We start from the raw sequence: 55,959 nt of genomic DNA, 5'->3' as shown, positions 1-55,959 counted from the left end.
ATATCGGCGCAGCCCGCCAACTTGCCCGGCCAGTAGTAATCCAGACCGGTTTCGCCGATCGCGACCACGCGCGGGTCGGCGGCCAAACGCTCCAGTTCGGCCTTGGCCGTATCGTCGAGCGCATTCGCCCGCGTCGGATGCAGCGCCACGGCGGCGAACACCCTTCGATCCCAGTTCGCGGCCTGTACGGCCCACTGTGCCGCGGCCAGATCATCGGCGACGGTGACCACCCGGCCGACCCCGACCGAGGCCGCGCGGTCCACGATCACCGCCGTCGACTCCGCATCGGTCGCCCCGCAGGCATCCAGATGCGTATGCGCGTCCACCAGCGGCGCGAGCGGTTCCGGCAGCTCGGGCGCGGCCCGTTTGGCGGCTCTGTCTTTTGTTCGCTCGCTCATCGGCAAACTCCGGCACACCAGAACGCGGGCGCCGGAGGGCGGCCATCGCGTCGGGGGATATTCACGTGAGCGTCGGAATCCACGCGCATTACAGTAGATGCACCATGACCGCAGCTGACCGCCCCGCCTTCTACATCACAACGGCCATCGCATACCCGAACGGTGCGCCGCACATCGGGCATGCGTACGAGTACATCTCGGCCGACGCCCTCGCCCGCTTCAAGCGGCTCGACGGTTATGACGTCTTCTTCATGACCGGCACCGATGAGCACGGGCAGAAGATGCAGCAGACCGCGGTCACCGAGGGGGTGCCGGTGGAGGAGCTCGCCGCGCGCAACTCGGATGTGTTCGAGGCGATGGACAAGACGCTCGACATCTCCTACGACCGCTTCATCCGCACCACCGATGACGACCACCAGGTGGCCAGCGCCGCGATCTGGGAGCGGATGCTCGCCAACGGCGATATCTACCTGGACAACTACTCGGGTTGGTACTCGGTGCGCGACGAGGCGTTCTACACCGAGGAAGAAACGACGCTGCTCGAGGACGGCACCCGGATCTCGACCGAATCGAAGACGCCGGTCACCTGGACCGAGGAGTCGAACTACTTCTTCCGGCTGTCGAACTACCAGGACAAGCTGCTCGCGCTCTACGACGAACATCCCGAATTCATCGCGCCGGCAACGGCTCGCAACGAGATGGTGAGTTATGTGAAGGCGGGTCTGAAGGACCTGTCCATTTCACGCACCACCTTCGACTGGGGCGTGCCGGTGCCCGGACACCCCGATCACGTGATGTACGTATGGGTGGACGCGCTCACCAACTACATCACCGGCGTCGGCTTCCCGGATACGGAATCCGTTGCGTTCCAGCGGTTCTGGCCCGCCGACGTGCACATCATCGGTAAGGACATCACCCGGTTCCACACCGTGTACTGGCCCGCGTTCCTGATGTCGGCCGGGATCGAATTGCCGAAACGCGTTTTCGTGCACGGCTTCCTGTACAACAAGGGCGAGAAGATGTCCAAGTCGGTCGGCAATGTGGTCGACCCACTGGCGCTGGTCGACGAGTACGGCGTGGATGCGGTGCGGTTCTTCCTGCTGCGCGAGATCTCCTACGGTCAGGACGGCAGCTACAGCCATGAGGCGATCGTCGGGCGGATCAATACCGATCTGGCCAATGAATTCGGAAATCTGGTGCAGCGCAGCCTGAAGCTGGTCGCGCGCGACTGCGGCGGCGTGGTGCCGACACCGGGCGAATTCACCGAGGCCGATCGCGCCCTGCTCGACCGCGCCAACGGTCTGCTGGAACGCTGCCGTACCGAATTCGATGCCCAGCAAATGCATTTGGCGTTGGAGGCGATCTGGCTGACGCTCGGTGAGGCCAACCGCTACTTCTCCGCGGAGGCGCCGTGGGCGCTGGCCAAGACCGGCACCGAGGAGTCGCTGGCCCGCGAGGCGACGGTGCTGTACGTGACCGTCGAACTGCTGCGCATCGTGGCGATTCTGGTGCAGCCGGTGGTGCCGGAATCGGCGGGCAAGATCCTGGATCTGCTTGCCAGCCAGAACCGCACATTCGCTGATATCGCAACCCCGCTGGTTCCGGGCACCCCGTTGCCGGAGCCCGAAGCGGTCTACCCGCGCTACGTGGAGCCGAAGCACTAGTACCGATCGAGCCCCCGAACTTCGGCTTGGTTTCACGGGGTCGCCGCAACCTCCCGAATCGAGAGTGTTGCGACGACCGTGTGAACTCGAGCGGCAGAAGCCCGGGGGCTCGTTCGTCTCACTTCCAGCGGTCGAGCAGCCGATTGATCTCGGCGGTCAGCGCCCACTGCAGCATGGGGCCGAAGGTGATGCGGCCGACGCCCTGCTCGGCGAAGACGGCCTTATCCGACTTATCGGGCAGCCCGACAGCACTGATGGGCAGCGGCAATTCGCTGGTCAGCCGACGCATATCGGTATCGGAGTGCCGACCCGCCGGGAACAGCGAATCCGCACCCGCCGCAGCGGCCAGCCGCAGGCGCGCGATGGCGCGATCGACGCGGTCGCTCGCGTCACCGTCCTCGCGCATGAACAGGTCGGTGCGCGCATTGATGACCACATGCACGCCCGCCGCATCGGCGTATTGCCGCAAACCGTGCACGAAATCGGCATGCTCCTCGGGCGTGCGCAACCGGCCGCCCTCGCTGTGCACCGTGTCCTCGATATTGAGGCCGATCGCGCCCGCCTCCAGCAGTCCCTCGATCAACTGCGCGGGCTCGAGGCCGTAACCGGATTCGATATCGACGGAGACCGGAACATCGACCGCTCCGGTGATCTGCCGGACGCGGGTCAACAGTTCCGCGAATGTCATCCCTTCCTTATCGCTGCGTCCGACCGAATCGGCGACCGGATGACTGCCGAGGGTGAGCGCCGAAAATCCCGCCGCGACAGCGACATTCGCCGACCACGCATCCCACACCGTCGGAAAGACACCGGGATCGCCCGGGACATGCAATTCGAGAAACGCCTTCGCCTTGCTTTCCAAAGAGGTCATGACACCGATCATCGTCGCGCCCGTGATCGATAGCACTATGACACTCCCCATCCGGCCGCCCGGGAGTGTCGGCGATGGCGAGTCGCGCCTAGGAACTGTCACCGCCGTTGCGGCGTGCGCTCAGCACAGCGTCGTAGAGTTCGCGGCGGGAAACGCCGGTCGCGCCTGCCACTTGGGCGCAGGCGTCCTTGAGGCGAATACCTTCGGCGGTCAGCGATTCGACCTCGTCGACCAGATCGGCGGGATCGGCCGCGACGGGTTGTGCGCCTTCGAGGACGACGGTGATTTCACCGCGCGCCCCATCGACCGCCCAGGCGGCTAGTTCGCCGAGGTTGCCGCGGACGACCTCCTCGTAGGTCTTGGTCAGTTCCCGGCAGACCGCGGCCCGCCGGTCGGGACCGAGCACCTCGACCGCGTCGGCCAGGCAGTCGGCGAGCCGGTGCGGCGCTTCGAAGAACACGCAGGCGCGCGGCTCGGTAAGTAAGGTGCGCAACCACTCTCGACGCTGGCCGGATTTGCGCGGCGCGAATCCGTCGAAGCAGAAGCGTTCCACCGGGAGCGCGGACAGTGCCAGTGCGGTGGTCACCGCCGACGGTCCCGGCAGGCAGGTGACCGGCAGCTGACGCTCGACACAGGCCACCACCATGCGATAGCCCGGATCGCTCACCGACGGCATGCCCGCATCGGTCACCAGCAGCACCGTGCTGCCGGCCTCGATCTCATCGAGCAGCGCCGGAATCTTGGCGGACTCCACGTGGTCGTCGAACCGCAGGACCCGCCCGGTGATTTCCACCTCCAGGGCCTTGGCGAGGGAGCGGGTGCGCCGGGTGTCCTCGGCCGCGATGATCTCGGCGGTTCCGAGCGCCTCGCGTAGCCGCCGTGAGGCGTCGCCGATCTCACCCATCGGCGTCGCCGCGAGCACCAATCGCCCCACCTGGTCCGCCACCACTCTCCTGTCCCTCGACCGCGTAGTCCCAAGGCAGCGTATCGGCACGATGCCGCCGACCACGCCCCGGACTGCCACCGCCGTACAATCCCCAGCTGCGCCGCACCTCGTCGATCTCGGCATCGAATGGCGGCACTCATGGAAAAATCCGTGAATGCAGCTCAGGGTGTGATTCGCGCGGCGGCGCGCTCACCGGTGCGGGTCACGGTGGCGCGCACAGCATACGATCGGGGCGTGACCCAGGTGACCGACCAGCGCGCGACCGTAGCCGGGGCCGTGCCCTCTTGGTCGAGCCCCGCGCCCCTGCGTCCATCGCCAGACTTCGGGCCGCTCGACAAGCTCCAGGGGTGGGTGGTCACCGCGGTACTCACCGCGATCGCGGCGTTGACGCGGTTCATCCTGCTGGACTATCCGACCGACGCCTACACCCCGGTCTTCGACGAGAAGCATTACGCGCCACAGGCCTGGCAGATCCTCACCGGCGGCGGCGTCGAGGACAATCCCGCATACGGGTTGGTGGTGCATCCCCCGATCGGCAAACAGCTGATCGCGGTGGGCGAGTGGATGTTCGGCTACAACGGCTGGGGTTGGCGATTCAGTGCGGCGCTGGCGGGCACGATCCTGGTGCTGCTGGTCATCCGGATCGTGCGCCGGATGGCGCGGTCCACCATGGTCGGCGCGGTCGCGGGCATTCTGCTGATCGCCGACGGACTCACCTTCGTCTCCTCGCGCATCGGCATGCTCGACATCTTCATGGGAGTGCTGGTCACCGCCGCATTCGGCTGTCTGATCGTGGACCGCGACGAGGTGCGCGCCCGAATCGCCAAGGCGGACTACGAGGGTCGGATCGATGCGAGCGAATGGGGTCCGCGACTAGGAGTGCGCTGGTGGCGCTTCGGCGCCGGTGTACTGCTCGGACTCTCCTGCGGCACAAAGTGGTCCGGGATGTACTTCATCCTCGCGTACGGGCTCATGAGCGTCTATTTCGACGTCTCCGCGCGGCGCGCCTACGGCGTGCGTCGGCCCTGGGTCGGCACGGCGGTGCGTGATGTCGGGCCCGCGCTGTACTCGTTGGTGCTGATTCCGCTCGGGGTGTATCTGGCCAGTTACTGGGCCTGGTTCGCCAGTGAGGACGGTGTCTTCCGCTATGCGGTCGGCAATCAGGTCGGTCGCGACGGACCGTGGTCATGGCTGCCGAATGCGCTGCGCTCGCTGTGGTACTACAGCGGCGAAACGCTGCGCTTCCACGAGGGTCTGACCAATTCGGCCGGTAACCATCACCCCTGGGAATCCAAGCCGTGGACCTGGCCGATGGGGCTGCGGCCGATGCTCTACTACTACGCCGACAGCGGTGTCACCGGCTGCGGTCAAACCCAGTGCGTGAAGGCCGTGATGCTGATCGGCACCCCGGCGATCTGGTGGATCGCATTCCCGGTGCTGGGCTGGATGCTGTGGCGCACTGTGGTCCGTCGGGACTGGCGCTATGCGGCGGTACTCACCGGATACGGCGCTGGACTCATTCCCTGGTTCTTCACCCTCGATCGGCAGATGTACTACTTCTACGCCGTGCCGCTGGCCCCGTTCCTGGTGATGGGGATCGCACTGGTGTGCGGCGATATTCTCGGCCCGGCCCGATCGGTGCACATACCGCGAAGTCCGGCGGGCACCTATCTGCCCGCGGTGCCCAGTGAACGGCGCAGTCTCGGATTGCTCGCGGTCTGCATCTACCTCGGCCTGGTGATCGCCAATTTCATCTGGCTCTGGCCGATTCTGACCGCGCTGCCGATTACGCCCGGTAACTGGCACGACCATCTCTGGCTGCCCAGTTGGCGCTGAGGGCTAACTCTCCAGAGCCGCCCTGACGTACTTCAGGGCGGCCTCGTCATCGAGACCGAGCCGTCTGATGGTGGCGACGTAGTCGGTCGCGGCGCGCCCGGCCAGATCTTTGGTCGGGTCACCCGAGGACGCGATGAAAGATCCTTGCCTGCCCCGGGTTTCGACGACCCCATCGGCCTCGAGTTCCCGATAGGCACGAGCGACCGTATTCGGCGCGAGCCCGAGTTGCGCGGCCAGAGCTCGCACCGTCGGGATCTTCGTTCCCGCCGTCAACTCCCCGGAGCGCACCTGCGCGATGACACCCAGCCGCAACTGCTCGTAGGGCGGAATCGACGAATCGTGGGTCACGGTAATGGTGAACATCGCACGCTCACACGTCATCTCGGGACAGCGGGCAGGACATGCACCGCGGTCCGCCACGGCCGGAACCCAATTCGGAGCCCGGGATGCGCAGCACTTCGATGCCCGCGTCCTCGAGCCGCGCATTGGTCATATCGTTGCGCTCGTAGGCAATGACCACGCCGGGCGCGAGCGCCAGCGTGTTGTTGCCGTCGTCCCACTGCTCACGTTCGGCGGTGACCACATCGAGCCCGGTATCGATGACCCGCAGCTTACCGATGCCCATCGCATCCGCGGCGGCCGGCAGGAACGGATCGGGGCCGCGCACGCTGACCCGGGCCTGGTCGTTGCGTCCGCCGCCGAAATAGCCGTTGGGTTCAGCGTCCTCGCGATGAATCGTGAACGCGCACAGCGAATCCCGGACCGCCGGATACATCACGACGGCATCGGTGTCGACCATGGTGCAGACCGTGTCCAGGTGCATGGTCGCGCGATTCTGGGCGATCGGGACGACCAGCACCGTGTGGGCGAGATCGTCGTCGAACAGACTGCGCGCCAACGCTTCCGCACCCGCGGGCGAGGTGCGCTCGCCGACCCCGACCGCGACCACGCCGGGCGCGAGCAACAGCACATCACCGCCCTCGATCGGCGCGGTATGCGATTCGTAGGCCCGCCGCACGCCGAGGAAACGCGGATGGAATGCGTAGATGAGATCGGTCAGCGAGGTCTCGCGCATCCGGGCGGGCAGGGCGAGGGAGGTGATCGCAACCCTCGGGCCGACCCAGAATGACGAATCCCTGGTGAACAGCAGATTCGGCAGCGGATCGATGACGAAATCCGCACCGTGGTGCATGCGCCGCACCAGCGAGGTGTTGTCGCCCTCGAAGGGCAGTTCGTCGAAGGTCATCCCGGCCATCAGGATGTTGGCGAGATCCCTGGCCCGGACGCCGCGCAGGAACGCCGCGAGCTCGTCGGCCAGCATATGTCCGAGTTTGCGGGCGTCGACCGCGCCGGAGATGCCCTGGATGCGCGCCGCGCCGCTGACCGAGAGGGTTTCGGCGAGCAGATCGGCGAGCAGCAGCACCTCGACGCCGCGTTCGCGCAGCACCCCGGAGAAGATGTCGTGCTCCTGCTGAGCCCGCTCGACCCAGGGAATGCCGTCGAAGAGCAATTGATCGTTATTGCGCGGGGTCAGCCGCCGCAGTTCGTCGCCGGGCCGGTGCAGCAGCACCGTGCGCAGGGTCCCGACCTCCGAGCTGACCGCCAGCAGACCGCCCGGATCGCCGACACCGTTCAACTCATCGCCCGCACCGCCATCGTGCCCCGCCCGCACCGCGTCTGCTCCCATGATCCGACCGTAGTTCGCCGAAGGCGTAAGAGCACGCAATTGGGTGTCTCCGATTCCGACCCCAGCACACCCTAACCTGAAGTATTGTTGAGGTGAATGGAGGAGCGTGATGTCGACAACCGATTGGCGAGCGAAGGAGCTGACCCCCGGGCAGCTGTCCGAGCGTAGCGGAGTAGCGGTCTCCGCGTTGCACTTCTACGAACGCGAGGGTCTCATTTCGAGTCGTCGCACAAGTGGAAATCAACGCAGATACGCGCGCGAAACGCTGCGTCGCGTCGCCTTCATCCGCATCTCCCAGCGGGTCGGCATTCCATTGAGCGAAATCCGCGCCGCACTGGACAAGCTCCCCGAGGGCCGGACCCCCACCCGGCGCGACTGGGAGACCCTTTCCACCGCGTGGCAGGCCGACCTCGACGACCGCATCACCCAGCTGACTCGCCTGCGCGACAACCTCACCGGCTGCATCGGCTGCGGCTGCCTGTCGCTCGGCAGCTGCCGACTGGTCAACGAACACGACCGCCTCGGCGAACAGGGGCCGGGCGCCCGTGTGCTCGATGTGACGCTCAACTGCCCATCGAAGCCAGCAGCCTGTTGAACCGATCGCTGGTGCGGCGAATCACGAATTCGTAGGGGTAGGCGAATTTGCGGGCCCACCAATAGCCGAAGCGGATATCGAAGGAGGTATAGACGAGGAACCGATTGCGCTCGATACCGCGAAGGATCGCCGCCGCAACTTGTTCCGGCGATGCGGCATGCTTGGTGAACGCGGTGGTGAGTCGCTTTATCCTCGGGTCTTCCTTGTCCACGCCGACCAACTCGACGCTGTGCACCAGCGGTGTGTCCACCGCGCCGGGCACCACCAGATGCACCGAAATGTCGTGGCGCCGCAAGTCGAATCGCAGCACCTCGGAAACGCCGCGGATGCCGAATTTGCCCGCGCTGTAGGCGGCATGCCAGGGCAGCGCGAGGATTCCGGCCGCCGAGGAGACATTCACCAGTGCCCCACCGCGTTTCGCCCGAACCATCGGCGGCACGAAGTTCTCGATCACATGGATGGGGCCCATCAGATTGACGTCCACCATCTTGCGCCAGTGGCGATGCTCGAGATTCTCGACGGTGCCCCAGGTGGACGTGCCCGCGATATTCATGACGATATCGAGGCTGCCGAATTCGGCGTGCACGTCGGTGGCGAAGGCGGTGACCGCGTCGTAGTCGGTGATATCCAGGGCACGCGCGGTGAGCACGGTGCCGCCCGCCTCCTTTATGGTGCGAACCGTATCCTCGAGGCCCTCGGCATTGATATCGGTCAGCACCAGTTCGGCCCCGCCGGCCGCGGACGCCAGGGCGGTCGCCCGGCCTATCCCGCTCGCCGCCCCGGTGACGAGCACCTTCGCATCCCGCACTGTCTTCCTGCGCCCAAAGCCAAGCACACCGGATCCCATCTCGAATCGCCCCAATCGGTTGCACGCAGGGTACGCGGCAACCGTCACGTTCCGACGTTCATACGGCCGAAGCGGGTCGAGGAGTTCGATTCGGGACGGCAGGTTACCGCCCGAGCACTGCCAACATCCCCGCAACCGCCCTGGGCCAGGTGAACTGCTCCGCCCGGCTGCGCGCCGCCTTCCGGCGCCCGGCGGTGGGCATTGCGAGCACATCGGTGACGGCCTGGGCGAAGGCGGATGGGCGATCGGCGGCGACCGCGCCGCATTCGGCGGTGACGATATCGGCGAGCGCCGAGGAGCGGCTGGCGACGACCGGCGTACCTGCGGCCAATGCCTCCAGTGCGGCGAGTCCGAAGGTTTCGTGCGGTCCCGGCGCCAGCGAAACATCGGCGGTGGCCAGTAGTTTCGCCACCATGGCCCGATCGGTGATGAATCCGGTGAAGTGCACCGCGGGCAGACCGCCGGTCAGCGGCGGCAAAGAACGGGCCCGGCGCTCCAGGGCTTCGCGCCGCGGCCCCTCCCCTGCCACGACCAGCCGGGCCTCGATCCCCGCCTTGCGCAGTGCGCCGATGGCTTCGATGCTGCGATCCACCCGCTTCTCCACCGACAATCTGCCGCAGTGCACAAGCAGCGGATGTCCCGGCACGCCGAGATCGGCGCGCAGGCGGTAGTCGCGGCGACGCGGGCTGAACAACTCCAGATCTACCCCGAGCGGCACGAGTTCGACATTGGGCGCGTCGATGCGCAGGAACTCCGCGCGCGCGAATTCCGTTGTGCAGACCACGATGTCGTAGTCGTCCGCGGTGCGCCGATTGGCGATATCGGCGCACCGGCGAGCCACCGGGCCGGGCATGACCTGGCCGAGTAGTCGGTCCAGGCGCTCGTGCGAGATCATTACGCTCGCCACGTCGCGGGTGCGCGCCCAGCGTCCGAATCCCCGCAGCGTCAGCCGGTCCGAAACCTCGAGCACGTCCGGCCGCAACCCGGCCAGCACATCGGCCACCCGGCGCGGATCCGCCGCCCGATAACCTCCGGTCCACGGAATCGCCAAGGCCGGCAGGGTGATCCGCACCGCACCGGTCGGCAGGATCTCCTCGGCTCGGCGCGGTCCGGGCACGATCAGCACCACCTCGTGCCCGGCGTTCACATAACCCTCGCCCAGGTGGTGCAAAGCGGTGCGCAGCCCACCCGACCGCGGACCGTAGAAGTTCGCCAGCTGCACGATGCGCACATCGCCGATCGTGCAGCGAATCGGGTTCCCCCCGGAACCGGTGCGCCCAACACCGCATGAACACCCGTGAAAGACCCTGCTAACGGGCGCGACGGCGCAGCGGTCTCACACCCGGAACCGGCCGTAACGCATCCCGCTCACAGCCAGGAGCTGACGAATCAGCTGCTACCCAGCGGACCCACCCGCACACCGTGCACCGCGTCGAAGGCGCAGCGCGCGGGCACCCGATCACGGTCAGGCCGTCAGTGTTGATTCCGGACCGCCCGTCTCGACGACGCGCCCCACCACCTCGGCGACGCGCGCGGAAACCGTCGAGCCCAGCTCGCGCCGGACCCGCAGCAGGCGCACCCGGTCCCCGGTGCGATCACCATCCGCGACCAGCGTCGGCTCTCGGTCCGCGCCGAGCGTTTCGATCAGCAGCCAGGAACCGGTCACGCCCGCGTCGTACCCCGGCCCGCCCGAGGCAGGTCGAGATCCAGCGGGATGCGCCCGACCGCCAGATGCGCCTCGACCTCGTCGGCGGGCATCGGCCGCGCGATCAGAAAACCTTGCGCCCGATAGCAGCCCAGCCCGACCAGGGTCCGCGCGGCCACCGGCGTCTCGACGCCTTCCCCGACCACACCGAGCCCGAACGACCCGGCCAACCCGATAATGGATTTCACGATCGCCAGATCGTCGGTGCTCGCGCCGAGGCGCTGCACGAAGCCGCGGTCGATCTTCACCGCGTCGACCGGAAGCGCCTTCAGATGCGAGAGCGAGCTGTATCCGGTGCCGAAATCGTCGATGGCGATCTGCACGCCCATCCGCTTGAGTCCGCGCAGCGTGACCTGCGTGCGCGCCAGATCCTGCACGACCACATGTTCGGTGATCTCCAGGCAGACCGAACTGCCGTCGATCCCGAACAGCCGCAGAATGTCTTCGATCCGCTCCACGAAATCCAGGCTCACCAGCTGGACCGGCGAAACATTGATCCGCATCACCACATTCGCCGCCAGCCCGCGCCTGCGCCATTCGGCGAATTGCGCACAGGCCGAGCGGATCACCCAGCGCCCCAGCTCACCCGCGAGATTGGTGGCCTCGGCAACGGTGACGAACGCACCGGGCGGCAGCAGCCCCCTGGTCGGATGCAACCAGCGCACCAGCGCCTCCAGCGCCACCACCCGGCCGGTGCGCAGATCGACCTCGGGCTGATAGTGCAGCAACAGCGAGCCGTCCGAGACCGCGCCGCGCAGATTCAGCTCCACATCGTCCTGCAGTTCGAACTGTGCGCGCATGGCGTCGGTGAAGACCGCGACACCGTTGCCGCCGCCCGATTTCGCCGACAGCAGCGCGTGATCGGCCCGGCGCAGCACATCCGCGACCGTGGTCTCCCCCGGAATACCGACCGCGACACCGACGCTGGCGCCGCGGCTGACCGATTCCCCGCCGACGGTCACCCGCCGTCCGATGAGCTGCTGTATCCGCGTGGCCTCCAATTCGGCCGCCACCGCATCCATCGGTTTGGCCGGCACGATGACGAATTCGTCGCCACCGAGTCGGGCGATCATGTCATTGGGATCGAGATTCTCCCGCAGTCGCGAGGAGAGCGTGCGAATGAAGTTGTCCCCCGCGGTATGTCCGAGAAAATCGTTGAGCGCTTTGAGCCGGTCGAGATCGAGGAAGAAGGCGGCCACCGGGCCGGGACTGCCCTGTCTGAGCCGCTCCTCCATATGCTCGAGCAGCGCCCGCCGGTTCGCCAACCCGGTCAGATCGTCGTGCAGGGCGATATACCGCAATCGTTCCTCGGCCACGACGCGCGCCTGCAACTGCGCGAAGAGTGCGGCGATCGCCTTGAGTACGTTCAGTTCCCGAGTACTCCAGTCGCGATCGCCCTGTTTGATGAATCCCAGCACGCCGGTCGACTCGCCGCGCGACAACAGCGGCACCGCGGCCATCGCGACCTGCGGAATACCCGACGAACGCCGGATCGTCTCCTGATAATCGGCGGATTGCTGGGACGGCCGCACGATGATCGGCTCGGTGGCGTGCTCCAATTCCCGAAATACCGAGTCGGCGTGCTCGAAATGCACGATCTTCAGCGGGTCCGGATCCGGTATGTCACCACGGTGCGGCCACTCCGCGATGAGCACGGTCGCCCGCTGCTCTCTATCGGTATGGCGTAGGTAGCTGAAATCGACATCGAAATGCTCGACCAACCTGGCCAGCACCCGTTCACTCGCCGCCACCATCGTTGTGGCGTCGACGCCCATCAACTCGGAGGCGACCTGGGTCACCAATGAGTCGAGCGTTCGCCGAGGCACCCTATCTCCGATCGCGCTAGCTGCGGTTGCCCGCGCCCGGCACTGGAAGCCGCCTGCTGCGGACCGTGGCTGCTGCCGCATAGCTCAGGCGAAGCACCAATGCCATGATCTCATGCTCAGGCACTCCAAGCAGGTCCAGGAAACGGCCCTGAAGTGTCGTAAGTGTATCCGCGAAATCCGGTGAAATCCCTTTCAGCTCGTCGGGGTGCCGCGCATAAAGGAACAAAGGCGAGACCGGTTGCACCGCAAGACCGAGCCGTTGCGCCGCGATCCAGACCCGCTGCACGGCCGCGCCGCCGCGGGCGTAGTCGGCAAGTGATACCGACTCTGCTCCGGATCGACGCGGAAAAGTTATCGCCAGCACCGCCGAACTCGACAGCACGCGATCACGGCTGTACTCGCCGAGCGCGGTCCCGCCGGACCATTCGCGCAGCCGATCCATGACATCCGAGCGCTCCCCGATCCGGATTTTGGCCTGCTCGTCGGCGGCCAATTCCATACTCCGGATATCGATCCCGGTGCGCGGATCCTCGCCGGGCCAGCGCAGTTCGCCGAACATCTCCTGATGCAGGCGCGGAGTCAGATAGCGAATGCGATCGGATTCGCCGACCAGCGCGGCCGCAGCGGCGAGCTCATCGGGTGCGGTGATGGCATGGACCACCGCATCGGTGGCGGCCGCGTCCAGGGCAGGCAGGACATGATCGGCTAGCGGCGCGCCCGCGCCGAGGTGTCGGTTCGTCTCGCGGGTCAGCGTGGCCGGATAGTCCGCGGCCAGTGCGGGATCGGTGCCGTTGCCGAGATGCAGCACCGCGGAAAATGGGGTGGAGTTGTTCTCGATGAACTCGTGCGCACCGAGCAGACCGTGCGCGGCGGCCGCGGCGCGGGCGTTGTAGAGCGCCGCGCCGATCGATACCGCGCTGGCGCGATAGCCGATATCCAATGCCGACGAGCGGGTTCGGACGAGATCGATGCGTAGCTCGTCGCCATCGACGCGCAGGTACCACGGTTGGGTATTGCCGCCCGACGGCGCCCGCTGCGCGGATTCGAGGACCTTCTCGACGGCGGACCCGTCCGGATCCGGTCCACCGACTTCGGGCACCGGAAATTCGTCGGACACCTTCTCACACACCGGCTCCGGTTCGGCCAGCTCGTCGAGACCACGCTCCAGATCGAACCGGGTCCGGCCCGAGGACAGTTTCTGTCCGAGCCCGACCCGGCGCACCGCCGCCGCCACGATGGCCGCGCCCAGCTGTACGTCACCGCCGAGTTGCGGCCAGGTCGTCACGGTTTCGTCGATCTCGACCAGACTCGCCGCCATCCGCGCCGATAGCTCCTTCGGGTCGAGAATCCGCATGACGTGCGGCGCCTTGTCCTTGGTGGACAACCCGCGCAGATCCGCGCCGACCGTCGCGCCGAGCAGACCGTGGAACGTCGGACGGTCCGGTTCCAGGTCATAGCGCTCGACATCGAGCAGGCCGCGATCGCTGGTATCCATCAACAGCGGAAGGCGGTGTCGGCGTGCACCTTCCCGGACGGCGAACTTGATATCGAGCGAATCGCATTCCTCGACGACCAGCGACAACCCGTGCAGAAATGCGTCGACGGTGCCCTCGTTCACGCCCGCGGTGGCGACCTCGACCGGCAGATACGGATCGAGTTCGGCGATCCGACGCGCGGTCACGATGGATTTGTTCACACCGATATCGAAGATCCCACCGGGCACCCGATTCAGATTCGACAGCTCGATGTCGTCGAAATCGGCCAGGCGCAATAAGCCACAGGTGCCTTCCAGCGCCAATGTGTAAGCAACCGCGTGTCCGACGCTCTGTCCGACAACGCCGATCGCGAGACCGGCGCAACGTTCCTGTTCGGCGCGGGTGAGCTTGTTCTGGTTGCGGTCCAAGCGAATTGCCCGAAATGTCTTTTCACCCGGCAATCCGACGAGTGTGCGCCGCCACGGGTAATAGACCCAGCGGTCCGTTTCCGGCCCGCCGAGATCCGCCGGCGGCCGACGCACCTTGGCGAGTTCGGCGCGCAGCACATCACGCAGGTCGAGAATGCGGACCTGCGGCGATTTCCGCAATTGCACGAGGATCCGTGCGTCGTCTGTGGCATTTTCATCGAGAATCAGCGGGCGGTGGTCCGCGGTGAGCTCACCGTTCATGCCTGCGCCAATCCTCCGATCCCTGATCCACATCCACCCGAGGGCGCTCGACCATGCGGCGACAGCCAGGCATCGAGTGCCGCACGCTCCAGCGCGGTCAACGAACTCTGCAATTTGGTGGCTAATGACCGGTATGTCCGGGTATCCCACCACATCGGAATGGTCCGATAGCGGTCGTCAGGATAGGGCACCTCCGGTATCCGATCGGCGACATACCCACCGCTCGAGCGGTACAGACCGATATTTCGCGTGGCAGTGGTGACGAAACTGAACCTGGCATCGAGCAGCCGGGCGGCGTGCACGACACAGCGGGAGACCGCTGCGGCGAGCGCGGCACGATGCTCGGCCGCTCGGGAGACCCAGACCGCCTTCACCTCGACCACACCTTCTGGTATCCGATCGGCAACCATCGCGCGCAACTCGGCGACACCGGGTCGACCGGCCCAGGCGCGCAGTGCGTGCACGTCGTCGGCCGCACCGTAGGGCCCCTGCGCCCGCAATCCCGCGACGACCGCGCCGGACGGATCCACGGCGGCGAAGAACAACGACGTCGAACGGCCGTCGACAACGCTGTCGTATTCCAAAGCGTGATCAACGCCGTAATGCCGGTAAACCTGCAGCGCACCACGCAGATATCGACGCCACAGATCGGGATGAGCCTGCGGAGTGGCGACATGAAAGACATATCCGGAATGCATGTCGCGAAACCGCAACACCTCGGCATCGCGTGTGCCCCCCGGGCCGACTGCGATTGTTTCGACAGTCATGGTGTTCCTACTCCGTTTGCTACCGCACATCTGCGCGGTCATCGAGCCGGCCTGACCGACTCGCTAGACGACTCGCCGATCGGTTGAGTTTGCCTAGGGCAGTATCCGTCATACGACAAGAATTGACCAGATATCTGGTTAATCTTCCGAAAACTGATTGCCCCTCCCGAAATTACCGCAGGTCAGACCACTCGAACATGCCATCGAATAGATCGTGGAGACCAGTCGGTACTGACGCAGCTAATGCGCAGCAATCTCAGACCAGGATGGAGATGTACAGTTCGACCGACTCCAGCCCACGCCAGATCTCGATTTCCTCCCGGTACGCACGGGTGATCTCGGCGGATGCCGTCGCGTCGTCGACCTGGGCCCACACATCCTCGACGGGATCGTGGTAGTCCCCGTTCGGCTCGAACCGAGCGTAGACACCCTTGGGCACCTTGACCAGTACGTCACCCACCGGAACCGCACTCGGATCGGGGTACTCGAAACACACGACGGCGTTGTAGTTTCCGGCCGGATCCGGCACGTAGACCGTGTACATCGGCTGGTCCGCGCCCGCGCGGTCACGCAGCCGATCCTTGAGGAATTCGATCAGGTCGCTATTGCTGACCTTGAAGCTCGGACGTACCCGCGGCACCACCAGACCGCCGTAGATGGCCTCGCGGCGCACCACGATCGCATATGTCATCGCGCCTCGACCGCCAGGTAGAGATCGATTTTGTAGGCGTGCGGATAACACTCGAAATCGCCGGTGTAGGTGCGTTTTATCTGGTTGTGTTCCTCGGCATAGGCAATCTGCGTCCACAGGTCCGTCATCACCTGCGGAAAGTTACCGACCGAGGAGAACCTGGCATAGGTGCCGCGCGGTAGCCGGGCCACCAGGTGGCCGCGGGTGACCTCACCGAAGGATGCGCACTCATAGCCGACGATCTGGGTGTTGTAGGTGCCGAGTTCACCGGAGTAGTCGGTGTAGGCGCTGGCCAGTTGACCGCCGAGTTCCTGATGCAGCACCGCGGCCCACGCGGCCTCGAGGTCGTGGTCACGCAGTTCCCCGAGCGCACGTTTCGGGCTGCGCACCGGGAGCCCGGCAACCCACGTCTCGTCTCGCTCGACGATTTCAAACTGCATGGAAAGACTCTTTCGAGGTGAACCCGGGGGCGTTGCCCGCATCCGGTCGGCCAGAAAGGCCATGCTATCAACTCGACCGCGTGGTCCGGCTCACATGTCCGGGTCGTTATGCACACCTCACTGCCACCTCGAACTGGTCGTGCGACCTGTACTCAAACAGATGGCTATCGATGCATAGTGGACATGATCGTCTCGTCTATCGCTGATCGTATGGCATCCCGGCACGACGAACGGAGTTCAGATGACTGCAGGCGCGATCTATGACGAATTGGACAGGCGCGCGGCACAAGTGGCCGATCAGGTGATCAAATGGCGACACCATCTGCACCAGCATCCCGAACTGTCCAACCGCGAATCGAATACCGCCGCATTCATCGCCGATCATCTGCGCTCGCTGAATCTGGACGAGGTGCGCACCGGCATCGCCGGACACGGCATCGTCGGCGTGCTGCGCGGCGGTATGGGCGGCGACCGGACGATCGCACTGCGCGCCGATATCGACGCACTGCCGGTACCCGACCTGTGCGGTGCCGATTTCGCATCGAAGGTCGTGGACAACGACTATCCCGGCGGACCGTTCCCGGTCTCGCACGCCTGCGGCCACGACTGCCACACCGCGATGCTGATGGGTGCCGCCTCGGTGCTGACCGGCGTGCGCGACCGCCTGCCGGGCACGGTGCTCTTCGTCTTCCAGCCCGCGGAGGAAGGGCCGCCGGTCGACGAAAAGGGCGGCGCCAAGCAGATGCTCGCCGAGGGCGCACTGGACGATCCGGCGCCGACCATGGCGTTCGGCTTCCACGTCACGCCATATCCCAAGGGCTACCTCGGATATCGGATCGGCAATCAGTTCGGCGCCTCCTGTCTGGCGAAGATCACCATCACCGGACAGCAGGTACACGGGTCCACACCGTGGATGGGCGTGGACCCGATGCCCGCCGCGGGCGCCGTACTCACCGGCATCGGCCAGTTGTACCGGCAGGTCAGCGCATTCGATCCGTTCACCGTCAGCATCGGCCACGTGGAGGATGTGGGCCGGTTCAATATCATCGGGCAGACCGTGACGCTGTGGGGCACCATCCGCTGCGCGGTCGAGACCGATATGGGCGATATCCAGAAGCGCCTGGACACCCTCGCCGCGCATTCGGCCCAGGCCTACGGCTGTTCGGCGACAGTCGAATACCTGCAGGACGTGCCCGCCGTGCACAACACCGAGGAGTGGATCAACGCGGGGCTGCCGACATTCCAGCGCGTCGCCGGGGCCGATAAGGTCACCCCGACGATCCCGACGCTGGGCTATGACGATGTCTCCGAATTCGTCAACAAGTACGGTGGCCTATATGTGACCCTCGGCGTGCAGGATTCGGAAATCGACCCGAAAACCGGTATGCCCGTGCCGCTTCCGGGTGGCCGGGGTATGGCGATGAATCACAATCCGCACTTCTACGCCGACGACGGCCCGCTCGTTACCGGTGTGCGGCTGCACGCGCACGTCGCCCATGACCACCTGACCGGCCTGCTCGCGCCGAAATGACCCGCGGCACCATGTGATCGTGTGCGAGACCATCGCCGAACTCGACGCCGCGGTCGCGGATTGCTTCGCCTGCCCGCGACTGGTCGCCTGGCGCGAACAGGCGGCCAGGGAGAAGCGCGCCGCATACCGCGACGAAACCTATTGGGGCAGGGCCGTTCCCGGCTACGGCCCGGATGACGCACGACTGCTGATCGTCGGGCTCGCCCCAGCCGCCCACGGCGGCAACAGGACCGGGCGAATGTTCACCGGCGACCGCAGTGGCGACTTCCTCTACGCAGCCATGTACAACGTCGGGCTGACCAATCAACCTACGGCGGTGCACCGCGAGGACGGACTGCGGCTGATCGGCGCTCGGGTCACCGCGCCGGTGCACTGCGCGCCGCCCGACAATAAGCCGACACCCGACGAGCGGGACCGCTGCAGTCACTGGCTGAAGACCGAATTGGGCCTGCTCACACCGACATTGCGGGCGGTGGTCGTACTCGGCGCGTTCGGCTGGCAGGCACTGCTTCCGGTGCTTGCCGCCTCGGGCTGGACCGTCCCGCGTCCGCGTCCCAAATTCGGGCACGGCACTCATGTTGTGCTGCCGCCGACCGTCGACGATCGTGTGCCGCTTCACCTGTTCGGCTGCTACCACGTCAGCCAGCAGAACACCTTCACCGGTCGGCTCACTCCCGACATGCTCGAAACAGTGCTGGCCGCTGCGGCGACCGCTGCGGGTCTTCCAGGCCGCCGGAGCTGAACGCAAGACTCAGGATGGCGCGGTGATCTTGGTAATAACGGTGACGCCCTCGTGCGGCGCGACGGTGACGAACTGTCGATAGGTACGCACTGTCGCATCTAGTCGGAACTCGGTGATGACGACGTCGAAGCGACCGTCGGGCATCGGGGTGATCATTACGCAGTGCTGAGTGCCCGGCGGGATCGATTTGATGCCCGCATCGATCAAAGCGACCGAGGACACCGCCGCCTCCGATGTGGTCAGGGCGCGGGCGTCCGAGCCCGAGCGGGTCACGTAGTAGGCATATTGGAAGGCCAGGATCACATCCGGCCCGGATTCGGTCGATCCGGTTCCGTTGCCGCGCACCAACTGTTCGGTGCGCGTCGGCTCGCAGTTCGGTCCGCCGCCGAGCACCCGATCGGTGATCGTGGCCGTCGACTGCCGGGTATTGCTCGCCTCGGCCGTATACACGAGCACCAATGCCACCGCCGCCAGCGTCCCGAAGACCGCGGCACTGCCGACCAGCCAGGGCCGACGCGGCGGACGCCGCTTCCGGCGAGGTGGGCGCGTCGGCGGGACGACACGTGGTGCGGGGCCGGGCGGTAGCATGCCTGGCCACAGCGGGTCGGCCGAGCGACTCACGCGCCTGCTGACGTGCAACGCGGCGGTATCGCCGCCGGACTCGGCTGTGTTCGACGACACCATGATCTCGCCACACCCCTTCACCGGTGCCGCTGGGGCGACCCTTTCAATGCCGTTGTGCAATAACAAGATTGCATAGATGCGTCGGTAAGGCGACAGAATGGGCCGGAGAGAACCGGTCAACGGACCAGCACGCTACGCCCGAACCGCCCGGGGAGGAGGGCGGTTCCTGCGACTTTGGAGGTTTCCCACAAGCGCCGGGCCGAAGGTTCGTAACGACGGGCATACCGTGATCAATCCGCGCCGGTATGCTCTTCCGGGAACGATGTCCAGCGAAAATACCAGCTCAGCAGCGCATTTCGGTGCATGCGGCGGCATAGTAGAACGCCTGCGACGATGCCGCACGACAACGATGTCCGGCCGCCGTAGTCCGTCGAACGCCTGTCCAATTCAGATAAGGCACTCGCCAGGACACCGAAAACTGCGTTATCGGAAGAGAAACCAGGAGCGACTCTCGTGCGAAACCTCTTTACTGCCGACGGGCGATTCCCGAATGTCGTCGTGACGAGTCTCGCGGCGACCACCTCCATCGCGGGTGATGTCGACGCGACCTGGAAGGGACTCCTCAACGGCGAGAGCGGGATCGACGTGCTGGAGGATCCCTTCGTCGAGGAGTACGACCTCCCCGTCCGCATCGGCGGTCACCTGAAGGTTCGCCCCGAAACCCTGCTGACCCGGGTCGAACAGCGCCGGATGGCCTATGTCGAACAGCTCGCGACTGTTCTCGGACGCGAGGTATGGCGCAATGCGGGCAGTCCGGAGGTGGATCCCGAGCGGCTCGGTGTGGCGATCGGCACCGGACTCGGCGGCGCCGATGCGATCACCGATGCGAACAACAAGCTGAAAAACGGTGGCTACCGCAAGATTTCGCCACTGGCCGTGCAGATGATCATGCCGAATGGCCCGTCGGCCGTCGTCGGTCTCGAACTGAAGGCAAAAGCAGGCGTGATCACGCCGGTCTCGGCGTGCTCTTCCGGGTCCGAAGCAATTGTCAACGCGTGGCGCATGATCGCGATGGGTGACGCCGATATGGTCGTCACCGGCGGCGTCGAGGGATACATCGATGTACTCCCGATCGCGGCCTTCACCATGATGCGCGCGATGAGCACCCGCAACGACGACCCGAAGGGCGCCTCGCGTCCGTTCGACAAGGATCGCGACGGTTTCGTCTTCGGTGAGGCCGGCGCGCTGATGGTCATCGAGACCGAGGAGCATGCCAAGGCTCGTGGTGCGACCATCCACGCGCGCCTGCTCGGTGCCGGAATCACTTCCGACGGTTACCATTTGGTCGCTCCGGCACCGGATGGCGATGGCGCGGCCCGCGCGATGACCCGGGCCATGCAGATCGCAGGTCTCACGCCGAAGGACATCACCCACATCAACGCGCACGCGACCGCGACGCCCATCGGTGACACCGCCGAAGCGAACGCGATCAACAAGGCCGTGGGCAATCACGCTTCGGTGTACGCGCCGAAGTCGGCACTGGGGCATTCGATCGGCGCGGTGGGCGCACTGGAATCGATTCTGACCGTGCTCAGCATCCGCGACGGCGTCGTGCCGCCGACCCTGAACCTGGACAACCTCGATCCCGAAATCGATCTGGATGTGGTGCACGGCGAGGCGCGCAACCAGGAGATCGAGTACGCGATCAACAACTCGTTCGGTTTCGGCGGGCACAATGTCGCGCTCGCCTTCGGCCGGTATTAGCGGACGAGAATGGCACGCGGGTAGAGCAGCTGGAAACCGAGCTTCTGCACGTTCTGCTGTGACTTCGAACCCGGCAGTGTCGTAACCACCGCGAGGTCACAACCCGCGGCCGCCGCGGCGGCGAGGCGCATCGACAGCAGTGCGCCCTGCACGCCGCGGCGGCGGAATTCGGGCAGGGTTGCCGCACCGCACAATTGGGCTACGCCGTCGCTGAGGCGCAGGCTCGCGCCGCCGACGGGCTTACCGTCGATCATGGCGAGCGAGCCGACGAAACCGCTTGTCGCGGTGAGGTCCCGCTCGGCCCGTTCGATGGCCTCGCGCGGGAATTCCTCATGCGAGGCGACGCCCTGGATGTCCGGGGTGGCGAAGCCGTCGACGACGACGTTCACCCAGGTCTCGAATTCGTCGTGCCCGACATCGCGGATCTCGATGTCCTCGGCCAGCTGCGGCTGCCGCCCCGGCTGGAGCCGCAACCCCAGCACGTTTTCGAATCCGAACAGCACATAGCCGCGGCGCGTCAAGCGTTCGACAACGGCCGGATCGGCCAGCGTGGAGACCTCGACCTGGACCGGCGCCTCCCGCTCGGCGAAGGCCTGTTCGACCGCGTCCAACTCGGCGTCATCGAAGGCAGCGCCGTTCATACCGACGCCGACCACCTTATCGAGCGGTGAACCCGGGCCCGCCCACACCGCGAGGCCGCCGCCGATGGGGCGCACCAGCACTCGCTGCTGTGGGTCGCGGCGGGCGGCCGCGCGGGCGCCCTCCTCGATCAGCGTGCGTTCGGCGTGCTCGACCCGCGAGGCGAGGTCCTGTCCGGCGAACAAACCCGGGGCGAATTCAGTCGGCATAAGGCATTCCTACCTTGTCGGTAGCACCGGATTCACCTGGTTTTACCGCCGAGCGGGTTCGGCGTGTCGCTCGTTGTAGTTCGGTCAGAGAATCGCGACCGGTGCGACGGGAGTTCCGGTCGCACCGACAAACGGTTCGGGCATCGCGCTGAGCAGGAATTCGTAGCGTCCCTCCGTCGCGCACACCCGCGACAGCTCCTCCAGATTCCAGTTCTGCCCCTGCAACATGCCCATTTCGACCAGGTGTAGGGCGTGCACCGCCAGCCACCCGCCCTCGATCTCGGGTGGGAAGATCTCGAAGGTCAGGGTGTCATTGGCGACGGCCGCGACATCGCGGGCATGGAACCATTCCGGGCAGCGGATCGAAAGGCCCGGCGCGGGAACGGCATAGCCGTGTTTATCGCCGGCCAGATACAGCTGCATCTGACCGGTCCGCACCAGCACCACGTCCCCGCCACGAACCTCCGTGCGCGCCAACTCCTCGGCGGCCCGAAGATCCTCGGGCGTGACGGCGTGGTCAGTGGGTAGTCGATCGACTCCGCGGGCGGCGGCTACGTCGAGCAGTACACCGCGCGAGACGACATGCCCGGCCTTATCGATGCCGCTGAAGGCAGCTCCACCGTGCGCTGTGATGGTGTCGGCCGAACGCCCGTTGTAGATCCGGCCCGAGTGCGAGACGTGGGTCAGCGCATCCCAATGTGTACCGGCTTGCAGGCCCATGGTTACCGCGTCGTCACTGGTGGCGACCGATCCGGACCCGAACATTTCCCAGTTCAACGCGATCATCGAATGCAACGGATCGACTCGGCCTGGTATCAGGCCGGTCTGTATTCCGTTCTGCTGCAATGGAACTGCCAGGGCAACTCGGTGACCAGTATGCACGGTCGCCGCCGCATCCCGGACAACATCGTCGGTGATCAGATTGAGCGTGCCGATCTCGTCATCGTCACCCCAACGCCCCCAGTTATTGACGCGCTCGGCGATTTCGAGCAGTTCCGGAGGCAGTGCCATGGCGGCAATGTACCCTGCGCGCCGAACACATTCGATTCACTTGTGGCCGTCCCGAGCGATGAGGACCGAGCAGTCGGCGTGGCGGGCGGCCTTCTCGGCGGAGGCGCCGATGAATCGACCCCAGATCGCGAATGTCCACTGCGGCCGAGGACCATCGGTCCGGCGACGCGCTATCCGACCACGGGCGGTGGCCGAATCCGACTCCAGAAGGTGGTTCGGCAGACAGTCGGCGAACTATCGTGAACGTATGCCTGTTACCGACGGTACCGAACCGCCAGTCATCCCCGGTGTGCGCCGGTCCTTCGTGACAGCTCGCGATGTCCGGTTCCACGTCACCGAATCCGGACCCGAGGACGGCCGCCCGGTCGTGCTGCTGCACGGCTGGCCACAGCACCACTACGCCTACCGGGATCTCCTGGCCGACCCGCCCGAAGGACTCCGGATCATCGCCCCCGACCTGCCCGGATACGGTTGGTCGGGCCCCGCGCCGCATCGGTGGTCGAAGGAGGAAGTCGCCTCCGATGTATTTGCGCTCCTCGATGCGCTCGGCCTAGAGCGCGTGCTGCTCGTCGGCCACGACTGGGGCGGCTACATCGGCTATCGCATGGTGCTGCGCGAACCCGACCGCTTCGACGGCTACCTGGTGCTGAATATGGCCCATCCGTGGGTACCGCCGACGACGGTCATGCGACAGATCTGGCGCTTCCTCACCTACCAGCCGCTGGTCGCCACGGTGGGTGTACCGCTGCAGCAGCGCACCCGCTTCCTCGAATTGCTCATCAGACGGGCGATCACCGACCGCAGCACGGTCAGCCCCGAGGTGATCCGCATCTTCGCCGACCGCTTCCGCGATCCGGTCTGCGCCCGCGCCGCCACCGATACCTACCGCACCTTCTGGCTGCGCGAAATCCCGGAAGCCGCACGTCATCCCGAACGCCGCCGTGTCACCATCCCGATCCGCGTCCTCTTCGGCGTCGACGACCCCGCCGTCCACCGCTCCCTCGCCGCCGCCGAAACCGCCCGCGGCGCCGACGACTACACCTTCGAACCGGTAACCGGCTGTGGGCATTTCGTCGCCGACGAACGCCCCGAACTCGTACGCGCCCGCCTGATCGAACTCGCGGCTGACACGAAGTAGCCTATGCCACTCCGGCTTTCGCGCCAGTACCTGGATAATGCGACCGTTGGCCGAACCGAGGAGAACCCATGAGCGAGCGAATCAACAGCACAGCGCCCTCGGGCGTGGCCGTGTCGAGCGCTGGCGAGGCGCGGTCGTGAGCCGACTGGCAGTCGTGACCGGTGCGTCGTCCGGGATCGGAAAAGCAACGGCCGCGGCCCTGGTGGCGCGCGGCTTCCAAGTGATCGGGACGAGCCGGAATCCGGAGTCGATCCCGGCAGCCGACCGAGTCGCGGATATCGACTATCGCGCGCTCGATCTGACCGATGCCGAGTCGATCCGCGCATTCGTCGACGGGCTGGATGGTGTCGATGTGTTGATCAACAATGCAGGCGAAAGCCAGGCCGGACCGCTGGCCGAACTACCGACCGCGGCGGTCGAACGGCTGTTCCAGCTCAATGTGCTCGGGCCGGTCGCGCTCACCCAAGCGGTGCTACCCGGAATGCGGAGCCGTGGCTACGGGCGGGTGGTCATGGTCGGCTCCATGCTGGCCAGCTTTCCGATGCCGTATCGGTCTTCTTACGTCGCAACCAAGGCAGCCGTGCGGGGATTCGCCACCGCGGCGCGATTCGAGGAGTCGCCGTTCGGCGTGTGGATCACCGCCGTCGAACCGGGCCAGATCGATACCGGGCTGCGTGAGCGGCGCGCCAAGTACATCGACGAAAACTCCCCGCACACCGCGGATTTCACCCGCTTCATGACCGCACTCGATCAGCAGCAGGCCAAAGGTATTACACCACAACGGGTTGCCGCCACCATCGTCTCCGCCGTCGAGGACCGGCGGCCGCGGCCGCTGTATGCGGTCGGCAGCAACGCACCCGCCATGTTCGCGCTGCGTCGCCTGCTGCCGCGCACGGTCATCGAGAAGGTCATCGCCAGAGCCTACGGGTTGTCCCGGTGATCGCCTGCGGCTCGAACGGGTGATCATCGGCGGCGTCGATACCGGCGGCAGCCGATAGGTCCACGGCAGATACGGCCGTTCGGCTCGAACAACTGCCGGGCGATCTCCGCCGATACCGACCAGGCCAGCGACACGGAGCAGCGGCCGCTCGGCAATTGAGTCATCGACCTGCTGCGACCGTGGAGCCGGATCGGCTATACGCCGTCGTATACCTGCCGAGTGCCGGCCTTGTTCATCTGTACCGCGATGCACCCGTCCTCGGCAGCGTCGAAGTCACCGCGATAACGGCCCGACCGGCATCGCGGATGATGCGGTCGAGGTCGTCGATGATGTCGCTGATCGTCTCTCGGGTCCGATCCGCCTGCGCGGATGCGGCCGGCTCCCTGTCGAATTCGATACCGATCTTGTTGAGCTGCAGTCCGGTATCGAGCAGACTTCGAACCAGGTTATCCGCGATCTCAGCGAAAGCGACTGTGTTGCTGTCCCATTCGCCACCAAGGGGCTGGCGATGGGTGGTGATGTGGTCGAACCGCTTGTCCCACATAATAATTCCTCTTGCCGGACAGGTTCACTGCCTGCCAACGGCCGCCGATTTGCCTGGAATTCTTTCAGCGCCGGAAGTACCCCGCATCGAGATACCGCAAACTCCTGAGGCCGCAGCGGCAATCTCCGACCCTCGACAAACGTTGCGCGAAGTGTGCTGAGCCTATTGCCATGAGCGCCGCAGCGGAGCAGTGTGAACATGTCGGTGGCGCCACCGGGGCGCTGCCCTGAACACCGAGGGAGTCGCTCGTGTACGCACGTTCTACCACTATTCAGGCGCAACCCTCCGCTATCGACGCCGGGATTGCGCACGTACGTGACGAGGTAATGCCGGCTGTGGAAGACATACCCGGGTGTGTCGGACTATCGTTGCTGGTCGATCGCCAGTCCGGCCGGTGCATCGTCACTACCTCATGGGAAACCGAGGATGCGATGAACCGCAGCGCCGACCGGGTTCGCCCCATTCGAGATCGTGCGGCCGCGGCATTCGGCGGCGGCGGCACCCAAATCGAGCAATGGGAAATCGCCGTCCTACATCGTGACCACCGCGTCCAGCAGGGTGCCTGCGCCCGCGCAGTCTGGATGAGGACCGACCCGGATCGACAGGACGCGGGAATCGAGACCTACAAATCCCAAGCCCTACCCGGTATGGAATCCCTCGACGGTTTCTGCAGCGCGAGCCTCCTGGTCGAACGGGGATCCGGCCGTGGCGTCTCCTGCGTCACCTTCGACACCGCCGATGCCATGGAACGCAACCGCGAAGAGGCAACCGCCCTGCGCGAGCGAATCACCCGTCAAGCCGGTATGGAGGTGGTCGACATGTGCGAATTCGAGTTGGCCATCGCCCACCTCCGCGTGCCCGAATTGGTGTAAATCGCACGGCTGCGGCTCCCGACCGGTTGACCGGTCGGGAGCCGTCGGCATCAGTCGGCGAGAGGCTGCTGAGCAGCCCGCCGATTCCGGCGCCGCTCACACCTTGCGCGTTGCAGCCGGCAGACCGTTCCCCTGGGAATCAAGCTCCGTAAAGCGCCCGGAGTTCGCGTTTGTACACTTTGCCCGATTCGTCCCGCGGCAAAGCCGGGACCACGCGCACGTGTGTCGGAATTTTGTAGCGAGCAATCCGGTCGGCGAGACCCGCACGAATTCCACTCTCGGTAAGTGCTGTCCCGGATCGCGCAACGACATGTGCCGCGACCGCTTCCCCCAAATCGCCCGCATGTGGAACGCCGAATACGGCAACGTCCTCCACCCCATCGAGAGCAGCAATAGCGGCCTCGATTTCGGCAGGGTAGATATTGACGCCTCCCGAGATAATGATCTCGCTGGAGCGTCCGGTGAGGTAGAGATAGCCGTCGTCGTCGAGGTACCCGGTGTCACCGACGTTGAGGAAGCCGGGAACCGGGCTGGCCGCGCCGGCATCGCGGTCGAGGTACCGAAATTCGGGCCAGTAGTCGGCACCGCGAACGAACACATTCCCGATCTCGTTCGGCGGCAACGGTTTTCCGTCATCGGTAGCGACAACGACATCGGAACCGTCGGCACCACGGCCGACGCTCCCCGGATGTTCGAGCCATTCCGTGGCACTGATCCAGGTAACGGTGCCCGCCTCGGTACAGCCATAGAACTCGATCACAGCATCGCCGAACCACTCGATCGCAGCACGTTTGACGGCGGGCGGGCACGGCGCCGCGGAATGGATCAGGTGCGTCAGACTGGAAACGTCATAGCGACAAGCAATTTCGGCAGACAACGACAACAGCCGCGACAGCATCGTCGGCACCACCTTGGCCTGCGTAATCCGGTGCTCCTCGACAAGCTGCAGAAATCGCTCCGCATCCCAACGCGACATGATCGTAATGTTGGTCCCCATCCGCAGCGCCAACACCGCCACCGCATTGGGACTGGTGTGATACAGCGGCCCAGCCACCAACATCTGCCCACCCGGGGCCAATCCCATCCGTTCCGCCGTACCACCCGCGATGGACAACAGCTGATGCGGCGTCATACGTTCGCGGAGAACACCTTTCGGCGTTCCCGTAGTGCCCGATGTGTAGATGAGCCCCATCGAATCCGCAATCGCACCATCGAGATAACCGAGCGGTTCGGGATGATCCCGGATCCACTGCTCAACAGTGCTGTGCCGACCGGTGGGCTGCGCCGATGCCGGATCCAGCCCAGCTTCCTCCAGCAGTTCACTCGGCATAGCGACCTCGACGACCATCGGCCCCACCCCGGCTGTCTCACAAGCCTTCTCGATGGTGTCGATGAACTCGGTATGCGCGAGTACGACGCGAGCACCACTGTCGTCTAGGACATGCGCAACCTCGGCGGCCCGCCAGCCGGTATTGATGGGAACAGGATTGGCCCCACAGGCAGCAACCGCAAGAGAGACCTCGAGGAACTCGATGTCGTTCCGCAACATCACCGCGACGCGATCACCACGCGTGATTCCCGCCGCAACGAACGCCGAAGCAAGACACCCAGCACGGTGATGCGCCTCGGACTGGGCGCGCACCCGTCCTGCGCAGGCGATCGTCGGAGCAGCCGAGGACGCATCGTTCATGAGCGCATTCTGTCAGGCGATCGCCGAGTAGCCCGCCGCGCCGATATCGGGGCGGCCAGCGCGACGGCCCGTGCCGCAGGCATGGGCCGGACCGCCAGATCGACGACGTTGACATACACCAAGGTCACTGATACTCATATGCTATGACTGGGCCGGATGATTTCGAGTTCGAAGCCGTCTACCAAGGCACGGGTGGCCCGTTCGGGCCGGGCGTCAAACCGCCGTGGAGTATCGGGGAACCCCAGCCGGAACTCGCCACACTGATCGAGCAGGGCAAATTCCATGGCGATGTCCTCGATGTCGGATGCGGAGAGGCGGCGATCTCGCTGTATCTGGCCGAGCGGGGCTACACCACCGTGGGACTGGATCTGTCGCCGACCGCGATCGAATTGGCCCGCGCCGAGGCGACCAAGCGCGGTTTGGCCAACGCCTCCTTCGAGGTCGCCGACGTCACCTCCTTCACCGGCTACGACGGTCGCTTCGACACGATCGTCGACAGCACGCTGTTTCATTCGATCCCGGTCGAATCGCGGGCGGGCTACCAGCAGTCGATCGTGCGCGCAGCGGCGCCGGGCGCGTCGTATTTCGCGCTGGTGTTCGACCGGACCGCCCTGCCCGAAGTACCCGTACCGGGGCCGGCGCCGGTCACCGCTGACGAGCTTCGCGAAGCAGTGGAGAAGTACTGGGTGATCGATGAGATCAGGCCAGCGCGAATCCATGGCAACCTGCCTGTCGGCGACTTCGGGCCGACGGCCGACGGCCCGAGGTTCCGGTTCGAGGGCATCCGCGACGAACCCAATGGCCGCAAGTCGGTTCCCGCCTGGCTGCTGTGCGCCCGGCTGGGCTGATCCTCCACAAAGCCAGTCCACGAGCTGCAGGGAAACTTACTCGAGCGGGTACGAACATTTCGTCGCGCCGGCGGCCGCGCTCGTCGAGAGATTCGGGCGTGTCAAGCTGACGGGGTGAAGTCGGAGGCGGCGGAGATACTCGACATCCTCGATCAGGTGATGGCGATCGTGCAGGCCGGGCCGCAGGATATGAGCTGGCAATCGCGGTATGCGGATGCGGCGGAGCTCGTGGGCGATCTCACCGACCATTCCGAGCTGATTCGGCGAGGTGATATGAGCCGGTTGCCCGATCTGAGATTTCTGTTCGTCGCGACCGGCCCGCTGTGTGAGATCGCGGCCAGCAGTGGATGGTTGGAGACTTACGCGGTGCTGGGCAACCAGTTCGATCGGTTGTACGAGCGGTTGCGATAGCGCGCGTTGAGGGCACAGGCGTTTCAGGGGTGTGCCGAACCAGTCTGAGAGCGCTTCGCGCAGCGCGGTCGTGGCGATGTCGGTGAGGAAATGCTGAGGGCCCAACGCTTTTCGAGCCACGAGGCCGGGCTATGGTTACCGGCGACGATCAGCCTACGGGGAGCGTGAACGTGACCGAAACTGCGCGCCTACCGCCGATCGAGGTCATGATCCCGGTAGCAGCCAAGGATCTGCCCGGCCTCGACGCCTGTATCACCGGACTGAGGGCACACTGCCGCAATCCGATCCGATCGGTGAATATCGTCGGGGCCGCGCGCCTGCATGCACAGGTACGGACCGAACATCTGGTGCAGTGGATCGATGAGGAAGCGGTCTCACCGACACCGGCCTCCATCGAGGCGGCCCTGCGCACAGCGGGCGGCGATCACCATAATTCGTCCTGGTATTTCCAGCAGCTGATCAAACTGAACTGCTTCCGCATCCTGGCGAGCATGGTCCAGCACATCCTGGTGCTCGACGCGGATTACGCGCTCGTCGACGATGTCGTGTTCGTCGAAAACGATGCCAGATCTTATCTGGCACTCGGCTATCCGCTGCAATGGCGCCTCGACACCCGCCGGCACGCGATCCCCGACCGTCACTCCGCGATCACCGCAGCGACCCGGCTGCTCGCCGAGTGGCGACCGGTCGACCCCTACAGCGGGATGCAGCATCACATGGTGTTCGACAGACAAATCCTCGCGGACCTGATGCGGCGAGTCGAAGACCAGCACCGGCGACCGTTCTGGGAGGCATTCCTGGCGACGATTGAACACGCCAAATGGACCGGCGCTTCGGAGTATGTGCTCTACCGCCACTTCGCAGCGAAGTTCTTCCCGGAACAGATCCGGTCACGACACCTCGACGCCATCGACATCATCCAGCCCGCCGAGAACGCTTTGTGGACATTGACCGACGCTGTCACCAGCCTCCGCCGGGCGGGAGTCAGGGCGATCGGATGCCACAGTTTCCTCAGCTACCGCAACCGAATCGCCACGATGGACTACATACCCGACCAGTTACGCAGCCAACTGCAAACAACGCCCGGGGCACTGCTGCTCGACCTCAACCAAGGTGCCCTCCGCATCACCCCCGCAACGCCACCCCTGGGTCGTGCCGAGCGTCTGCGTCGACCCCCTGGTACTGGGTGAAGTGTCATTCGCCGAGTGACGGCCGCCTCGCCTGGCGCCAGGAAGCCCGGAGATCGGACTTGGCCAATCGCCCAGCGCATGTCCCTGGCCCGGCTGCTGTGCGCCCGGCTGGGCTGATCCGCCACGAAGCGGTTGCGAGACCATGACGGAGTGAACGAGGCATGGCCTGACCACCTGATAGCACGGCCGTTGACTGCCAGCGACGCCCACCAGGTGGCCACCTGGCGATACAGCGGTCCGTGGCAGATCTACGACCTGACTGCTGCCGACGACCTGCTCACTGCAGCAGACGCTTACACAGCAATGGCCGACCCGGCCACAGACCGTATCGTCGGGTTCTTCTGCACCGGTCCAGAGGCGCGGGTGCCCGGCCTCGACGAGGACCCCGCCGTGATAGACCTTGGCGTCGGCCTGGATCCGAGATGGGTCGGCAGAGGTCACGGCAGCCACTTCGGCAACGCCGTACTCAGTCAGGTCCGTCGGGATCATCCATCGACTCCCATTCGCGTAACTATCCAAGCGTGGAACCTCCGGAGCAGACAGTTGGTCCGCCGGCTCGGATTCACCGAGTGCGGCCGGCACCGGTGCGCCCACAGCGGTCGAACCGTCACCTACACCGTGGCGATACTGTCCCCACCAGTTCCCGAACGCACCCACGTCGGGTGAGTGCTCGGATTACATGCCGAGCAGCTTGTGGGACAAGGGGCATGCGGATCTGCGGATCGCCCGCGAAAAGGAGCTGCGTATATCCATGAGCAGCAACGCTTCTCCCGCGCCGATTGAATCCGACGTACGACTGTCGGTGCTGGGTCATGCGCCGACGCGGGATGCGGGTGGAGGCGGAACTGGTCTTCGACGACTGCCGCCCGACCTCGGTGAGTGATCTCGGCTACGACGCCGGTTAGACCTTCGGAGGGCGTTTTGTGGAGCGGATCACCGAGCCCCGTTCCGAGTGGTAGCTCGCCGTACCCCTTGGTAGGTTTCGGCATGTCCGCGCAATGTCGCGCATCACCTTCGGTCTTTGACTCGCGGAACCTTCCTTCGATCCACAGTTGTGCGCCTCCTTCGTCATCGAAGGAGGCGGGAATCGCCATACCCTGCAGCCGATTTCGCGGTAATTCTCGACGGCGAAGTCGGCGGCGGCACCCTGCCCGCCCTGCTCGCCGCAGGCGTGGCTGTCCTGTCCCATCAAGCCTTGGAGAACCGGTGGTAACCGCACTACCTCACCAGCCCGCGGAACTCGACGCGGTCATCTTCGACTACAACGGCGTCATCGGCCTGCAGCCCACTTTTCCTATGTGGAGCAGGCTCGCCGAACTCGCCGGATGGCACGCAGACCAGCTCGGGCATTTCCAAACCGCCTTCTGGAGCGCGCGCGAACCCTACGATTCCGGCGAGTTCGATGACGCGGATTTCTGGACCACAGTGCTCGGCCATCGCCCGGACCTGGAACTGCTCACCCGGTTGCGTGCCGTCGACACCACGCTGTGGACCCGGACCGACGACCGCGTCGTCGCACTCCTCCACCGTGCCCGGCGGGCAGATCTGCCGATGGTGCTGCTCTCCAACGCACCCCATCCGGTCAGCGATGCCCTCGACGCCTCCGACTGGCGCACGCTGATGACCGACGCCCTCTACTCGGCCCGGCTCGGCATGAACAAACCCCACCCCGATACCTACCGAAAAGCACTCGCCGCGACGGGAGTTCACGATCCCGGCCGCGTCCTGTTCGTCGACGACCGTGCCGACAACTGCCAAGCCGCCGCTCGCCTCGGTCTACGCGCTCTTCACTACACCGGCTCACCCGCCGATATCGAGGATCACCTCCGCCCCACTACCGTCGCCGCGTAGGTCCCCGCGAGTCGTCGCAGGATCAAAGGCGAGTGCTCTACGCGAGCACTCGCCTTCCCATTGGTGGACCTCACTCGAACCACGACCACCGAACGCAAGCACAGGCCCGGGGGTCCGGGGACGAAGCCCGCGGGGTGGGGTGTGGGGGCTTCGCCCCACAAAATACGCGGAACGCAAAAGGCTCATGCTCTCCATGAGCATGAGCCTCCGATGCGTGGAGCTAAGGGGAATCGAACCCCTGACCTTCTCGATGCGAACGAGACGCGCTACCAACTGCGCTATAGCCCCGTGCGGCTCCGGGGAACCGCGCTGTGACACTGTATCAGGCGGGGTGGGCAGACTCCGAATCGCGTCGGTGACCTGGGTGGATGGGTCACGCGCCTGCGGCGCGACGCATATCGCCGGTGCCGCGGCGGAGGGCGCGGGCGGTGGCGGGGTCGAAGGTTTCCAGGTGGTCGAACATGGGGTCTTCGTCGTCCACCTCGATGAGGGCGGAGCGGCGGCGCAGGGCGCGGGCGGTGTCCCGGTCCATGACGCGCTGTTGGGCGCGCTGCTCGGCTTCGCGTTCGGCCTCGAGGTGCTCGCCGCGGCTGCGGGCCAGGCGGGCGAGGCGGCGGCGGCGGATTTCCTCCTCCATGCGGACCTGTTTGCGTAGGTACGCCAGGTAGGTCACCAGGACGAGCGCGGAGCCGCCGCAGCCCCACCAGAACATGGGGCTCAGCGCCACCGAGAGTCCGCCGAAGGTGAGGGCGGCCAGGACGAGGCCGAGCACCGCGCGCTGACGGAAGGTGTAGCGGGCCGCGCGCGCGATGGCATCGGCCTCCGGATCGAAGCCGCCGCGGCCGCGCCGGGTCGGCACGAAATCCGAATCGTCGGAGTCGGATTCATCGAATCGGGCGGGCGCCGCCGTCCGGGCCGGGGGAATTCGGGCACCGGTCGATTCGGTGTGCTCTAAAGCCACCCGGTCATCATCGGCGGTCGCCCGTTGCTTCGCAGCCGTTCGGGCCGTTGCGATTTCGGCATCATCGGAATCGGCGGCGTCGAGTTCTTCGGCTTCGGCGTCGAATTCACCATCCGCACCGTCGAATTCATCGTCCGTGTCGTCGATTTCGGCATCGGATACCGCCGACTCGGCTTCGGGCGGGTTGTCCGCGGGATTGTCGTCCTCGGTGACCTGCTCGTCGGCCGGTGGGGTCATCCGGTCCTCCGCATCATCGCTGTGGGAAAGCTTTCTCTGCACTCGGGTCGGCCGGTAATCCGGATCACTGTCGTGTCCGGCGGCCGGGCCACTCTTCGTGCGCCGCTTGGAACCTCCGCGGTGCAATACGCGGGTCGCCAACGCCGCGTCGGTCGTCTGCCTGATCCTGGGGTGCCGGTCGGCGAGGATCGGGAACAGCACGAAGACCCAGAGCACGACCAGGCCGATCCACAGGATCGAATTCGGCATCTCGCCTCTGCACCTCCGTCCCCGCCGCATCGTCCGCTCGGCCTTTCGACCGGGTCGCACCGCGCCCCGTCGCGGTGCGTTCGCTCGCCGCAAAACGCCTCGGACGGACGGAACGTCCGGCCGCCGTGAGGCGTATTCGGCACTGCCTCACAGGCTGATTGCCGGTGGCGCGGGACGCACCTCCGACGTCCGTAGGTTAATTCCGTGGCGCACCAAGTTCGGTCAGGCGCGCCGTGCACATACGCCACACCTGTCACAGGTCCACCACTTTCGCCGCGCGCCGAAGTCAGCCGGGCGCGTCGAAAACAGCACGGACGTACAGGTATTTCAGGGCAGCGTGGCCCGACCATCGCGCACCAGTCGCTCGACGACGGTCCCCGCCACCTCCTCGACGGTGATGCCGACCAGCAGGTGATCGCGCCAGGCGCCGTCCACGTCGAGGTACCGCTTCAGCAGCCCCTCCTCGCGGAACCCCACATTGCGCAGAACCGCTTGACTGGCCAGGTTTTCCGGCCGCACGGTCGCCTCGACCCGATGCAATCCGACCGGCCCGAAGCAGTGGTCCAACCCGAGCGCCAACGCGGCCGTCGCCACACCCTGACCGCCCAAATCCTTGGCCACCCAATAGCCGATCCACGCCGAACGCAGTGCGCCGCGCACGATATTGCCGACGGTCAACTGCCCGCTGAACGCGCCGTCGACCTCGATCACGAGCGGAATCATCGCACCGCGCCTGGCCTCGCCCTTCAGACTCGACCACAGCGACGGCCAGTTCGACACGTGGTTGCGTGCCTCCCAGGCACCGCGCCCGGTCGGCTCCCACGGCTCCAGATGCGCCCTGTCGCGCAACCGGATCCGGCTCCATGCCGCCGCATCGCGCAAACGCACCGGACGCAACGTCACCTCCCCGGCCGCGACACGCACCGGTCCCAGACGCGCGGGCCAACCGGGATGCTGCGTGACCCGGAACACGTTCATCGTCTCCACGCCTCAGCCACGCTGTGCGAGAAATGCGACTCGGACCTCGTCACCGGTCCTGATCTCGGTGTCGTCCGGGTCGATCACGATCAGGCTGTTCGCCTCGGCCAGCGTGGCGAGCAGATGCGACGAACCGCCGGCGCCGCCGCCCAGCGGCTGCACCAGGTAGTCGCCGGTGGCCTCATCGCGCATGAGTTGCGCGCGCAGGTAACCCTTGCGTCCGGCCATCGAGCTGATAGGGGTGATCGTCCTGGCCCGAATGATCCGGCGCATGGGATGTCTGCGCCCCAACGCGATTCGGATCAACGGTCGCACCATGACCTCGAAAACCACCAGTGCGCCAACAGGATTCGACGGCAGGAGAAAAGTCGGCACCTCATCGCGCCCGAGTCGCCCGAAACCCTGTACCGAGCCGGGATGCATAGCGACCCTGGTGATTTCGAGTTCACCGAGACCCTCGAGTGCCTCGCGCACCTGCTCGGAAGCCCACCCGCCGATGGCGCCCGCGATCACCACGACCTCGGAGCGAACCAGCTGCCCCTCCACCACATCGCGCAGCCGCCGCGGATCCGAACTCACGATGCCGACCCGGTTCACATCCGCACCCGCGTCGCGCGCCGCGGCAGCCAGCGCATAGGAATTCACGTCGTAGACCTGTCCCGGACCCGGCGTCCGATCGATATCGATCAACTCGCCGCCCACCGAGATCACCGACAGCCGCGGGCGCGGATGCACGAGCACCTTGTCCTGACCGACCGCGGCGAGCAGACCGACCTGTGGCGCACCGATGATGGTGCCCGCGCGCACCGCGACGTCGCCGGGCTGCACATCGTCACCGATGCGCCGGACATAGTCACCGGAGCGCACCGGTTCGTACACCTTGATCCTGGCCCGGCCGCCATCGGTGAAATCCAAGGGCAGCACGGCATCGGCCAGCGTCGGCAGCGGCGCACCGGTATCGACCCGCACGGTCTGGCGCGGCTGCAACCGGATCGGCTGCTTGGAGCCGGCGACCACCTCGCCGACCACCGGCAGCGTCAGATCGACGAGTTCGCCGTCCTCGTCGCGGATATCGGTGCCCGCGGCGGACACATCGACGCTGCGCACCGCGTAACCGTCGATCGCGGCCTGATCGAAGCCGGGCAGCGGCCGCTCGGTGACCACATCCTCGGCACACAGCAGGCCTTGCGCCTCGGAGATCGCGACCCGGACCGGCCGGGGCGCGACCGCCGCAGCCGTCACCTTGATCTGCTGATCCTCAACCGAGCGCATCCAGCCCTTCCTGATCTCTCCGCACCGACCCGATTCCGCCACCGCGCAACCGAATCCGCGCGACGAAGATGAACCATCATTCGTACCCGACGGTCCACTATCGGCGAAACCCGACGCCCGCGCCTATCAGTCGTAGGTCGTCAGCTGTGGGTCCCAGTCCGCACTGAGCCGATGCTGCAGCCACTCCCGCAGGGCGGGGCCGTATTCCTCTCGTTCCAAAGCGAAATCGACCGCAGCACGAAGATAGCCGCCCGGGTTGCCCAAATCGTGGCGCGACCCACGGTGGACCACCACATGGACCGGATGGCCCTCCGCGATGAGCAGCGCGATCGCGTCGGTGAGTTGTAGCTCGCCGCCGGTCCCCGGTTCGATCCGGCGCAGCGCGTCGAAGATGGCGCGGTCCAACAGATATCGGCCCGCGGCCGCGTAGGTCGACGGCGCGTCCGCGAGCGCGGGCTTCTCCACCATTCCGTTGACCCGCAGCACATTCGGGTTCACCGCATCGGGTACCGGCGCGACGTCGAAGACACCGTAGGCGCTGACCTGATCCTTGGGAACGTCGATGGCGCACAACACAGTTCCGCCGCGCTTGCGCCGGACCCGGCTCATCACATCGAGCACGCCACACGGCAGCACCAGGTCGTCGGGCAGCAGGACGGCGATGGCGTCCTCGTCGTCATCGAGGGCGCCCTCGGCCTGGGCGACGGCGTGGCCGAGGCCGAGCGGCTCGTCCTGGACCACCGAGGTGACATCGAGCAGCGCGGGCGCCTTGCGCACCTTCTCCAGCAGCTGGAACTTGCCGCGCTCGGCGAGCGTGCCCTCCAGCACCAAGTCCTCGACGAAGTGTGCGACGACGCCGTCTTTACCCGGCGAGGTCACGATGACCAGCCGCTCCGCACCGGAATCGGCGGCTTCCGAGGCGACCAGTTCGATGCCGGGAGTGTCCACCACCGGCAGCAACTCCTTGGGCACGGTCTTGGTCGCGGGCAGGAACCGCGTCCCGAGTCCGGCCGCGGGCACGACGGCCGTGCGGAAACACGACACGACCGCGCCATTCGCGGATTGTCCGGCCTTTGCTGTCATACGCCTACCCTATCCATCCGTCACCGGCCCGAAGCGGCCATCACGCCGACCCGGGTCCCGGTGAGCTTAAGGTGATCACCGTGGAGATGCCCGGCGAGCGCGACAAACATGCCTGGCGGGCCGAAATAGGTGCTCGACGGGCCGCGATGACCAGTGCCGACCAGCAAAACGAGGCGCGTGAGCTGGCCCACAGTGTCGCCGAGCTGGACGTCCCCGAATGGGTGTGCGCGTATGTGCCGGTGCGCGGTGAACCCGGATCGACGGCGATGCTGACGGCTCTGCGTGCGGCAGGCGCCCGGGTGCTGCTGCCGGTCACCGGACCGCCAGGACCGCTGCAATGGGCCGAATTCACCGGCATCGACGATCTGCGGCGCGCCAGATTCGGATTGCTGGAACCCGATGGTGAGGTGCTCGCCGATGCGATCGCGCTGGCGGAGCTGATCCTGGTCCCCGCGCTGGCGGTGGACCGCCGCGGTGTTCGGCTCGGCCGCGGTGCCGGGTACTACGACCGGACGTTGCCCGCGGCCCGGCCGACGGCGCGGCTGATCGCGGTGGTCCGCGATGACGAACTGCTCGACCGGCTCCCCGAGGAACCGCACGATCTGCGCATGGGCTGGGCCCTCACGCCACACGGCGGACTGCATCGATTGGGTCGCGATGAGGATGCGGAATGAAATGCCGATTGGCGGTGTTGGCACTGTCGGCTGTAGAGTGCCAGATTGACGAACCCTGCGGAGGATGCTGTGCCAACTTATTCATATGCGTGCACCCAGTGTGACAACCGCTTCGACATCGTTCAGTCCTTCACCGATGAGGCGCTGAGCATCTGCTCGGAGTGCTCGGGCAAGCTGCGCAAACTCTTCAACTCGGTCGGCATCGTGTTCAAGGGCAGCGGTTTCTACCGCACCGACAGCCGCGGCGGCTCCTCGACCGCCAGCGAGCCCGCGAAGTCGGACAGCGGTGCCGGCAGCTCAGCGGCGAGTTCGGATTCCGGTTCGTCCAGCAGCTCCAGCACTGCCAGCACGGCCGTCGCCAGCTGAGTTTGCCCTGGTAGAAGCAGCCCTGTGGGAGTTATCCCCAGGGCTGTCGTTATCCCCAGGGCACGCCTTTCCCGGGCGAGTCGCAGTGCCGGTGGTCATAGGCTCCGGGCATGGCTCCCCTGGGCATCATTCCGTCGGGCAAGACCAGATCCTTCGCAGATCTCGGTCGCGGCGACTCGCTGTGCTCGGCGATCTGGAATAGGGCAAGTTGGAATAGACCACCCTGGGCGGATGCGGTACTCGCCCGACGCCTGCTGGCGGCGGCACTCACCGCACTCGCGATCGTCCTGTTCCTGCGCGGTGATCCCGGCGGTAAACGCACCGAGGTCGTGGTGGCCGGACGCGATCTGCCGCCGGGCCATCTGCTCGAGGCGACCGATCTACGCTCGACACCTCTCGAATCCGGCACACTGCCCGCGGGTGCGGTCGCCGATATCGCTGTTCTGGTCGGCGCGACGCTGACCGGCGGAATGCGCACCGGCGAGGTATTCACGGATCTGCGCATCGTCGGACCGCGACTTGCGGCGGTCGCCACCGGCGCGGGCGACGCCCGCATCGTGCCCATCCGACCGGCCGATCCCGCGGTCGCCGAGATTTTGCGGGCGGGTGACCGAGTGGATGTCATCGGAGCCGAGGAACAGAGCGGTCCCGGCGCTCGGCCGGCCCGGCTGCTCGCGATCGACGTGGCGGTCGTACTGGTATCCGGTCCCGGTGACCGGCGCGGCGCGCCCGAGCGCGTGGTGCTGGTCGCGATGGACGCCGAGCACGCCACCGCGGTTGCCGCCGCCTCGCTGCGCACCACACTTACCGTGGTTTTTCATTGACCAGAGTTCGCCGAGAATTTGCCTTCAAGGTCAACTAGCATCGGTCGATACGGCAGCCCGAACCGCCGAGCACAACGAGTCAGCTCCCACCCGAAGAGGAGATATCGGCAATGCTCAAGGGTTTCAAGGAATTCCTACTCCGCGGAAACGTCGTCGACCTGGCAGTAGCCGTGGTGATCGGTACCGCTTTCGTCGCGATCGTCACCGCGTTCACCAATGGCATCATCAACCCGCTGCTCGCCGTCTTCGGCGAACGGGATGACCTCGGCATCGGTTTCCAGTTGGTTGCCGACAAACCGGCGACCTTCGTGCAGGTGGGTCCGCTCATCACCGCGGCCATCAACTTCATGGTCATCGCGGCGGTGCTGTACTTCGTGCTGGTGCTGCCCGCACTGCACGCGAAGAAGCGGTTCGGCACCACCCCGGACACCAAACTCAGCGATTCCGAGGTACTGATCCAGATCCGCGACCTGCTCTCCGACAGCCAGCGCAGCGCGGGCGGACGTCACGAATTTTGAATCGAATTCCCCTGTCCGACAACATAAAGAGGAATTCAGCTGCGCCACAAGGCAAACGGGCCCGTCGCACGCGCGACGGGCCCGTTCACATATTCGAGCGGAATACTCAGCCGAGACTGAACGGCTGACCCCACAACGTCGTCCAAGTGATGACATTGTCGGTTTCCACCTCGACGCTGACGAAGGCACGAGCCTGCGCGTAACCACCACAGCCGCTGAGACCGATCGTCTCGTCGGCCCAGGTGACCGAGCCGCTGCCGCCCTTGAACTTATTGCGCTTCTTGTGCGCCTCATTGCCGAAGTCGTCGGCCTGCTCGAGGTCGAGCACATAGAACGACTGCGCCTGGCCGGGACCGAGACTGAGATTGGCGCCGCTGGTGGCGCCAACACTCGGCTTGACGTTCTGGCTGTCGCTCCAATCCAGACTACCGGTGACGCCGCCGTCGGCACCGCCGCCGTCGATATTCACTTGGCAGGCAACGACATAACCCGGGAAGATCGCGCCGTTCCAGCCGTCGGTCACATCGACCTGCGCGCTACCGGACACCCACGCATTGCGGTGCACGGGTGTTGCGCCCATGGACGGATTGATATTGGCCGATTCGCCGACCAGCCGAATGGTGAGAACCGTTCCGTCGGAAAGCGTTTTGACGATTTGACCGCCCGGCAGCGGAACGAAGGTGTCGGCATTCGCCGCACCGGTGGACAACAGCCCGAGTGCCAGCGCGGCGGCGCCGCCGAGCCCGGCAACACGCGCCACAAACTTACGATCGATCATGATTGGTACTACCCCTAGCGATTGAGTTCGATGAATTCGATTCGGCGAGTAGAGATTCGACAGATCCCACCGCGGTCAGCCGATGCTGAACGGCGCTCCGTACAGGGTGACCTTGGAGTAGTTGTCGCCGATGATCTCGACAACGGTGTAGGCACGCGCCTGGGCATAACCCGCGCAGCCCTGGATCTCGATCTCCGCATCCTGATACTCGACCGAGTAGCGCCCCGGCTTCAGAATGTCCTTGTAATCGATCTGAACGAACTTGACATCGCCCGGGCCGAGATTGAGGCCGATCGACCCACCGAGCGAACCGCCCGAGAGGTTGATACCGCCGGAAACACCGGCCGAGATCGCGTTATCGGCGATGCTGACCTGGCAGCCGACGATATAGCCGGTGCTCAGCTGCGAAGCGCCGTGCGTCGAGGAGTTATTGGTACCCGGCGCCCCGGAGGCGCCGTTGTTCGGGCCGATGGTGCCCTCGGGAGTGACGGACACATCGGCAATGGCGTTACCTGAGACCCACACGACTCGGCCCGCGCCATTCGCGGCCAAAGATGGTGAAATCAAGGCGCGTTCACCCGTCCGGCTGACGGTCACGCCCGGGCCCAGCTTCTGGCCGTCCGGCAACGGCACAAAAACATCGGCGTTGGCAGCGCCGGTCGAAAGCAGGCCCATCCCAGCAGCGGCGGCGACAACGGCACCCGCGACGCGGACACCTCGACGCAGACCGCTGGTGCGGTTCTTGCTCATAGTTCCCCTCATCGGATTCTAGCGGTCGTCCTCGGGGTACCGAGGACGAAAACCCTTTCATGCGGCAACCGCTCGCTGGAAAGACATTGGCCATCAAGCGGTTTGCCGACAATCTCGTCGGTGGACGATCTTGGGTGCGCCCAATATTAGTGGTTTGCGCCGAATTCCTGTGAGATTTCGCACATGTTACCGCTCGATCCGCTACGATCTGCGAAATTGGCTGGGAGCCAGGGGGTTTCACAACGAAAACGGGCCCGTCGCGAATGCGACGAGCCCGCTTACGTTTTCAGGGTGCGATGCCCTGTCGATCAGCCGAGGCTGAACGGCTGGCCCCACAGGGTGGTCCAGGTGATGACGTTGTCGGTCTCCACCTCGACGCTGACGAAGGCACGAGCCTGGGCGTAACCGCCGCAGCCGGTCAGACCGATGGTCTCATCGGCCCAGGTAACCGAGCCGCTGCCGTTCTTGAATTTGTTGCGCTTCTTGTGCGCCTCATTGCCGAAGTCGTCGGCCTGCTCGAGATCGAGCACGTAGAACGACTGCGACTGGCCGGGGCCCAGGGTGAGGTTGGCACCGCTGGTCGCGCCGACACTGCCGGTGACGGTGTCACCGCTCCAGTCCGCGCTGCCGTCGACACCACCGGTGGCGCCGCCACCGGAGATGTTCACCTGGCAGCCGACGGTGTAGCCCGGGAAGATCGAGCCGCCGCCGTCACCGGACACCGAGACCTGGGCGCTACCGGACACCCATGCGTTGCGGTGCAGCGGGGTCGAGCCCATGGACGGATTGATGTTGGCGGATTCGCCGGTCAGGCTGATGGTGACGACGGTGCCGTCGGACAGCGTCTTGGTGATCGAGCCACCCGGCAGCGGCACGAAGGTATCGGCGTTCGCGGCGCCGGTGGAGAACAGGCCAAGAGCGACAGTGGCAGCGGCGCCGACACCGGCCACCCGTGCCACGTTCTTACGGTTGATCATGCTATTAATCCCTCGAGGGTTGAATCGCTTGAGCGAGAAGAATATTCGTGGATTGACCGACGTCAGCCGATGCTGAACGGCTGCCCGTAGAGGGTGGTCTTCGAGTAGTTGTCACCGATGATCTCGACGACGGTGTAGGCACGCGCCTGGGCGTAGCCCGCGCAGCCCTGGATCTCGATCTCGGCATCCTGGTACTCGACCGAGTAGCGACCCGGCTTCAGAATGTCCTTGTAGTCGATCTGCACGAATTTGACCTCGCCGGGGCCGAGGTTGATGCCGATCGAACCGCCGAGCGAACCGCCAGAGAGGTTGATACCGCCGGACAGACCGGCCGAGATGGCGTCGCTGGCGATGCTGACCTGGCAGCCGACGATGTAGCCGGTGCTCAGCTGCGATGCGCCGTGGGTGGAAGAGTTGTTGGTACCCGGGGCGCCGGAGGCGCCGTTGTTCGGGCCGACCGTGCCTTCCGGCGTCACGTTCACATCGGCGACGGCGTTGCCCGAAACCCAGACCACACGGCCGGCACCGTTGGCCGCCAACGAAGGCGAAATCAGGGCGTGCTCACCAGTGCGGGTGAGCGTCACGTCGGGTCCGTTCTTCTGGCCGTCCGGCAACGGCACGAAGGTGTCGGCATTGGCAGCACCGGTCGAAAGCAGGCCCATGGCCACGGCCGCGGCAGCGCCGACGCCCGCGATCCGGGCACCGCGGCGCAGACCGTTGGTGCGGTTCTCGCTCATACTTCCCCTCATCAGGTTCTAACAGTCAACCTCGACCATCGAGGCTGGACGTTGGTCCTCTCAGGCCCAGCTCAGTTTGTGCCCCGATTGTTGCCGATATGTAACCGGCTGTTATTTCGGCGCAACGGTCAGTGCTGGCTTCGGAACCGAGCCGGGTTCCGCCGAGTCGACAAACGTACGTGCCGCACCCGGGCCCGCGAGGTCCAGCAGCGTGGGTGGCTCGTGGCGAGATTAAACCGACCAGTAACGGTCTGGCAACGTAAGTTTTCGTTAAGATCAATGTGATCTAGATCACACCATCTCAAATGCTCATATTGCTTGACGTGCATAAACAGGAAATAAGCGCCACCCGAACACCCCCCGAAGGCGGCCGCAGTCGCAACGATGCCGATGGTAACTACGGGACAGCACCGTACTTGAAGGTCAAGCAAACTTCAGCGTGAGGAATTCGCAATGGATGAAGGCACGATCGCGAACGCTGGTACGTGGCTGGACCGTAGATGAGTCACGAGCCGTGATGGGGTGGCACCTGCGACCGGAGCCAGTCGTCGGATAACGATTCGGTTTCGTCGCCGCGCTCGTCACCCGTCGTCTCCGGGAGGACCTCGCCGAAAATTTTTGCCAGACGCGCCGCGTCCCTCGCCCGGCGTGTCGCCGGACGAGGGTCGTCGGAGGAGTCCGCGGCGGTAATTTATTCCGCCAATCCGGACAGCTCGCCGATCACTCGGCTGGCGAGCGGACCGAGGGTTGCCATGCCGTCACGGACCGCGGCCCGGCTGCCCGGCAGGTTTACCACCAATGTGCTGCCGGAGATGCCGGCCAGACCACGCGAGAGGCCGGCGTCGAGCGAACCGGCTACCCGACCGGAGGAACGCAGCGCCTCGCTGATCCCCGGCAGTTCCCGGTCGAGCACCTGCGAGGTGGCCTCCGGTGTGACATCGCGCGGGGACATACCGGTGCCGCCGACGGAGATGACCAGGTCGACACCGCCGATCACCGCGGTGTTGAGCGCATTGCGGATCTCCACCTCATCGGCCTGCACCGATACCGAAGCGTCCACCAGGAAACCCGCCTCGGTGAGCAGCTCGGTGACCAGCGGCCCGAGCGAATCCACACCTCCATGCGCCGTTCGATCGTCGACGACCACCACCAGAGCACGCCCCGCGACAGGAGCATCGATTTCCATGTTGGTAACCGTAGCGTCCAGATCGACGAGGTGGGCGTCGGCTCCCGGTCGTGCCGACAATCCGCCGGGCAGGACCCGCATCATCGGCCACCGTCCGCGGCCGCACCGGAGAGCGTCACGTCGACTGTCTTGGGGTTGTTGCCTTGTTCATCGGTGTAGGTGACCTTCACCTTGTCTCCTGGCTGATGGGAACGGACAGCGGCGATGAGTGCGTCGCCCGAGTCGATGGTGCGACTGTCCACCTTGGTGATGATGGCGCCGGCCGGAATGCCCGCCTTGGCGGCCGGACCGTCCGGGGTCGCCTCGAGCACCCGTGCGGCGGTGTCCTGCGGGCGCAGTTTGATGCCGATCTGGGCGTAGGTGGCGTGACCGGTCTTGATGAGTTCGTCGGCGACCCGGCGGGCCTGATCGACCGGGATGGCGAAGCCGAGGCCGATGGAACCGCTCTGCTGACCGGTCGCCTCGCTGCCGCCGAGGCTGGCGATGGCGGTATTGATGCCGATGAGCTTGCCGTTGGCGTCGACCAGCGCGCCACCGGAATTGCCCGGGTTGATCGCGGCGTCGGTCTGGACCGCGTCGATGACCGGCTGCACCTGGCTCGGGGTGCCCTCACCGTTGGTGGAGACCGGACGGTTGAGTGCCGAGACGATGCCCGTGGTCACTGTGCCCGCCAGCCCGAGCGGCGAGCCGATGGCGATGACCGGCTGGCCGACCGCGAGATCCGACGAGCTGCCCAGTTCGATCGGAGTCAGTCCGTCTTTGCCCTGCACCTTGATGACGGCCAGATCGGAGACCGGATCGGCGCCGACCAGCGTGGCCGGTGCGGTGGTGCCGTCGGCGAAGGCGACCTCCATCTTGGCGTTGGCGCCACCGCCGGAGGCGACATGGTTATTGGTGAGGATCAGACCGTCGGAGGACAACACCACACCGGAGCCCTCGCCCTGTGCGCGATTGCTGGCGACCTTGATCATCACCACGCTCGGCAGCACCTTCTGCGCCACCGCCTGGGTGGAGCCGGCCGGAGCATTGGCGATATTGCTGACATTTGGCTTGGGCGCGTCCAGCGCATTGGTCACCGTGGTGTGTCCGTTGTCGGAACGGGTGACCAGCGAGCCGACCGCGCCACCGATACCACCGCTGACGAGTGCGAGCGCGACCGCGCCGACGACGAGACCGGTGCGGACCGGGCGGCGTGCGGGTTCGGCGGCGAATACGGCGCCGGGATACGGCCCACCGGGTGGGTTGGGCGGGGCGTAGGACGGCTGGGCGTATTCCGGGCCCGACTCGGGACCCGGGAATTGCCGAGCGTAATCCGGCCCCGCTTCGGGACCGGGGAATTGCTGAGTCGAGTTGGGCGGCATGCGTTGCTGCCAGATCGTCGGACGCGGTGGCAGTGCCTGAGACCCGTATCCGGATTGCGCGTAGGTCTGGCCCGGTGGTGCGACCGGGATCTCCTGGGTCGGATGCGGACCGGGCCCGGCGCCGGCGTCATCCGGCTGCGGCGTCAAGCCTTCCTTGGAATCCTCGGTCATTTTTCTCCTTACGTCTTCGACCAGCTTGGCGACGACGACTGAGAGCGGACTGAGACGCTGCTTTCAGTTTTCCGAGTATTGCGGACGGACCGGGTAGGCCCGCCATCACCTTAGTCTCGAACGGCGTCAATCGGTTACGGAGTCGACCACACCGTCGAGCATGCTCGCCGCACCCGGCAGCACGATCCGGATCAAGGCGCCGCCGCGCTCGGAGGTCTCGATGGTGATCGTGCCGCCGTGCTTGGTCACCACCTGTTTGACGATCGCCAGGCCGAGCCCCGAGCCCGGCATGGAACGCGACGCCGTGGTCCGATAGAAACGGTCGAACACCAGCTCGCGCTCGGCGGCGGGGATGCCCGGTCCGGCGTCGTCGACATCGAGCTCGAGCAGGCCGCGACCGGTTTCCCGCATGGTGACCTTCACCTGCACGCCCGCCGGACTCCACTTCGCGGCATTGTCGAGGACATTCAGAATCGCCCGCTCCAGGCCCGCCTCATGGCCGTATACGAACCAGGGCTGCAGCTGCGCGGCGAACTCGATGGAACCGCGGCGGCGCCGGGCCCGCTCGAGCGCGCGCTCGGCCACCTCGCCGAGATCCACTCGCTCGTAAACGGTTTCGGGTGCGTCCTCCCGGGCCAGATCCACGAGATCGCCGACCAGGGTCGACAATTCCTCGATCTGAGCCATCACATCCGCGCGCAGCTCGGCCATGTCCTGTTCCGGAATCTGTGGTGCGCCAGGGCGACTGGAGGCGATCAGCAATTCCATATTGGTGCGCAGCGAAGTCAGCGGCGTGCGCAATTCATGTCCGGCGTCGGCGACCAATCGGCGTTGTCTATCGCGCGATTCGGCGAGTGCGCGCAACATTGTGTTGAAGCTCTCTGTGAGCCTTGCGAGTTCATCGTCACCCGTTACCGGAATCGGTGTCAGATCATCGGTGCGGGCGACCCGTTCGGTCGCCGCAGTGAGCCGTCCGATCGGGCGCAGCCCGGTGCGACCGACCGCGGTACCGGCTGCCGCTGCCAGCACAACTCCACAACCGCCCACGACGAACAGCAACCATGCGAGCCGGTCCAATACCTCTCGGGTCGGTTGCAGCCGCTGCGAGATGACCAGCGTCGCGCCGGAATGCGTCGGCATGGCAAGCACCCGCTGATTACTCACGGTGCGCAGTGACGAGGGCAGCTCACCGTTCGCGACCGCGAGTTCCTGGGTGCCGACCGGCGGAATCGTTTGCTGTGGCGGCATATACGCCTTGTCTTTCGCGTATATCAACGCCACTCCGACATCATTGGAGTACAGGCCGGCCAGCACGATCGACTGGAAACCCAAACTGTCGAAATTATTGTTGATCATGGTGTTCGCGCGCGCCTCGAGCTGTGCGTCCACATCGGCGTTCAGTGCGCGGGCCACCATGGCATAGGCGGCGATGGAGGTGACGGCCACGGCGATGGCGACAACCGAGGCGGCGAGCAGGGTGACCCGCCAGCGCAGGGAGACCGACCTGGTCAGGGGCATGGGCGGACGCATATCCGGCGGTTCCGAGGGATATGCGCCGAGCGCGGCGACCACTTGTCGCTTGGGATTGGTTCTGGCCATGAGGTGTCGACTCGCCTACGGGGGCGTTTCGCGCAGCACGTAGCCGACACCGCGCACGGTGTGGATGAGCCGGGTCTCGCCCTCGGCCTCGGTCTTGCGGCGCAGGTAGCCGATATAGACCTCGAGCGCATTGCCGGAGGTCGGGAAGTCGTAGCCCCAGACCTCCTCGAGGATGCGGCTGCGGGTCAGCACCCGGCGCGGATTCGCCATCAGCATTTCCAGCAGCGAGAACTCGGTGCGGGTCAGGCTGATCGAGCGGTCACCTCGCGTCACCTCGCGGGTCACCGGATCCAGCGACAGATCGGCGAACGTCATGGTCTCGGAAACCTCGCCGGGATCGGTGGCCCGGCGGCGCAACAACGCGCGCAATCGGGCCAGCAATTCCTCTAGTGCGAATGGTTTCGGCAAATAGTCATCGGCTCCGGCATCGAGTCCGGCTACCCGTTCGGAAACCGAATCCCGCGCCGTCAAAACCAGAATCGGCAGATCGTCTCCGGTGCTGCGCAAGCGTCGGCAAACTTCGAGCCCATCCATCCGGGGCATCATCACATCGAGCACGAGTGCATCCGGTCGCTGCACAGTTGCTTTCTCCAGTGCGTCCACACCGTCGACCGCGAGATCGACGGAGTAGCCGTTGAAGGTCAGTGACCGGCGCAGCGATTCCCGGACGGCACGATCGTCGTCGACTACCAGAATGCGCATGCCCCCAGTTTGACCGCATCGACTGAGAGTCGACTGAGAGGTCGCCGCCCGACACGCCGCGCCAGCATCGATGCCGCCCACTAGGGGCTGGACGAGCGACCAGCAGGTTTGTGATCACGTACAGATCTCGACGGAAACCGGCAACCGTTTTGGGCGACGAAACCCGTTCTCAGTAGCCATATTCGAGTGAATTACAGAGAGACTGCCCCAGATTGCCGTTAGTCACTCTGCGCGGTATGTTCCCTGCGGTAAAAAGAAGACCTCTAGTTGGTTCTCAGCGGGTTGAATCAAAACCGAACAGCCACGCGCCATCCGGGGGCACACGTGCAAGCTCGTGAAGCGGAGGCAACGGAAGCGGATGGAAGCTGCACCGCGGTCCTGGCAATTCAGTCTGTCCAACTGGTCGGTCACTCGCAAGGTTGGCATCGTGCTGGTCCTGCCCGTGCTGCTGGCCACCGTCTTCGCCGTGCTCCGCATCAACAACGAACTGCGCACCATGTCCCAGTTGGATGCGGCGACCGAACAGGTCATCATCATTCGCCCGATCGTCAAGTTCGGAACGGCCACCGAACAACTCGCGGTCGCGGCGACCGCCTCCTGGGGTAACACCGCGGATCCGGCGACCGACGCGGCATTGACGAAATTCGATCAGGCACTCGCCGATCTCGAGGCCGGAATGCGCACCACCAAGGTGAGCACCCGGGTCACCTCCGAATTGGCCTCGGCCGTCGCCACCGGCACCACCATGCGCAATAGTCTGCGCAACGGATCGCCGATGATGGTCGGTGAGCAGGCCGATGAGATCGCGGTTCGCATCAGCAACGCCTACGCGCTGTCGCCGTCGGTCGAGGACCTCGTCATCCAGCGCTACTTCCTGCAGATCGGCGCACTCCAGAACGCCCGCCGCGTACTCAGCCAGCAGCGCATGCTGATCGGCTCCCCCGATGCCGGCCGCAATCCGAGCGTGCGCGCGAAGGTGCTCACCTCGGCCGGCGCCGAGATGACCATGATCAATACCTACGGCATCATCCTGCCGGACAATGCGCCGAATATGCGGCCGCTGCTGGACGCGGTCGGCATCCGCCTCGGCGCATTCAGTCAGAACGGCGGGGATCCGACATCGAATCCGGCGGTACTGGATTCACTACAGGTCAGCTCGGACACCTACGAGAAGACGACCAATTCCCTCGCCGACACCATCGACAAGGCGCTGGCGCATCGGACCACCGAAGCACAGACCGGCGCGCTGCGTGAGACCACGATCGTCATCGGCATGCTGCTGGCCGGTCTTGCGCTGGCCCTCGCCGTGGCACGCACCCTGGTCGTCCCGGTGCGCAGGCTACGCCGCGACGCACTCGAGGTCGCGCACGTCAAGCTGCCCGACGAACTCGCGGTGGTGCGCAGCGGTGGCGCCACCCCGGAGATCACCCCGGTCGGCGTGCACACCACCGACGAGGTCGGACAGCTGGCCCGCGCCGTCGACGAAATCCACGAGCAGGCGCTCAATCTCGCCGCCGACCAGGCCCGACTGCGATTGCAGATCGGGAACATGTTCGAAACCCTTTCCCGCCGTAGCCAATCCCTGGTCGAACAGCAGTTGTCGCTGATCGAGGATCTGGAACACGACGAGGACAATGCCGAGCGGCTACAGAGCCTGTTCCGCCTCGACCACCTGGCCACCCGCATGCGCCGCAACGGCGACAACCTGCTGGTGCTCGCCGGAACCGCGCTGCGCCGCGGTCAACTACATCCGGTGCCGCTATCGGACATGCTCTGGAGTGCGGTCTCCCAGGTGGAGGACTACCAGCGGGTCGAGATCGGCGCGGTGCCCGACGGCATCGTCGCCGGTGAGCCCGCTGTCGATATCGAACATCTGCTGGCCGAACTGATCGATAACGCGCTGCGCTACTCCCCGCCGACCACACCGGTCGCGGTGATGGTGGCGCGCGCGGTCGACGGCGGCTACCTGATCGAGATCACCGACCGCGGTCTCGGCATGTCACTCGAGGATCTGCAGCTCACCAACGACCGGCTGGCCTCCGGTGGTGAGGTCACCGTCGAAACCGCCCGCCGCATGGGCCTTTTCGTCGTCGGTCGGCTCGCCAAACGGCACACCATCACGGTGAGCCTGCGCCGCACCTCGACCATGGCGCAGCAGCCCGGCATCACCGCGAGCGTGCACCTGCCCGGTGCACTGGTCGCGCCGCCGCTCGATGCGACCGATCCGAACCAGCGGGCCATCGAAGCGCAGGTCATGACCGCGTTGCCCGCCCCCTCACAACAACAGCCGCCGCGCACGCTGGTGCCGGTGCCGAGCCTGCCACAGCGTGAACCGTCGCGGTTCGCGGTCACCAGTTCCGGTCTGCCACAACGTCGTCCGACCATGCGCGTTGCCGACGCGCCTGAGATACCGATACCCGGCGATGATCACACCGAAACCTCGGTAGACGTATTCGCAGAGAATCCGAGCAGCCGCCGCGGCGAGGACGACCGGTCCCGCATCGCGCCGTTCGGGCCGCCGACCCCGACGGATGAGCCTGCCACCGGACCGAATTCGGTCATCGACGTGGAACCGCAGGTGCCCCTCGGCGCGGTCACCGATCTGTGGGCCGAACAGCCCGACGAACCGGTGGACACCGGATCGAACCCGATCGTCTCCCGCGAGCCCGCCGAGCCGTATCAGACCGCCGTCCTGCGGCCGCCGCTGCCGACCAGAAGGCCCGCCGCCGCAACGGAACCCGAGCCGACCTCGACCCGACTACAGCCGGTCTCGGCCGACGCCGCGACCAACACCTCGACCCGACTACAGCCCGTGCAGGGCGAATCGCCCACCCCGATCTATCAGCGGATGGTCTCGGAGTGGTTGGTCGAGCCTGCGACGGCACAACCCTCGCCGTCGGCGTGGACCTCCCCCGCCGACGCGGGCTGGACGGCCGCCGAGCAGGCCAGCCATCCGACCGCCGAGGCGCGCACCGTCGGCGGACTGCCGATCCGCAGGCCCGGAGCGCAATTGGTGCCCGGCGGCCTCGCGCCGGTCGAGGAACCCGGCGTACGCGATCCGGAGGAGATCCGGAACAACTTGACCAGGCATCTCAGTGGGGTCCGCAGCGGGCGGGCCGAAGCGCAGTACAACGACGGAGGGCTTGTATGACCAACCCGAACAGCACCACGGACGAGAACCTCAACTGGCTGGTTGCCCGCTTCACCAAGGATGTGCCCGGAGTGTCGCACGCGGTGCTGGTGACGGCGGACGGTCTGCTGCAGGCGACCAGCCCGAATCTACCCTCGGACCGCGCCGAACAGCTTTCCGCGGTCACCGCGGGTCTGGCCAGCCTCGCCACCGGAGCGGCATCGCTGTTCGACGGCGGCAAGGTGATGCAGTCGATCGTGGAGATGCAGCGCGGCTACCTGTTGGTGATGAGCGTCGGCAACGGGTCGCACCTGGCCGTACTCGCCAACAAGTCGCACGATATCGGTCGGATCGGCTACGAAATGGCCCTGCTCGTCGACCGTGTGGGCACGGTGGTCACGGCCACCGCCCGGACAGCCGTCTGATCCACCGATGTCGAGTCCATTCGGCCACGGACCGAACCGGCCGACCACCCGCGTCAGACCGTATGCCCTGACCTCCGGGCGTACCGAACCCGCGGTTGACCTACCGCTCGAAGCGGTTATCGAAACCCTGTCGTACACTGCGCATCTCGATTGGCCGGCGGGCGATCTGCGCACCGAGATCCTGCGGCTGGGCACGCACCGGCTGTCGGTCGCCGAGATCGCCGCCCACCTGGATCGACCGCTCGGCATGGTCCGGGTCATGGTCGGTGACCTCGTCGTCGACGGCGCGCTGCGTGTGCATTCGACACTGACCGACGAGGCGAGCTTCGACGAGCGCCGTTCCCTTATGGAGAGGACTTTGCGTGGACTCCGTGCCCTATAGGCAAGGCGGAAATTACGGGCAGCCCGGCAACTCCGGATCCGGCAATACCGGACCCGCCGATGCCGACACTCGCGTCGCCTCGACCAAGATCGTGGTCGCGGGCGGCTTCGGGGCGGGCAAGACGACCTTCGTCGGCGCGGTATCGGAGATCGTTCCCCTACGCACCGAGGCCATGGTGACCCGCTTTTCCGACGGTATCGACGATCTCGCCGATACCCCGGACAAGGAAACCACCACGGTCGCAATGGATTTCGGCCGCATCATCCTGCCCGGCAACCTGGTGCTCTACCTGTTCGGCACGCCCGGCCAGCGCCGCTTCTGGTTCATGTGGGACGACCTGATCCGCGGCGCCATCGGCGCGGTGGTGCTCATCGACACCCGACGGCTCGAGGACAGCTTCGCCGCCGTCGACTTCTTCGAGGCGCGCAAGCTGCCGTTCCTGATCGCGGTCAATCGCTTCCCGGACGCACCCCGCTTCCCGATCGCCGAACTGCGCGAGGCGCTTTCGGTGCGCGAGGGGGTGCCCATCGTGGATATCGACGCGCGCAATGCCATGGAGGTCCGTCAGGCGCTGGCGGCCGTCACCGAATACGCGATCGCCCAATTGAAGGCACTCGAATTGGAAGGAACCGCCCGACATGCATGACGTCCGGTTGTTCGCTGCGGCGGACAACGGCGCTGCAGTGGACCAGTTCTCCATGGGGTACTGGGTCGCCGCACTCTCTTTCGGTGTTTCGGTGCTCGGTGCCGTGGTCGGGCTGGCCTGTGTACTACACGCGGCACGATCGTCGCGGTTCCGGTTGGTGTGGGTGACGTCGGCCGCAGTGGCGCTCGGCGGTGTCGGGGCCTGGCTGTCGACCTCGGTCGCGCTGCTCGGGCTCGATATTTCGGGTACCGCCGCGCGCTTCGACGGTGGCAAGATGATCGCGGCCATGGTGACCTCGTTCGTCGCGGTATTCGTCGCGCTGATCATCATCGGCCGTCGGCTGCGACTGGCCCGGCTCATCCCGGGCGGGCTGGTCATGGGATTCGGCATCGGCCTCACCCTGTATCTGGGGCTCGGGTCCATCCGCATCCAGGGTTCGATCGATATCTCCCCATGGCTCGCGGCGGTCGCGATGGTGGTCGCGGTGCTCACCGGTGTTGGCACGCTGTGGTCGTTCCAGGCGCTGCACGGTCTGCTCGCGCGGGCGGCCACCGTGCTGCTGTTCGCAGTCGGTGTGGCGGGCATGTACTACGCCGGGGTCGCGGCCATCGACCCGAACATCGATACCACCGCGAAGGCACCGGACGGACTCACACTGTTCGAATTCGTCTTCCCGATGTTCGTCATCGGATCGCTCGCGCTGACGGTCCCGATCAGCGCCGTGCTCATCGCACCGGACCGCCGCGAGACGGCGGCGGCGCTCGAGGCCAAGCGCCGCTCCGAGCTGCGGTCGGACCGGCGCCGGTCCGAACTCCAGTCGGTGCGCTGAGCCGACTGGAGCTCGCTGCCGATCGGGCCCGAGGAAGTCAGGCCCTGGGTGCAGGCATCTCCCCGACGGTCTTGCTCGGATCGATGATGCCGATCGCCTCGCCCTGCGGACCGGCGATGACAGCCGAGCGTCCGGCGGGTGAATCCGCGATCGCCTGCAGCACCCGGCCGCCCAATTCCGTTGTCTTGGCGACACCGGCGTCCACATCGTCGTGCTGGAACCACACCAGCCAGTACGACGGCATTCCGTCGGCGGGCTTATTGGACTCGTCGGCTATGCCACCGACGCCCTCGGTTCTGGTCGGCGGGGTGAACACCACGTACTCGGCGTCGCCGAAGTCGAATTCGGTGTAGCTGAAGCCGAATACGTCGGCGTAGAACTTCTTGGCCGCCTCGATATCGCGGGTGTGCAGTTCGTTCCAGCCGTAGGCGCCGTGCTCGTTGTAGACGGCCGCGCCGTTGTGTCCCGTCGCCTGCCATACCGCGAAGACCGCGCCGACCGGATCGGTCGCGACGAACATCCGGCCGAACTCCATGACCTCGAAGGTCGGCACGATCAGCTCACCGCCGGCCTGCTGCACCTTCGCCGCGGTGGCATCGGCGTCGGTGACCGCGAAGTAGGTGGTCCAGACCGATGGCATGCCCGGCATCGACGGCGGTTTCGGACCTATTCCGGCCACCGGCGCGCCCGCCTTCATCGCCATCAGATAGCCGCCCGAATCCGGGCCGCCGTCCTGGATCTCCCAGCCGAACAAACCCTCGTAGAACTGCGCGGCCTTACCTGGATCCTCGACCTGACAGTCGATCCAGGCCGGTGTTCCCTCGGGCCATGCCTCGTTACGTATGGGCATCGGTCATCTCCGTTTCTAGTGAATAGGCACCTCCAGGGAGTTAGTCAACCACCGGGCGCCGACAGTTTCGGCGGGTTCGGCAATGCCGCCGATTTCGGCCCACGGCACCCCCTACAGTGAGAGATATGCGTTTGGGGCTGGACTACGCAGCAGGCCGTCCCGGCGGCGCGGCCATTCGAGCGGCCGGTTTCGATTTCGTCGTACGCTACCTCTCCGAGGGTGGTCCGACCCTGCCCGGCAAACAGTTGACCCCGGCCGAGGCCGACGACCTGCGGGCGAACGGCATCTCCATCGTGTCGAACTGGGAGACCACCGCGGCCAGGATGCTGGACGGCTACGGCGCCGGAATCGTCGATGCCCGTGCGGGTTCGGCGCAGGTGCTGCACTGTGGCGGTCGGTTGGATCGGCCGATCTACTTCTCCGCGGATTTCGACGCGACACCGCAGGATCAAGTGGCGATCAATGCCTATCTCGAAGGCGCGGCCACCGTGCTCGGCGCCGCGAATGTGGGTATCTACGGCGGGTTCTGGTCGATCAGCCGGGCGTTGGACGCAGGCGTCGCGGCGTGGTCGTGGCAGACCGATGCCTGGTCGGGCACCAACGTGGAGACCAGGCGCAATATCCATCAGACATTGCGGCAGGTGGTCGTCGGGGGCGTGCTCTGCGATGTAAACGAAGCCGAGACAATCGATTTCGGTCAGTGGGACTTCGTACAGGAGGAACCGGACGTGACGCCGGAACAAGAGGCAGTGCTGCGCGATATCCAGATCCAGCTGCGCGGTCCGGAGCTGTCCGGTTGGCCGCAACTCGGCACCGATGCCGAGGGCCGCTATCGCACGCTGGTGGACGGTGTGGCGGCGGCGCTGCAGCGAATCAAGGAGCTGGAGGACGAATCTGCCGATTTGCGTACGCAAGTCGGCGAATTGCGTACGGAGATCAGCGAACTCGAAGCCACCACCGCAGATCTGGTGGAAGAGGTGAAGCGGTTGGACGGGCCGCATTGGCCGTGGCCACTCTCGCTGATCGAGGGTCCGGCCGACTTCGTGGGCGAGCAACTGGCCCGGCTGGAGTCGCTATTGCCGGACTTGCCAGGTCTGCCCGGTGGCCGGGAAGTGGGGAAATCGGCAGAGAGGCCGGAAGTTTGGCGATGAGCGGGTTCCCGGAGATCCGGTGAACCGGGGTTCCGAGAACCCGCCCTCCCGCACGAGGGTACCGGCGCGAGAGCACGAAATCATCACTGCGCCAGGACTTTTACGGCCACGAAAAACCAACTGACAGTACGTAATTGATCTTTAAGCTACCGCATCGCAATCCCAGAAATGGAAAATTGCCATGTGACACAAACCGCATAGGTAGCTATCAGATTGCCACGTTCTCAAGTGGTTCTAATTCAAGACCGGCATCAAGCCATTCCGGTCGGTCGACCATCGCCCCTGCGCGTTCCGTCCCATGCCAGCAGCGCGCGAGTTATCGTCAGCTTGCACATACCGGTTCGTACGAAGGAGTTCGCATGACCGTAAACGTGGTGCTCGACAAGGCTCTCGACAAGGAATTCGAGAACAAGTCGCTGAAGGACATCCTCTCCGCCCCGCCGTCGGCGCTGGCGGGCCTCACCCCGGCGCACGATAAGCAGCTGCTGGAGGCCCTGAAAATCAAGACCATCGCCGATCTCGGCAACAACAAGTTCTTCCAGCTCGCCGCCACCTTGGTGCAGCTCGCCGAAAAGGAGGGCTGAATCTTTGGCCGCGCCTTCGGCGCGGCGGGTTCGCGGCCCCCTGGTGTCTCGCGTCCGAGTCGTCGAGACTCGCGCCTGCGGCGCATGCGCTTCGACGA

57 protein-coding genes and 1 tRNA gene (1 of these 58 only partly in view) are annotated in these 55,959 nt (G+C 65.7%); 25 read left to right on the top strand and 33 right to left on the bottom strand.

Annotated elements, in window-relative coordinates:
• Positions 1-398, bottom strand: the 5' end (the start) of a protein-coding gene (locus ACIBW7_RS22305) for a TatD family hydrolase (protein ID WP_397049178.1). Its footprint begins 451 nt before the window's first position; 398 of the gene's 849 nt are visible here — the first part of the coding sequence; it begins with the start codon at positions 396-398; the stop codon falls past the left edge of the window.
• 77 nt (positions 399-475) lie between these two features.
• Between ACIBW7_RS22305 and metG the strand changes: the two genes are divergently transcribed.
• On the top strand, positions 476-2,062 hold the full coding sequence (gene metG, locus ACIBW7_RS22300) for a methionine--tRNA ligase (protein WP_397049934.1): 1,587 nt from the start codon (positions 476-478) through the stop codon (positions 2,060-2,062).
• Positions 2,063-2,180: 118 nt separating this feature from the next.
• Here the strand turns inward: metG and ACIBW7_RS22295 are convergent, their stop codons facing one another.
• Together ACIBW7_RS22295 and rsmI are read right to left on the bottom strand one after the other, a co-directional pair.
• A complete protein-coding gene (locus ACIBW7_RS22295) occupies positions 2,181-2,933 on the bottom strand; it encodes an isocitrate lyase/phosphoenolpyruvate mutase family protein (RefSeq protein WP_397049176.1) in 753 nt (250 codons plus the stop codon).
• Positions 2,934-3,021: 88 nt separating this feature from the next.
• On the bottom strand, positions 3,022-3,879 hold the full coding sequence (gene rsmI / locus ACIBW7_RS22290) for a 16S rRNA (cytidine(1402)-2'-O)-methyltransferase (RefSeq protein WP_397049174.1): 858 nt from the start codon (positions 3,877-3,879) through the stop codon (positions 3,022-3,024).
• A gap of 234 nt (positions 3,880-4,113) precedes the next feature.
• Here rsmI and ACIBW7_RS22285 point away from each other — a divergent pair, with 234 nt between their 5' ends.
• Positions 4,114-5,715 carry a dolichyl-phosphate-mannose--protein mannosyltransferase gene (locus ACIBW7_RS22285; protein ID WP_397049172.1) on the top strand — a complete coding sequence of 534 codons (1,602 nt, stop codon included), beginning with the start codon at positions 4,114-4,116 and terminating at the stop codon, positions 5,713-5,715.
• A 3-nt stretch (positions 5,716-5,718) separates the two neighbouring features.
• Here the strand turns inward: ACIBW7_RS22285 and ACIBW7_RS22280 are convergent, their stop codons facing one another.
• Positions 5,719-6,078 carry a GntR family transcriptional regulator gene (locus tag ACIBW7_RS22280; RefSeq protein ID WP_040695379.1) on the bottom strand — a complete coding sequence of 120 codons (360 nt, stop codon included), beginning with the start codon at positions 6,076-6,078 and terminating at the stop codon, positions 5,719-5,721.
• A 7-nt stretch (positions 6,079-6,085) separates the two neighbouring features.
• Positions 6,086-7,402, bottom strand: a complete 1,317-nt coding sequence (gene arcA / locus ACIBW7_RS22275) for an arginine deiminase (protein ID WP_397049170.1) — start codon at positions 7,400-7,402, stop codon at positions 6,086-6,088.
• Positions 7,403-7,511: 109 nt separating this feature from the next.
• On the opposite strand from arcA, the gene soxR reads away from it, so the two are divergent.
• Entirely contained in the window at positions 7,512-7,997 is a 486-nt protein-coding gene (gene soxR, locus ACIBW7_RS22270; protein WP_040695381.1) for a redox-sensitive transcriptional activator SoxR, read from the top strand.
• Here the strand turns inward: soxR and ACIBW7_RS22265 are convergent.
• The 8 genes from ACIBW7_RS22265 to ACIBW7_RS22230 form a co-directional block, all read right to left on the bottom strand.
• Complete coding sequence (locus tag ACIBW7_RS22265; protein ID WP_397049168.1) at positions 7,966-8,844, bottom strand: SDR family oxidoreductase; 879 nt, start codon at positions 8,842-8,844, stop codon at positions 7,966-7,968. The two genes, soxR and ACIBW7_RS22265, sit on opposite strands and share 32 nt — an antisense overlap.
• 103 nt (positions 8,845-8,947) lie before the next feature.
• Positions 8,948-10,075, bottom strand: coding sequence for a glycosyltransferase (locus ACIBW7_RS22260; RefSeq protein ID WP_397049166.1), 1,128 nt, complete (start codon positions 10,073-10,075; stop codon positions 8,948-8,950).
• 234 nt (positions 10,076-10,309) lie between these two features.
• A complete protein-coding gene (locus tag ACIBW7_RS22255; protein WP_397049164.1) occupies positions 10,310-10,510 on the bottom strand; it encodes a GAF domain-containing protein in 201 nt (66 codons plus the stop codon).
• Positions 10,507-12,324 (bottom strand): bifunctional diguanylate cyclase/phosphodiesterase, encoded by a 1,818-nt coding sequence (locus tag ACIBW7_RS22250; protein ID WP_051182549.1) that lies wholly within the window; start codon positions 12,322-12,324, stop codon positions 10,507-10,509. The genes ACIBW7_RS22255 and ACIBW7_RS22250 overlap by 4 nt, the downstream gene beginning before the upstream one ends.
• A gap of 67 nt (positions 12,325-12,391) precedes the next feature.
• Entirely contained in the window at positions 12,392-14,539 is a 2,148-nt protein-coding gene (locus tag ACIBW7_RS22245) for an Rv1355c family protein (protein WP_397049162.1), read from the bottom strand.
• Complete coding sequence (locus ACIBW7_RS22240; protein WP_397049160.1) at positions 14,536-15,306, bottom strand: hypothetical protein; 771 nt, start codon at positions 15,304-15,306, stop codon at positions 14,536-14,538. The genes ACIBW7_RS22245 and ACIBW7_RS22240 overlap by 4 nt, the downstream gene beginning before the upstream one ends.
• A 256-nt stretch (positions 15,307-15,562) precedes the next feature.
• Positions 15,563-15,997: an effector binding domain-containing protein gene (locus ACIBW7_RS22235; RefSeq protein ID WP_397049158.1), complete on the bottom strand. Its 435-nt coding sequence runs from the start codon at positions 15,995-15,997 to the stop codon at positions 15,563-15,565.
• The gene (locus ACIBW7_RS22230; protein WP_063036734.1) at positions 15,994-16,437 is read right to left on the bottom strand and encodes a GyrI-like domain-containing protein; all 444 of its coding nucleotides are present in this window, start codon (positions 16,435-16,437) and stop codon (positions 15,994-15,996) included. Before ACIBW7_RS22230 ends, ACIBW7_RS22235 begins: the two co-directional genes overlap by 4 nt.
• A 241-nt stretch (positions 16,438-16,678) precedes the next feature.
• Between ACIBW7_RS22230 and ACIBW7_RS22225 the strand changes: the two genes are divergently transcribed.
• Together ACIBW7_RS22225 and ACIBW7_RS22220 are read left to right on the top strand one after the other, a co-directional pair.
• On the top strand, positions 16,679-17,968 hold the full coding sequence (locus ACIBW7_RS22225) for a M20 family metallopeptidase (protein WP_397049155.1): 1,290 nt from the start codon (positions 16,679-16,681) through the stop codon (positions 17,966-17,968).
• 19 nt (positions 17,969-17,987) lie between these two features.
• Positions 17,988-18,710, top strand: coding sequence for a uracil-DNA glycosylase (locus ACIBW7_RS22220; RefSeq protein WP_397049153.1), 723 nt, complete (start codon positions 17,988-17,990; stop codon positions 18,708-18,710).
• A gap of 9 nt (positions 18,711-18,719) precedes the next feature.
• Here the strand turns inward: ACIBW7_RS22220 and ACIBW7_RS22215 are convergent, their stop codons facing one another.
• The gene (locus ACIBW7_RS22215; RefSeq protein WP_397049151.1) at positions 18,720-19,394 is read right to left on the bottom strand and encodes a hypothetical protein; all 675 of its coding nucleotides are present in this window, start codon (positions 19,392-19,394) and stop codon (positions 18,720-18,722) included.
• A 453-nt stretch (positions 19,395-19,847) separates the two neighbouring features.
• Between ACIBW7_RS22215 and ACIBW7_RS22210 the strand changes: the two genes are divergently transcribed.
• A complete protein-coding gene (locus tag ACIBW7_RS22210) occupies positions 19,848-21,098 on the top strand; it encodes a KasA/KasB family beta-ketoacyl-ACP synthase (protein ID WP_397049149.1) in 1,251 nt (416 codons plus the stop codon).
• On the opposite strand, the gene ACIBW7_RS22205 is transcribed toward ACIBW7_RS22210, so the two are convergent.
• Together ACIBW7_RS22205 and ACIBW7_RS22200 are read right to left on the bottom strand one after the other, a co-directional pair.
• Positions 21,095-21,946, bottom strand: a complete 852-nt coding sequence (locus tag ACIBW7_RS22205; RefSeq protein ID WP_397049147.1) for a GNAT family N-acetyltransferase — start codon at positions 21,944-21,946, stop codon at positions 21,095-21,097. The two genes, ACIBW7_RS22210 and ACIBW7_RS22205, sit on opposite strands and share 4 nt — an antisense overlap.
• An 84-nt stretch (positions 21,947-22,030) precedes the next feature.
• Complete coding sequence (locus ACIBW7_RS22200; protein ID WP_397049145.1) at positions 22,031-22,957, bottom strand: cyclase family protein; 927 nt, start codon at positions 22,955-22,957, stop codon at positions 22,031-22,033.
• Positions 22,958-23,204: 247 nt separating this feature from the next.
• On the opposite strand from ACIBW7_RS22200, the gene ACIBW7_RS22195 reads away from it, so the two are divergent.
• Both ACIBW7_RS22195 and ACIBW7_RS22190 read left to right on the top strand, forming a co-directional pair.
• Positions 23,205-24,095 carry an alpha/beta fold hydrolase gene (locus ACIBW7_RS22195; protein WP_397049143.1) on the top strand — a complete coding sequence of 297 codons (891 nt, stop codon included), beginning with the start codon at positions 23,205-23,207 and terminating at the stop codon, positions 24,093-24,095.
• Between the two features lie 136 nt (positions 24,096-24,231).
• A complete protein-coding gene (locus ACIBW7_RS22190; RefSeq protein ID WP_397049141.1) occupies positions 24,232-25,035 on the top strand; it encodes an SDR family oxidoreductase in 804 nt (267 codons plus the stop codon).
• A gap of 232 nt (positions 25,036-25,267) precedes the next feature.
• Here the strand turns inward: ACIBW7_RS22190 and ACIBW7_RS22185 are convergent, their stop codons facing one another.
• Positions 25,268-25,579 carry a hypothetical protein gene (locus ACIBW7_RS22185; RefSeq protein WP_397049139.1) on the bottom strand — a complete coding sequence of 104 codons (312 nt, stop codon included), beginning with the start codon at positions 25,577-25,579 and terminating at the stop codon, positions 25,268-25,270.
• 248 nt (positions 25,580-25,827) lie between these two features.
• Here ACIBW7_RS22185 and ACIBW7_RS22180 point away from each other — a divergent pair, with 248 nt between their 5' ends.
• Positions 25,828-26,451, top strand: coding sequence for an antibiotic biosynthesis monooxygenase (locus ACIBW7_RS22180; RefSeq protein WP_397049137.1), 624 nt, complete (start codon positions 25,828-25,830; stop codon positions 26,449-26,451).
• Positions 26,452-26,590: 139 nt separating this feature from the next.
• Here ACIBW7_RS22180 and ACIBW7_RS22175 read toward each other — a convergent pair whose 3' ends face one another.
• Positions 26,591-28,141 (bottom strand): AMP-binding protein, encoded by a 1,551-nt coding sequence (locus ACIBW7_RS22175; protein WP_397049135.1) that lies wholly within the window; start codon positions 28,139-28,141, stop codon positions 26,591-26,593.
• A 143-nt stretch (positions 28,142-28,284) separates the two neighbouring features.
• Between ACIBW7_RS22175 and ACIBW7_RS22170 the strand changes: the two genes are divergently transcribed.
• The 5 genes from ACIBW7_RS22170 (at position 28,285) to ACIBW7_RS22150 (ending at position 32,441) form a co-directional block, all read left to right on the top strand.
• A complete protein-coding gene (locus ACIBW7_RS22170) occupies positions 28,285-28,989 on the top strand; it encodes a class I SAM-dependent methyltransferase (RefSeq protein WP_397049133.1) in 705 nt (234 codons plus the stop codon).
• Between the two features lie 114 nt (positions 28,990-29,103).
• On the top strand, positions 29,104-29,400 hold the full coding sequence (locus ACIBW7_RS22165) for a hypothetical protein (protein ID WP_397049131.1): 297 nt from the start codon (positions 29,104-29,106) through the stop codon (positions 29,398-29,400).
• Positions 29,401-29,570: 170 nt separating this feature from the next.
• Positions 29,571-30,590, top strand: coding sequence for a DUF6492 family protein (locus ACIBW7_RS22160; RefSeq protein ID WP_397049129.1), 1,020 nt, complete (start codon positions 29,571-29,573; stop codon positions 30,588-30,590).
• Between the two features lie 150 nt (positions 30,591-30,740).
• Positions 30,741-31,256, top strand: a complete 516-nt coding sequence (locus ACIBW7_RS22155) for a GNAT family N-acetyltransferase (protein WP_397049127.1) — start codon at positions 30,741-30,743, stop codon at positions 31,254-31,256.
• A gap of 540 nt (positions 31,257-31,796) precedes the next feature.
• Entirely contained in the window at positions 31,797-32,441 is a 645-nt protein-coding gene (locus ACIBW7_RS22150; protein WP_397049125.1) for an HAD family hydrolase, read from the top strand.
• Positions 32,442-32,656: 215 nt separating this feature from the next.
• Here the strand turns inward: ACIBW7_RS22150 and ACIBW7_RS22145 are convergent.
• The 5 genes from ACIBW7_RS22145 to ACIBW7_RS22125 all read right to left on the bottom strand — a co-directional run bounded on the left by ACIBW7_RS22145 (position 32,657) and on the right by ACIBW7_RS22125 (position 37,221).
• Positions 32,657-32,729: transfer RNA gene (locus tag ACIBW7_RS22145), tRNA-Ala, on the bottom strand.
• A gap of 85 nt (positions 32,730-32,814) precedes the next feature.
• Positions 32,815-33,888 (bottom strand): gephyrin-like molybdotransferase receptor GlpR, encoded by a 1,074-nt coding sequence (glpR, locus tag ACIBW7_RS22140; protein ID WP_397049123.1) that lies wholly within the window; start codon positions 33,886-33,888, stop codon positions 32,815-32,817.
• 327 nt (positions 33,889-34,215) lie between these two features.
• Positions 34,216-34,866, bottom strand: coding sequence for a GNAT family N-acetyltransferase (locus ACIBW7_RS22135; RefSeq protein WP_397049121.1), 651 nt, complete (start codon positions 34,864-34,866; stop codon positions 34,216-34,218).
• A 12-nt stretch (positions 34,867-34,878) separates the two neighbouring features.
• A complete protein-coding gene (gene glp, locus ACIBW7_RS22130; RefSeq protein WP_397049119.1) occupies positions 34,879-36,138 on the bottom strand; it encodes a gephyrin-like molybdotransferase Glp in 1,260 nt (419 codons plus the stop codon).
• Positions 36,139-36,264: 126 nt separating this feature from the next.
• A complete protein-coding gene (locus tag ACIBW7_RS22125; protein WP_397049117.1) occupies positions 36,265-37,221 on the bottom strand; it encodes a UTP--glucose-1-phosphate uridylyltransferase in 957 nt (318 codons plus the stop codon).
• Positions 37,222-37,307: 86 nt separating this feature from the next.
• Between ACIBW7_RS22125 and ACIBW7_RS22120 the strand changes: the two genes are divergently transcribed.
• From ACIBW7_RS22120 to mscL, 4 genes are all read left to right on the top strand, one after another.
• Positions 37,308-37,895 carry a 5-formyltetrahydrofolate cyclo-ligase gene (locus ACIBW7_RS22120; RefSeq protein ID WP_397049931.1) on the top strand — a complete coding sequence of 196 codons (588 nt, stop codon included), beginning with the start codon at positions 37,308-37,310 and terminating at the stop codon, positions 37,893-37,895.
• 69 nt (positions 37,896-37,964) lie between these two features.
• The gene (locus tag ACIBW7_RS22115) at positions 37,965-38,261 is read left to right on the top strand and encodes an FmdB family zinc ribbon protein (RefSeq protein ID WP_397049115.1); all 297 of its coding nucleotides are present in this window, start codon (positions 37,965-37,967) and stop codon (positions 38,259-38,261) included.
• A gap of 110 nt (positions 38,262-38,371) precedes the next feature.
• Positions 38,372-39,085, top strand: a complete 714-nt coding sequence (locus ACIBW7_RS22110) for an SAF domain-containing protein (RefSeq protein ID WP_397049114.1) — start codon at positions 38,372-38,374, stop codon at positions 39,083-39,085.
• A gap of 110 nt (positions 39,086-39,195) precedes the next feature.
• A complete protein-coding gene (gene mscL / locus ACIBW7_RS22105; protein WP_397049112.1) occupies positions 39,196-39,603 on the top strand; it encodes a large conductance mechanosensitive channel protein MscL in 408 nt (135 codons plus the stop codon).
• Between the two features lie 106 nt (positions 39,604-39,709).
• Here the strand turns inward: mscL and ACIBW7_RS22100 are convergent, their stop codons facing one another.
• From ACIBW7_RS22100 to ACIBW7_RS22060, 9 genes are all read right to left on the bottom strand, one after another.
• Positions 39,710-40,381 carry an MspA family porin gene (locus ACIBW7_RS22100; RefSeq protein ID WP_357467553.1) on the bottom strand — a complete coding sequence of 224 codons (672 nt, stop codon included), beginning with the start codon at positions 40,379-40,381 and terminating at the stop codon, positions 39,710-39,712.
• Between the two features lie 75 nt (positions 40,382-40,456).
• Positions 40,457-41,131: an MspA family porin gene (locus ACIBW7_RS22095; RefSeq protein WP_357467550.1), complete on the bottom strand. Its 675-nt coding sequence runs from the start codon at positions 41,129-41,131 to the stop codon at positions 40,457-40,459.
• A gap of 308 nt (positions 41,132-41,439) precedes the next feature.
• Positions 41,440-42,108 (bottom strand): MspA family porin, encoded by a 669-nt coding sequence (locus ACIBW7_RS22090; RefSeq protein ID WP_364471521.1) that lies wholly within the window; start codon positions 42,106-42,108, stop codon positions 41,440-41,442.
• Between the two features lie 62 nt (positions 42,109-42,170).
• A complete protein-coding gene (locus ACIBW7_RS22085; RefSeq protein ID WP_397049108.1) occupies positions 42,171-42,845 on the bottom strand; it encodes an MspA family porin in 675 nt (224 codons plus the stop codon).
• A 505-nt stretch (positions 42,846-43,350) separates the two neighbouring features.
• Positions 43,351-43,536, bottom strand: coding sequence for a hypothetical protein (locus tag ACIBW7_RS22080; protein ID WP_083898204.1), 186 nt, complete (start codon positions 43,534-43,536; stop codon positions 43,351-43,353).
• Positions 43,537-44,031 (bottom strand): molybdenum cofactor biosynthesis protein B, encoded by a 495-nt coding sequence (locus tag ACIBW7_RS22075; protein WP_157187336.1) that lies wholly within the window; start codon positions 44,029-44,031, stop codon positions 43,537-43,539.
• Between the two features lie 80 nt (positions 44,032-44,111).
• Positions 44,112-45,563, bottom strand: coding sequence for a trypsin-like peptidase domain-containing protein (locus tag ACIBW7_RS22070; protein ID WP_397049106.1), 1,452 nt, complete (start codon positions 45,561-45,563; stop codon positions 44,112-44,114).
• A 126-nt stretch (positions 45,564-45,689) separates the two neighbouring features.
• Entirely contained in the window at positions 45,690-47,162 is a 1,473-nt protein-coding gene (locus ACIBW7_RS22065) for an ATP-binding protein (RefSeq protein WP_397049104.1), read from the bottom strand.
• Positions 47,163-47,177: 15 nt separating this feature from the next.
• Positions 47,178-47,864, bottom strand: coding sequence for a response regulator transcription factor (locus tag ACIBW7_RS22060; protein WP_397049102.1), 687 nt, complete (start codon positions 47,862-47,864; stop codon positions 47,178-47,180).
• 358 nt (positions 47,865-48,222) lie between these two features.
• Here ACIBW7_RS22060 and ACIBW7_RS22055 point away from each other — a divergent pair, with 358 nt between their 5' ends.
• From ACIBW7_RS22055 to ACIBW7_RS22035, 5 genes are all read left to right on the top strand, one after another.
• The gene (locus ACIBW7_RS22055; protein ID WP_397049100.1) at positions 48,223-51,015 is read left to right on the top strand and encodes an ATP-binding protein; all 2,793 of its coding nucleotides are present in this window, start codon (positions 48,223-48,225) and stop codon (positions 51,013-51,015) included.
• Positions 51,012-51,419, top strand: coding sequence for a roadblock/LC7 domain-containing protein (locus ACIBW7_RS22050; RefSeq protein ID WP_062986522.1), 408 nt, complete (start codon positions 51,012-51,014; stop codon positions 51,417-51,419). The genes ACIBW7_RS22055 and ACIBW7_RS22050 overlap by 4 nt, the downstream gene beginning before the upstream one ends.
• Before the next feature lie 7 nt (positions 51,420-51,426).
• Positions 51,427-51,801, top strand: coding sequence for a DUF742 domain-containing protein (locus ACIBW7_RS22045; protein ID WP_040695427.1), 375 nt, complete (start codon positions 51,427-51,429; stop codon positions 51,799-51,801).
• Positions 51,802-51,889: 88 nt separating this feature from the next.
• The gene (locus ACIBW7_RS22040; protein WP_040695543.1) at positions 51,890-52,447 is read left to right on the top strand and encodes an ATP/GTP-binding protein; all 558 of its coding nucleotides are present in this window, start codon (positions 51,890-51,892) and stop codon (positions 52,445-52,447) included.
• Positions 52,440-53,276 (top strand): hypothetical protein, encoded by an 837-nt coding sequence (locus ACIBW7_RS22035; protein WP_397049097.1) that lies wholly within the window; start codon positions 52,440-52,442, stop codon positions 53,274-53,276. Before ACIBW7_RS22040 ends, ACIBW7_RS22035 begins: the two co-directional genes overlap by 8 nt.
• 37 nt (positions 53,277-53,313) lie before the next feature.
• Here ACIBW7_RS22035 and ACIBW7_RS22030 read toward each other — a convergent pair whose 3' ends face one another.
• On the bottom strand, positions 53,314-54,126 hold the full coding sequence (locus tag ACIBW7_RS22030) for a VOC family protein (RefSeq protein WP_397049095.1): 813 nt from the start codon (positions 54,124-54,126) through the stop codon (positions 53,314-53,316).
• Positions 54,127-54,251: 125 nt separating this feature from the next.
• On the opposite strand from ACIBW7_RS22030, the gene ACIBW7_RS22025 reads away from it, so the two are divergent.
• Together ACIBW7_RS22025 and ACIBW7_RS22020 are read left to right on the top strand one after the other, a co-directional pair.
• Positions 54,252-55,277 (top strand): glycoside hydrolase domain-containing protein, encoded by a 1,026-nt coding sequence (locus tag ACIBW7_RS22025; protein WP_397049093.1) that lies wholly within the window; start codon positions 54,252-54,254, stop codon positions 55,275-55,277.
• Between the two features lie 359 nt (positions 55,278-55,636).
• Entirely contained in the window at positions 55,637-55,861 is a 225-nt protein-coding gene (locus ACIBW7_RS22020) for a hypothetical protein (protein WP_040695430.1), read from the top strand.
• Positions 55,862-55,959 lie beyond the last annotated feature (98 nt).

Source organism: Nocardia sp. NPDC049526, from assembly GCF_044465765.1.
Classification (GTDB): Bacteria; Actinomycetota; Actinomycetes; order Mycobacteriales; family Mycobacteriaceae; genus Nocardia.
This window is presented reverse-complemented; position numbering and strand designations above follow the sequence as displayed.

What these genes read in the sequence shown, in the direction of transcription:
- ACIBW7_RS22295 (WP_397049176.1), bottom strand. Translation starts at nt 2,933, where the DNA reads ATGACCTCTTTGGAAAGCAAGGCGAAGGCGTTTCTCGAATTGCATGTC.
- ACIBW7_RS22280 (WP_040695379.1), bottom strand. Translation starts at nt 6,078, where the DNA reads ATGTTCACCATTACCGTGACCCACGATTCGTCGATTCCGCCCTACGAG.
- arcA (WP_397049170.1), bottom strand. Translation starts at nt 7,402, where the DNA reads ATGGGAGCAGACGCGGTGCGGGCGGGGCACGATGGCGGTGCGGGCGAT.
- soxR (WP_040695381.1), top strand. Translation starts at nt 7,512, where the DNA reads ATGTCGACAACCGATTGGCGAGCGAAGGAGCTGACCCCCGGGCAGCTG.
- ACIBW7_RS22265 (WP_397049168.1), bottom strand. Translation starts at nt 8,844, where the DNA reads ATGGGATCCGGTGTGCTTGGCTTTGGGCGCAGGAAGACAGTGCGGGAT.
- ACIBW7_RS22250 (WP_051182549.1), bottom strand. Translation starts at nt 12,324, where the DNA reads ATGGGCGTCGACGCCACAACGATGGTGGCGGCGAGTGAACGGGTGCTG.
- ACIBW7_RS22245 (WP_397049162.1), bottom strand. Translation starts at nt 14,539, where the DNA reads ATGAACGGTGAGCTCACCGCGGACCACCGCCCGCTGATTCTCGATGAA.
- ACIBW7_RS22240 (WP_397049160.1), bottom strand. Translation starts at nt 15,306, where the DNA reads ATGACTGTCGAAACAATCGCAGTCGGCCCGGGGGGCACACGCGATGCC.
- ACIBW7_RS22235 (WP_397049158.1), bottom strand. Translation starts at nt 15,997, where the DNA reads ATGACATATGCGATCGTGGTGCGCCGCGAGGCCATCTACGGCGGTCTG.
- ACIBW7_RS22230 (WP_063036734.1), bottom strand. Translation starts at nt 16,437, where the DNA reads ATGCAGTTTGAAATCGTCGAGCGAGACGAGACGTGGGTTGCCGGGCTC.
- ACIBW7_RS22225 (WP_397049155.1), top strand. Translation starts at nt 16,679, where the DNA reads ATGACTGCAGGCGCGATCTATGACGAATTGGACAGGCGCGCGGCACAA.
- ACIBW7_RS22215 (WP_397049151.1), bottom strand. Translation starts at nt 19,394, where the DNA reads ATGGTGTCGTCGAACACAGCCGAGTCCGGCGGCGATACCGCCGCGTTG.
- ACIBW7_RS22205 (WP_397049147.1), bottom strand. Translation starts at nt 21,946, where the DNA reads ATGCCGACTGAATTCGCCCCGGGTTTGTTCGCCGGACAGGACCTCGCC.
- ACIBW7_RS22200 (WP_397049145.1), bottom strand. Translation starts at nt 22,957, where the DNA reads ATGGCACTGCCTCCGGAACTGCTCGAAATCGCCGAGCGCGTCAATAAC.
- ACIBW7_RS22195 (WP_397049143.1), top strand. Translation starts at nt 23,205, where the DNA reads ATGCCTGTTACCGACGGTACCGAACCGCCAGTCATCCCCGGTGTGCGC.
- ACIBW7_RS22185 (WP_397049139.1), bottom strand. Translation starts at nt 25,579, where the DNA reads ATGTGGGACAAGCGGTTCGACCACATCACCACCCATCGCCAGCCCCTT.
- ACIBW7_RS22175 (WP_397049135.1), bottom strand. Translation starts at nt 28,141, where the DNA reads ATGAACGATGCGTCCTCGGCTGCTCCGACGATCGCCTGCGCAGGACGG.
- ACIBW7_RS22170 (WP_397049133.1), top strand. Translation starts at nt 28,285, where the DNA reads ATGACTGGGCCGGATGATTTCGAGTTCGAAGCCGTCTACCAAGGCACG.
- glpR (WP_397049123.1), bottom strand. Translation starts at nt 33,888, where the DNA reads ATGCCGAATTCGATCCTGTGGATCGGCCTGGTCGTGCTCTGGGTCTTC.
- ACIBW7_RS22135 (WP_397049121.1), bottom strand. Translation starts at nt 34,866, where the DNA reads ATGAACGTGTTCCGGGTCACGCAGCATCCCGGTTGGCCCGCGCGTCTG.
- glp (WP_397049119.1), bottom strand. Translation starts at nt 36,138, where the DNA reads ATGCGCTCGGTTGAGGATCAGCAGATCAAGGTGACGGCTGCGGCGGTC.
- ACIBW7_RS22125 (WP_397049117.1), bottom strand. Translation starts at nt 37,221, where the DNA reads ATGACAGCAAAGGCCGGACAATCCGCGAATGGCGCGGTCGTGTCGTGT.
- ACIBW7_RS22120 (WP_397049931.1), top strand. Translation starts at nt 37,308, where the DNA reads ATGCCCGGCGAGCGCGACAAACATGCCTGGCGGGCCGAAATAGGTGCT.
- ACIBW7_RS22110 (WP_397049114.1), top strand. Translation starts at nt 38,372, where the DNA reads ATGGCTCCCCTGGGCATCATTCCGTCGGGCAAGACCAGATCCTTCGCA.
- mscL (WP_397049112.1), top strand. Translation starts at nt 39,196, where the DNA reads ATGCTCAAGGGTTTCAAGGAATTCCTACTCCGCGGAAACGTCGTCGAC.
- ACIBW7_RS22100 (WP_357467553.1), bottom strand. Translation starts at nt 40,381, where the DNA reads ATGATCGATCGTAAGTTTGTGGCGCGTGTTGCCGGGCTCGGCGGCGCC.
- ACIBW7_RS22095 (WP_357467550.1), bottom strand. Translation starts at nt 41,131, where the DNA reads ATGAGCAAGAACCGCACCAGCGGTCTGCGTCGAGGTGTCCGCGTCGCG.
- ACIBW7_RS22090 (WP_364471521.1), bottom strand. Translation starts at nt 42,108, where the DNA reads ATGATCAACCGTAAGAACGTGGCACGGGTGGCCGGTGTCGGCGCCGCT.
- ACIBW7_RS22085 (WP_397049108.1), bottom strand. Translation starts at nt 42,845, where the DNA reads ATGAGCGAGAACCGCACCAACGGTCTGCGCCGCGGTGCCCGGATCGCG.
- ACIBW7_RS22075 (WP_157187336.1), bottom strand. Translation starts at nt 44,031, where the DNA reads ATGGAAATCGATGCTCCTGTCGCGGGGCGTGCTCTGGTGGTGGTCGTC.
- ACIBW7_RS22070 (WP_397049106.1), bottom strand. Translation starts at nt 45,563, where the DNA reads ATGACCGAGGATTCCAAGGAAGGCTTGACGCCGCAGCCGGATGACGCC.
- ACIBW7_RS22065 (WP_397049104.1), bottom strand. Translation starts at nt 47,162, where the DNA reads ATGGCCAGAACCAATCCCAAGCGACAAGTGGTCGCCGCGCTCGGCGCA.
- ACIBW7_RS22060 (WP_397049102.1), bottom strand. Translation starts at nt 47,864, where the DNA reads ATGCGCATTCTGGTAGTCGACGACGATCGTGCCGTCCGGGAATCGCTG.
- ACIBW7_RS22055 (WP_397049100.1), top strand. Translation starts at nt 48,223, where the DNA reads ATGGAAGCTGCACCGCGGTCCTGGCAATTCAGTCTGTCCAACTGGTCG.
- ACIBW7_RS22050 (WP_062986522.1), top strand. Translation starts at nt 51,012, where the DNA reads ATGACCAACCCGAACAGCACCACGGACGAGAACCTCAACTGGCTGGTT.
- ACIBW7_RS22045 (WP_040695427.1), top strand. Translation starts at nt 51,427, where the DNA reads ATGTCGAGTCCATTCGGCCACGGACCGAACCGGCCGACCACCCGCGTC.
- ACIBW7_RS22035 (WP_397049097.1), top strand. Translation starts at nt 52,440, where the DNA reads ATGCATGACGTCCGGTTGTTCGCTGCGGCGGACAACGGCGCTGCAGTG.
- ACIBW7_RS22030 (WP_397049095.1), bottom strand. Translation starts at nt 54,126, where the DNA reads ATGCCCATACGTAACGAGGCATGGCCCGAGGGAACACCGGCCTGGATC.
- ACIBW7_RS22025 (WP_397049093.1), top strand. Translation starts at nt 54,252, where the DNA reads ATGCGTTTGGGGCTGGACTACGCAGCAGGCCGTCCCGGCGGCGCGGCC.
- ACIBW7_RS22020 (WP_040695430.1), top strand. Translation starts at nt 55,637, where the DNA reads ATGACCGTAAACGTGGTGCTCGACAAGGCTCTCGACAAGGAATTCGAG.